The organism is Jiella sonneratiae (genome assembly GCF_017353515.1).
In the GTDB taxonomy this organism is placed as follows: Bacteria; Pseudomonadota; Alphaproteobacteria; order Rhizobiales; family Rhizobiaceae; genus Jiella; species Jiella sonneratiae.
On record NZ_JAFMPY010000031.1, the window covers coordinates 1 to 56,960 of the forward strand.

48 protein-coding genes and 1 pseudogene are annotated in these 56,960 nt (G+C 68.9%); 23 read left to right on the top strand and 26 right to left on the bottom strand.

Going from position 1 to position 56,960, the window contains the following annotated elements:
* Position 1: 1 nt before the first annotated feature.
* The 3 genes from J1C47_RS20620 to J1C47_RS20630 all read right to left on the bottom strand — a co-directional run bounded on the left by J1C47_RS20620 (position 2) and on the right by J1C47_RS20630 (position 3,496).
* Positions 2-1,081 carry an ABC transporter ATP-binding protein gene (locus J1C47_RS20620; protein WP_207352691.1) on the bottom strand — a complete coding sequence of 360 codons (1,080 nt, stop codon included), beginning with the start codon at positions 1,079-1,081 and terminating at the stop codon, positions 2-4.
* 41 nt (positions 1,082-1,122) lie between these two features.
* A complete protein-coding gene (gene glpD / locus J1C47_RS20625; protein WP_207352692.1) occupies positions 1,123-2,622 on the bottom strand; it encodes a glycerol-3-phosphate dehydrogenase in 1,500 nt (499 codons plus the stop codon).
* A gap of 457 nt (positions 2,623-3,079) precedes the next feature.
* Complete coding sequence (locus tag J1C47_RS20630; RefSeq protein WP_207352693.1) at positions 3,080-3,496, bottom strand: NUDIX hydrolase; 417 nt, start codon at positions 3,494-3,496, stop codon at positions 3,080-3,082.
* 284 nt (positions 3,497-3,780) lie between these two features.
* Between J1C47_RS20630 and J1C47_RS20635 the strand changes: the two genes are divergently transcribed.
* Complete coding sequence (locus J1C47_RS20635; protein ID WP_207352694.1) at positions 3,781-5,976, top strand: putative bifunctional diguanylate cyclase/phosphodiesterase; 2,196 nt, start codon at positions 3,781-3,783, stop codon at positions 5,974-5,976.
* 69 nt (positions 5,977-6,045) lie between these two features.
* On the opposite strand, the gene pdxA is transcribed toward J1C47_RS20635, so the two are convergent.
* Positions 6,046-7,047, bottom strand: a complete 1,002-nt coding sequence (pdxA, locus tag J1C47_RS20640) for a 4-hydroxythreonine-4-phosphate dehydrogenase PdxA (RefSeq protein ID WP_245396711.1) — start codon at positions 7,045-7,047, stop codon at positions 6,046-6,048.
* A gap of 210 nt (positions 7,048-7,257) precedes the next feature.
* On the opposite strand from pdxA, the gene J1C47_RS20645 reads away from it, so the two are divergent.
* The gene (locus tag J1C47_RS20645; RefSeq protein WP_207352695.1) at positions 7,258-8,379 is read left to right on the top strand and encodes a four-carbon acid sugar kinase family protein; all 1,122 of its coding nucleotides are present in this window, start codon (positions 7,258-7,260) and stop codon (positions 8,377-8,379) included.
* Positions 8,372-9,106, top strand: coding sequence for a FadR/GntR family transcriptional regulator (locus J1C47_RS20650; RefSeq protein WP_207352696.1), 735 nt, complete (start codon positions 8,372-8,374; stop codon positions 9,104-9,106). The genes J1C47_RS20645 and J1C47_RS20650 overlap by 8 nt, the downstream gene beginning before the upstream one ends.
* A 44-nt stretch (positions 9,107-9,150) precedes the next feature.
* Here the strand turns inward: J1C47_RS20650 and J1C47_RS20655 are convergent, their stop codons facing one another.
* The 6 genes from J1C47_RS20655 to J1C47_RS20680 form a co-directional block, all read right to left on the bottom strand.
* Positions 9,151-10,212: an Ldh family oxidoreductase gene (locus J1C47_RS20655; RefSeq protein WP_207352697.1), complete on the bottom strand. Its 1,062-nt coding sequence runs from the start codon at positions 10,210-10,212 to the stop codon at positions 9,151-9,153.
* Positions 10,202-11,179: a phosphoglycerate dehydrogenase gene (locus J1C47_RS20660; RefSeq protein WP_207352698.1), complete on the bottom strand. Its 978-nt coding sequence runs from the start codon at positions 11,177-11,179 to the stop codon at positions 10,202-10,204. Before J1C47_RS20660 ends, J1C47_RS20655 begins: the two co-directional genes overlap by 11 nt.
* Positions 11,176-12,084, bottom strand: a complete 909-nt coding sequence (locus J1C47_RS20665) for a dihydrodipicolinate synthase family protein (RefSeq protein ID WP_207352699.1) — start codon at positions 12,082-12,084, stop codon at positions 11,176-11,178. Before J1C47_RS20665 ends, J1C47_RS20660 begins: the two co-directional genes overlap by 4 nt.
* Positions 12,085-12,101: 17 nt before the next feature.
* Positions 12,102-13,589: a tripartite tricarboxylate transporter permease gene (locus J1C47_RS20670; RefSeq protein ID WP_207352700.1), complete on the bottom strand. Its 1,488-nt coding sequence runs from the start codon at positions 13,587-13,589 to the stop codon at positions 12,102-12,104.
* Between the two features lie 126 nt (positions 13,590-13,715).
* Positions 13,716-14,687, bottom strand: coding sequence for a Bug family tripartite tricarboxylate transporter substrate binding protein (locus J1C47_RS20675; RefSeq protein WP_207352701.1), 972 nt, complete (start codon positions 14,685-14,687; stop codon positions 13,716-13,718).
* 37 nt (positions 14,688-14,724) lie between these two features.
* The gene (locus J1C47_RS20680; RefSeq protein WP_207352702.1) at positions 14,725-15,219 is read right to left on the bottom strand and encodes a tripartite tricarboxylate transporter TctB family protein; all 495 of its coding nucleotides are present in this window, start codon (positions 15,217-15,219) and stop codon (positions 14,725-14,727) included.
* A 425-nt stretch (positions 15,220-15,644) separates the two neighbouring features.
* On the opposite strand from J1C47_RS20680, the gene J1C47_RS20685 reads away from it, so the two are divergent.
* Both J1C47_RS20685 and J1C47_RS20690 read left to right on the top strand, forming a co-directional pair.
* Entirely contained in the window at positions 15,645-16,769 is a 1,125-nt protein-coding gene (locus J1C47_RS20685; RefSeq protein ID WP_207352703.1) for an iron-containing alcohol dehydrogenase, read from the top strand.
* Positions 16,770-17,100: 331 nt separating this feature from the next.
* A complete protein-coding gene (locus J1C47_RS20690) occupies positions 17,101-19,050 on the top strand; it encodes a methyl-accepting chemotaxis protein (RefSeq protein WP_207352704.1) in 1,950 nt (649 codons plus the stop codon).
* A gap of 166 nt (positions 19,051-19,216) precedes the next feature.
* Here the strand turns inward: J1C47_RS20690 and J1C47_RS20695 are convergent, their stop codons facing one another.
* The 3 genes from J1C47_RS20695 to J1C47_RS20705 all read right to left on the bottom strand — a co-directional run bounded on the left by J1C47_RS20695 (position 19,217) and on the right by J1C47_RS20705 (position 22,882).
* Complete coding sequence (locus tag J1C47_RS20695) at positions 19,217-19,867, bottom strand: O-methyltransferase (protein ID WP_207352705.1); 651 nt, start codon at positions 19,865-19,867, stop codon at positions 19,217-19,219.
* Between the two features lie 74 nt (positions 19,868-19,941).
* On the bottom strand, positions 19,942-20,556 hold the full coding sequence (locus tag J1C47_RS20700; protein ID WP_207352706.1) for a biliverdin-producing heme oxygenase: 615 nt from the start codon (positions 20,554-20,556) through the stop codon (positions 19,942-19,944).
* 151 nt (positions 20,557-20,707) lie between these two features.
* Positions 20,708-22,882 carry a TonB-dependent hemoglobin/transferrin/lactoferrin family receptor gene (locus tag J1C47_RS20705; RefSeq protein WP_207352707.1) on the bottom strand — a complete coding sequence of 725 codons (2,175 nt, stop codon included), beginning with the start codon at positions 22,880-22,882 and terminating at the stop codon, positions 20,708-20,710.
* Positions 22,883-23,403: 521 nt separating this feature from the next.
* Here J1C47_RS20705 and J1C47_RS20710 point away from each other — a divergent pair.
* The 3 genes from J1C47_RS20710 to J1C47_RS20720 are packed head-to-tail and all read left to right on the top strand — an operon-like array spanning position 23,404 to position 26,623.
* Complete coding sequence (locus J1C47_RS20710) at positions 23,404-24,741, top strand: efflux RND transporter periplasmic adaptor subunit (RefSeq protein WP_207352708.1); 1,338 nt, start codon at positions 23,404-23,406, stop codon at positions 24,739-24,741.
* The gene (locus J1C47_RS20715) at positions 24,738-25,889 is read left to right on the top strand and encodes an ABC transporter permease (RefSeq protein WP_207352709.1); all 1,152 of its coding nucleotides are present in this window, start codon (positions 24,738-24,740) and stop codon (positions 25,887-25,889) included. Before J1C47_RS20710 ends, J1C47_RS20715 begins: the two co-directional genes overlap by 4 nt.
* Positions 25,886-26,623, top strand: a complete 738-nt coding sequence (locus J1C47_RS20720; protein WP_207352710.1) for an ATP-binding cassette domain-containing protein — start codon at positions 25,886-25,888, stop codon at positions 26,621-26,623. The genes J1C47_RS20715 and J1C47_RS20720 overlap by 4 nt, the downstream gene beginning before the upstream one ends.
* A gap of 67 nt (positions 26,624-26,690) precedes the next feature.
* Here J1C47_RS20720 and J1C47_RS20725 read toward each other — a convergent pair whose 3' ends face one another.
* From J1C47_RS20725 to J1C47_RS20755, 7 genes are all read right to left on the bottom strand, one after another.
* Complete coding sequence (locus J1C47_RS20725; RefSeq protein WP_207352711.1) at positions 26,691-28,037, bottom strand: sensor histidine kinase; 1,347 nt, start codon at positions 28,035-28,037, stop codon at positions 26,691-26,693.
* A 2-nt stretch (positions 28,038-28,039) separates the two neighbouring features.
* Positions 28,040-28,756 (bottom strand): response regulator, encoded by a 717-nt coding sequence (locus tag J1C47_RS20730; RefSeq protein ID WP_207352712.1) that lies wholly within the window; start codon positions 28,754-28,756, stop codon positions 28,040-28,042.
* A 104-nt stretch (positions 28,757-28,860) separates the two neighbouring features.
* A complete protein-coding gene (locus J1C47_RS20735; RefSeq protein WP_207352713.1) occupies positions 28,861-29,175 on the bottom strand; it encodes a cysteine rich repeat-containing protein in 315 nt (104 codons plus the stop codon).
* A 62-nt stretch (positions 29,176-29,237) separates the two neighbouring features.
* A complete protein-coding gene (locus tag J1C47_RS20740; RefSeq protein ID WP_207352714.1) occupies positions 29,238-29,540 on the bottom strand; it encodes a hypothetical protein in 303 nt (100 codons plus the stop codon).
* A gap of 187 nt (positions 29,541-29,727) precedes the next feature.
* Complete coding sequence (locus J1C47_RS20745; protein WP_207352715.1) at positions 29,728-31,014, bottom strand: MFS transporter; 1,287 nt, start codon at positions 31,012-31,014, stop codon at positions 29,728-29,730.
* A 95-nt stretch (positions 31,015-31,109) separates the two neighbouring features.
* Positions 31,110-32,021, bottom strand: coding sequence for a methylisocitrate lyase (prpB, locus tag J1C47_RS20750; protein WP_207352716.1), 912 nt, complete (start codon positions 32,019-32,021; stop codon positions 31,110-31,112).
* A 195-nt stretch (positions 32,022-32,216) separates the two neighbouring features.
* The gene (locus tag J1C47_RS20755; protein ID WP_342592032.1) at positions 32,217-33,500 is read right to left on the bottom strand and encodes a LysR family transcriptional regulator; all 1,284 of its coding nucleotides are present in this window, start codon (positions 33,498-33,500) and stop codon (positions 32,217-32,219) included.
* A gap of 185 nt (positions 33,501-33,685) precedes the next feature.
* Between J1C47_RS20755 and J1C47_RS20760 the strand changes: the two genes are divergently transcribed.
* The 10 genes from J1C47_RS20760 (at position 33,686) to J1C47_RS20805 (ending at position 45,751) form a co-directional block, all read left to right on the top strand.
* Positions 33,686-34,678, top strand: a complete 993-nt coding sequence (locus J1C47_RS20760) for an ABC transporter substrate-binding protein (protein WP_207352718.1) — start codon at positions 33,686-33,688, stop codon at positions 34,676-34,678.
* Positions 34,675-35,715: a CapA family protein gene (locus tag J1C47_RS20765; protein ID WP_207352719.1), complete on the top strand. Its 1,041-nt coding sequence runs from the start codon at positions 34,675-34,677 to the stop codon at positions 35,713-35,715. The genes J1C47_RS20760 and J1C47_RS20765 overlap by 4 nt, the downstream gene beginning before the upstream one ends.
* A complete protein-coding gene (locus J1C47_RS20770) occupies positions 35,712-37,094 on the top strand; it encodes an MmgE/PrpD family protein (RefSeq protein WP_207352720.1) in 1,383 nt (460 codons plus the stop codon). Before J1C47_RS20765 ends, J1C47_RS20770 begins: the two co-directional genes overlap by 4 nt.
* A gap of 14 nt (positions 37,095-37,108) precedes the next feature.
* Positions 37,109-38,506, top strand: coding sequence for an MmgE/PrpD family protein (locus J1C47_RS20775; RefSeq protein WP_207352721.1), 1,398 nt, complete (start codon positions 37,109-37,111; stop codon positions 38,504-38,506).
* Between the two features lie 22 nt (positions 38,507-38,528).
* Positions 38,529-39,401 carry a fumarylacetoacetate hydrolase family protein gene (locus J1C47_RS20780; RefSeq protein ID WP_207352722.1) on the top strand — a complete coding sequence of 291 codons (873 nt, stop codon included), beginning with the start codon at positions 38,529-38,531 and terminating at the stop codon, positions 39,399-39,401.
* A gap of 30 nt (positions 39,402-39,431) precedes the next feature.
* Complete coding sequence (locus J1C47_RS20785) at positions 39,432-40,232, top strand: alpha/beta fold hydrolase (RefSeq protein WP_207352723.1); 801 nt, start codon at positions 39,432-39,434, stop codon at positions 40,230-40,232.
* Positions 40,233-40,236: 4 nt separating this feature from the next.
* The gene (locus J1C47_RS20790) at positions 40,237-41,127 is read left to right on the top strand and encodes a VOC family protein (RefSeq protein WP_207352724.1); all 891 of its coding nucleotides are present in this window, start codon (positions 40,237-40,239) and stop codon (positions 41,125-41,127) included.
* 49 nt (positions 41,128-41,176) lie between these two features.
* Entirely contained in the window at positions 41,177-42,406 is a 1,230-nt protein-coding gene (locus tag J1C47_RS20795; RefSeq protein WP_207352725.1) for an FAD-dependent monooxygenase, read from the top strand.
* Positions 42,407-42,486: 80 nt separating this feature from the next.
* Complete coding sequence (locus J1C47_RS20800) at positions 42,487-43,530, top strand: Bug family tripartite tricarboxylate transporter substrate binding protein (protein ID WP_207352726.1); 1,044 nt, start codon at positions 42,487-42,489, stop codon at positions 43,528-43,530.
* Between the two features lie 157 nt (positions 43,531-43,687).
* Positions 43,688-45,751 carry a tripartite tricarboxylate transporter permease gene (locus J1C47_RS20805; protein ID WP_207352727.1) on the top strand — a complete coding sequence of 688 codons (2,064 nt, stop codon included), beginning with the start codon at positions 43,688-43,690 and terminating at the stop codon, positions 45,749-45,751.
* A 254-nt stretch (positions 45,752-46,005) separates the two neighbouring features.
* Here the strand turns inward: J1C47_RS20805 and J1C47_RS20810 are convergent, their stop codons facing one another.
* From J1C47_RS20810 to J1C47_RS20825, 4 genes are read right to left on the bottom strand one after another with little or no spacing between them, the layout of a single operon-like run.
* On the bottom strand, positions 46,006-46,659 hold the full coding sequence (locus J1C47_RS20810) for an HD domain-containing protein (protein ID WP_207352728.1): 654 nt from the start codon (positions 46,657-46,659) through the stop codon (positions 46,006-46,008).
* An 18-nt stretch (positions 46,660-46,677) separates the two neighbouring features.
* Positions 46,678-47,964, bottom strand: a complete 1,287-nt coding sequence (locus tag J1C47_RS20815) for a TRAP transporter large permease (protein ID WP_207352729.1) — start codon at positions 47,962-47,964, stop codon at positions 46,678-46,680.
* Complete coding sequence (locus tag J1C47_RS20820; protein WP_207352730.1) at positions 47,961-48,545, bottom strand: TRAP transporter small permease subunit; 585 nt, start codon at positions 48,543-48,545, stop codon at positions 47,961-47,963. Before J1C47_RS20820 ends, J1C47_RS20815 begins: the two co-directional genes overlap by 4 nt.
* A gap of 6 nt (positions 48,546-48,551) precedes the next feature.
* Complete coding sequence (locus tag J1C47_RS20825) at positions 48,552-49,613, bottom strand: TRAP transporter substrate-binding protein (protein WP_207352731.1); 1,062 nt, start codon at positions 49,611-49,613, stop codon at positions 48,552-48,554.
* Between the two features lie 163 nt (positions 49,614-49,776).
* Between J1C47_RS20825 and J1C47_RS20830 the strand changes: the two genes are divergently transcribed.
* The 5 genes from J1C47_RS20830 (at position 49,777) to J1C47_RS20850 (ending at position 54,775) form a co-directional block, all read left to right on the top strand.
* The gene (locus tag J1C47_RS20830) at positions 49,777-50,679 is read left to right on the top strand and encodes a LysR family transcriptional regulator (protein ID WP_207352732.1); all 903 of its coding nucleotides are present in this window, start codon (positions 49,777-49,779) and stop codon (positions 50,677-50,679) included.
* A gap of 121 nt (positions 50,680-50,800) precedes the next feature.
* A complete protein-coding gene (locus J1C47_RS20835) occupies positions 50,801-51,946 on the top strand; it encodes an enolase C-terminal domain-like protein (RefSeq protein WP_207352733.1) in 1,146 nt (381 codons plus the stop codon).
* A 49-nt stretch (positions 51,947-51,995) separates the two neighbouring features.
* Entirely contained in the window at positions 51,996-52,970 is a 975-nt protein-coding gene (dctP, locus tag J1C47_RS20840; protein WP_207352734.1) for a TRAP transporter substrate-binding protein DctP, read from the top strand.
* Positions 52,967-53,485 (top strand): TRAP transporter small permease, encoded by a 519-nt coding sequence (locus tag J1C47_RS20845; protein WP_207352735.1) that lies wholly within the window; start codon positions 52,967-52,969, stop codon positions 53,483-53,485. Before dctP ends, J1C47_RS20845 begins: the two co-directional genes overlap by 4 nt.
* 9 nt (positions 53,486-53,494) lie before the next feature.
* Positions 53,495-54,775, top strand: a complete 1,281-nt coding sequence (locus J1C47_RS20850) for a TRAP transporter large permease (RefSeq protein WP_207352736.1) — start codon at positions 53,495-53,497, stop codon at positions 54,773-54,775.
* A gap of 150 nt (positions 54,776-54,925) precedes the next feature.
* On the opposite strand, the gene purB is transcribed toward J1C47_RS20850, so the two are convergent.
* Positions 54,926-56,257 (bottom strand): adenylosuccinate lyase, encoded by a 1,332-nt coding sequence (purB, locus tag J1C47_RS20855; protein WP_207352737.1) that lies wholly within the window; start codon positions 56,255-56,257, stop codon positions 54,926-54,928.
* Between the two features lie 421 nt (positions 56,258-56,678).
* Positions 56,679-56,960, bottom strand: a pseudogene (locus J1C47_RS24155) (IS4 family transposase); the annotation flags it as partial.

Sequence of the window (56,960 nt, forward strand, 5' to 3'; positions counted from 1 at the left end):
CTCAGGCCGCCTTCGCGGCGGTGCCGCCCGCCGCGGCGCCGGCCGGGTCGAAGACGAGGACTTGCGCGGGATCGAAGGCGAAGCGCACCCGCGCGCCGGAATCGATCCGCCTGACGCCGTGCACCACCGCGACGATCGGCGCTTCGGCGAGGCGGGCGTGGAGGAAGGTCTCCGAACCCGTCACCTCGGTGAGGAACACCGTCGCGTCGAAGCCTGCCGCCGTGTCGGGCGAGCCGATTTCCAGGCGGTGCGGCCGGATGCCGATCCTGTAGGGCCCGTCGGGAAGGCCGGCATGGGCGGGGGCTGCCCGAAAGTCGACGCCGCCGGCGCCGGCAAAGCGCGGCCCCTTCTTGGTGACGGCGAGGACGTTGAGCGGCGGGTCGGAGAAGGTGGTGGCGGTGACGAGGTCGTGCGGCGCGCGGTAGACCGCCGGCGTCTCGCCGAACTGGGTGACGCGGCCCTTCGACAGCGTCGCCGTCCGGCCGCCGAGGAGCAGCGCCTCCTGCGGCTCGGTGGTGGCGTAGACGAAGATCGCGCCGGTCTCGGCGAAGATCTTCGGCAGTTCCTCGCGCAGTTCTTCCCGCAGCTTGTAGTCGAGATTGGCGAGCGGCTCGTCGAGGAGCACGAGATCGGCGTTCTTGACGAGAGCCCGGGCGAGGGCGGTGCGCTGCTGCTGGCCGCCGGAAAGGTTGAGCGGGGTGCGACCCAGATAGGGCGACATCTTCAAGAGGTCGGCGGCCTTCTTCACCGCCGCGTCGATCTCCGGCTTCGGCCGGCCGGCGACGCGCATCGGCGAGGCGATGTTCTCGTAGACGGTCAGCGTCGGGTAGTTGATGAACTGCTGGTAGACCATCGCGACGTTGCGCCGGCGCACGGGAACCCCCGTCACGTCGCTGCCGTCCATCACCACCCTGCCGGCGGTCGGCGCGTCGAGGCCGGCCATCAGCCGCATCAGCGAGGTCTTGCCGGCGAGCGTCGGGCCGAGCAGCACGTTCAGCGAGGCGCGCTGAAGCTGCATCGACACGTCGACGACGTGGTCCTCGCCCCCGACCTTCCGGCTGACATTGATGAGTTCGAGCAATCCGTCCTCCCAAACGGTCGACAGCGTTGCCGGCGGGCCTGTCAGGCCGCCGCCATCTGTCTTTCCGTCGCCTTTTCAACATATGCGGCCAGCCGCTCGACCTCGGCGGCGGAAAACCGCAGGCCGAGCTTCGAGCGGCGCCACAAGACGTCCTCGGCGCTGCGCGCCCATTCCCGTTCGATCAGGAAATCGACCTCGGCGGCATGCAGCCCGTGTCCGAAGGACTCGCCCATCCGGCCGGCCTCGACGAAGCCCGCGGCGTGGGTTCCATAGGCCCGCACCAGCCGGCGGATCGTCGCCTTGGAAAGCTCCGGGGCCTTGCGGGCCAACGCCGCCTCCAGCGCCGCGATGCCGTCGACGGGAAAATCACCGCCCGGAAGCGCGGCTTCGCCGGTCCAGGTCGCGCCCTTGTGGCCGATCGCCGCCGCGATCTTCTCCATCGCGTCTTCCGCCAGCACCCGGTAGGTGGTGATCTTGCCGCCGAAGCAGTTGAGAAGGCCCGCGCCTTCCCTCCCGCCGTCCACCTTCAGCACGTAGTCGCGGGTCGCTTCCTGGGCCTTCGACGCGCCGTCGTCGAACAGCGGCCTGACCCCGGAGAAGCTCCAGACGATGTCGTTTCGGGTGACCGGGCGGGAAAAATACTCGCTCGCCGCCGCGACGAGATAGTCGGTCTCCTCGTCGGTGATCGCGGCGTCCGCCGGATCGCCCTCGAAGTCGCGGTCGGTGGTGCCGATGAGGGTGAAGTCGTCCTCATAGGGGATGGTGAAGATGATCCGGCCGTCGGAATTCTGGAAGATGTAGGCGCGGTCGTGGTCGTAGAGCTTCTTCGTGACGATGTGCGAGCCCTGGACGAGGCGGATGTGGTGGGCCTCGTTGCGGCCGATCGCCCCACGCAGGATGATGTCGACCCAGGGGCCGCCGGTGTTGACGAGGAACCGCGCCGCCGCGTGCGTCTCCTCCCCCGAAGCCTCGTTGCGAAGCGTCAGCTGCCAGAGGCCCGCCTCGCGCCTCGCGGCGACGAGCCGGGTGCGCACCATGATGTCGGCGCCCTTCGCCTCGGCGGAGCGGGCATTGAGGACGACGAGGCGGGCGTCGTCGACGCGGGCGTCGGAATATTCGAAGCCGGTGGTGTATTCGCGCTTCAGCGGCGCCCCGAGGGGGCCTTTCAGGTCGACCCGCGTCGTCGCCTTCAGCTTCCGGCGGCCGCCGATGTGATCGTACAGGAAGAGGCCGGTGCGCAGCAGCCATTTCGGCCGCAGACCGCCGTGATGCGGCAGGATGAAGCGCAGCGGCCGGATGATGTGCGGGGCGATCCGCCAGAGCACCTCGCGCTCCATCAGCGCATGGCGCACGAGGCGGAACTCGTAGTGTTCGAGATAGCGCAATCCGCCGTGGATCAGCTTGGTCGACCAGGACGACGTGCCGGAGGCGAGGTCGTTCATCTCGGCGAGGCCGACCGCATAGCCACGCCCGGCAGCGTCGCGGGCGATGCCGCAGCCGTTGATCCCGCCGCCGATGACGAAGATGTCGTAGGTCTTCATGGCCTCCCGCTTCGCACTGCAGCATTTCGGTTGCGATTGCGAATGCCGGGAAGTGTAATGCGAAACCGAAGCGAAGGTCAAACGAAATCGCGCTGGCGCCTGCAGGGCGCGGCGGCGCGCTCGCCGGCCCATTCATGCCGCCGTCAAGGCACAGGGGGGGCCCGAGAACCCCGATCGAAAATGCGTCGCGGCCGGTCCCGAAGCGCGCAGCTTCGCGATAGGGGAAAGGCACGGCGCCGATCCGTGGCAAAGGCGCCGGTCGCCTGTGGCTGAGAGAGCGTTCGGAAGGAGCGTGAGGGCGGCCGCTGCCATGGCGGCCCGCAGCACGGGGCCGCGATCTGGGGCGTCGTCGCATAGGCCGGCCGGCCGGAACTCGTCCGCGCCGGCGACCCTCGGGGAAGGGGCAGGGCAGGGACAGGGGCAGGGCGACGGCGATCGCCGGCGCCCGGTCCGATGGTCAGAGCAGGGTCTGGATCGTCCGCAGGAGTTCCTGAAGCTCGGGCTCGGCGACGAGGTCCGCCGCCCGATCGGCCGCGTGCCACTCGCGGTGCCGCTGTTCCATCTCCGGCCATTCCTCGGTCAGTTCGTCGACCGGCAGCGGAAACACCACGACGCGGCACGGCACCGCCCCGCCGGGAACGCGCTTGTCGTAGTCGTACTGGCCGATGGGCTTCTTGCCCGGCTTGCCGACGACGCCGGCCTCCTCGAAGGCTTCGATCCCGGCAGCCCGGTGCGGCCGCTTGCCGCGCATCGGCCAGCCTTTCGGGATGACCCAGCGGCCGGTGTCACGCGAGGTGACGAGCAGGACGTCGACGGTTTCCCGGTTCTTCCGGAACGGCAGCGCGCCGAACTGCTGCCGGCGCTTGGTCTTCATGATAAGTCGCTCGAATCAATTGCCGGATGAAGGTTCGCTCATACCACACGGAGCTTGCGCGACAACGTCCAATCGCCTGGGTGACCTCGCAGCAAGCCCTTTCCGGCTGCCGGGTGTGGCGCCCGCTCGCCGGCATCGAGAGGCGCCCCGCCGAGGGCTTCGCGACCGCTCGCCTCCCCGGCGCGTGACGGGGCGCCGGCCGGGCCGGACGGCGGGAGGCGGTCTACACGAAGGTTCAATCTATTCATTGCATTCATAGGGCAGTCTCCGAACGGTCCCTTCCGATGCGCGTCCTGCCTCACTTCACCCTCACCACGTCGATCCTCGCTGCCGTCACCGCCGTGCTCCTCGCCGTCCAGGTGCCGGGCGTCGCCTTCGAGATCGCCGGCCAGCGCAATGCGATCATCCGGGCGGCAGAGGACGAAGCGCAGGCCGCCATCGACATGCTCGAAGCCGTCCACGTCCAGTCGATGCTCAATCGCGGCAGGACCGAGGACGGCGATCCGGCGATCGAGACGCTGAACGGCACCATGGCGCAGTTTTCGGCGGTCACCCGCAATGTCGAGCTCTGGGTCTTCATGGGGCCGAAGGTCGTCAGCTACCAGCTGGCGAACGGCGAGAGCGAGGTCGAGCGTCCGGTCGACGCCGTCGACGGCGAGGTCGTCGCCTCGGGTGCGCCGCTCAGCCGGTTCGCCGACGACCGCTTCCGGCTGTCGCGTCCGGTCGTGCTCGGCAAGGGCCACGCCAGCGACCAGAAATGTGCCGGGTGCCATGCCGGCCTGATGGGGATGCGCCCGGGCGAGGTCATCGGCGGTTACAGCGCCGCGGTGGATCTGACGGCGGCGCTGCAGCAGTGGCGTGCCGGCATACTGGGGCGCGTCGCATGGGCGGCTCTCACGCTCTCGCTGACGCTGGCGGCGATCTATCTGCTGCTGCGGCTGTTCGCCCTGCGCCCGCTGCGCCGGCTGGCGGCGGCGACGGAGCGCCTGGCGGGCGGCGACACGCAGGTCGCACTCGACTTCGCGCAGGGCGGCGACGCGATCGGCACGATGGCGCGCTCGCTGCGGACCTTCCGCGACGGCCTGATCGCCAAGCGCCGGCTGGAAGCCGAGAAGGCGGTCGTCGACAACGAACTGCAGTTTCTGTCCTCCCACGATGCGATGACCGGGCTGGCGAACCGCGCGCAGTTCCACGCCCGGGGCGAGGAGGCCCTCGGCACGATGGACGCAGAGGGCGCGTGCGTCGCCGTGCTGTGCGTCGACGTCGATCACTTCAAGTTCATCAACGACACGATGGGCCACGGCGCCGGCGACCGGATTCTCCAGACCGTCGCCGAACGGCTGCGCAAGGCGGCCGGCGGAACCGGCCTTGCCGCCCGGTTCGGCGGCGACGAATTCGCGGTCCTCATCACCCATCGGCCGGACCGGGAGGCGGTGGAACTCGTCTGCCGCCAGATCGTCGAGGCGTTCGCCGAGCGGGTGGAGATCGACGGACGCGCCTTCTCCGTCACCGTCAGCGTCGGGGTGGCCCTCGCGCCATGGGACGGCGGCAGCGTCGATGAATTGCTCCGCCATGCCGACATGGCACTCTACCAGACCAAGTCGGAGGGCCGGAACGGCTTCCGCTTCTACAGCCGCGAGATCAGCGCTTCCATCGAGGAGAGGCGGCAGCTCGAAAGCGACCTGCACGAGGCCTTCGCCGCCGGCTGCCTGGAGCTTCACTACCAGCCGCTGGTCGACGTCGACAGCAACGCCATCGTCGGGGTCGAGGCGCTGATGCGCTGGAACCATCCGGAGCGGGGATGGGTCAGCCCGGCGGTCTTCATCCCGATCGCCGAGACCTGCGGCCTGATCGTTCCGATGGGCAAGTGGCTGCTCGAGACCGCCTGTGCGCAGGCCGCCCTGTGGCCAGGCGTCACCCTGGCGGTGAACGTCTCTCCGGCCCAGTTCCGCGACGGCGACTTCGCCCGTTTCGTCGGCGAGACGCTGGAAAGCACCGGGCTTGCGCCGTCGCGCCTGGAACTCGAGATCACCGAGGGCATGCTGCTCGACGAAAGCCACAAGCCGCTCGAGACGCTGCAGGCCCTCAAGGCGCACGGTGTCCGGATCGCCATGGACGATTTCGGCACCGGCTATTCCAGCCTCGGCTATCTGCGCAGCTTTCCCTTCGACAAGATCAAGATCGACCGGTCCTTCGTCGGTATCCTCGAAACCGACCCCAACGCCGCGGCGATCGTCCGCTCGGTGGTGGCGCTCGGCCGCAGCCTCGGCATGGTGACGACGGCCGAAGGCGTCGAGACCCGGGAGCAGCTGGCCTTTCTGGCGGACGAGCGATGCGACCAGGCGCAGGGCTACTATCTCGCCCGGCCGCAGGATCCGCTGCGGCTCACCGCCCTGCTCGGAACCTGGCCGTCGCGGCGCGCACCCGGCAGCTTAGGCGCAAACGGGGCGACGGCGTTGCATCTGCAGGCGGCCGGATAAGAGCGAGCCGGCGGGAAGGCGCCGGGCGATCCGGCTCCCGGCTGGCCTGACCTTGTCAGGCGTCAGGCGTCAGGCGGCGGGACGGCTCGCCGCGAGCCGGGCCGCATAGTCCAGCGCGCACAGCATGTTGACGTGGTTGGCGCGGCCGGTGCCGGCGATGTCGAAGGCGGTGCCGTGATCGACGGATGTGCGGTCGATCGGCAGGCCGAGCGAAACGTTCACCGCGCTGTCGAAGGCCACGAGCTTGATCGGGATGTGGCCCTGATCGTGATACTGGGCGACGACGAGATCGAAGGCGCCCTGATAGGCCCGGTAGTAGAGGGTATCCGCCGAGATCGGCCCGACCACGTCGATGCCTTCGGCCCGGGCCATTGCGACGCCGGGCTGCACGTGCCGGTCGTCCTCGTCGCCGAAAAGGCCGTTTTCGCCGCAATGCGGGTTGATTCCGGCGACCGCGATCTTCGGCGCCTCGTAGCCCATCCGCCGCAGATGCGCGTGGCCGGCCCGTATCGTGGCGAGGATCCGCTCGGGCATCGCCCGGTCGATCGCTCCCTTCAGCGAGATGTGGGTGGAGACGTGGATCACCTTCAGCCGCTCGGAGGCGAGCAGCATGAAGGAGGACGGCGCGCCGGTGAGCGCCGCGAGCATTCCGGTGTGGCCGTCATAGTGATGGCCGGCCGAATTCAGCGCCTCCTTGTTGATCGGCGCCGTGACGATGCCGGCCGCGGAGCCGGACTGCGCCATCGCGACGGCGGTGGCGATGTACTGGTAGCACGCTTCGCCGCAGGCGGGATCGAGCACGCCGAAACGGCCGGGAAGACCGGCGACGGGAACATGGGCGAGCGCGATCGAACCGGCGCTCCCGGCCTCTCCGAAGGCGTGGAAGGCGACGTCCGACCCGCTGGTCCCGGCGGCGCGCTCGAGCGTCTCGCGATCGCCGACGACGACGAAGCGGCGCCGGTCCGCCGGGGCGTGCTGGGCGAGCGCCTTGACGATCACTTCCGCTCCGACGCCGGACGGGTCGCCCATGGTGATCGCGATGGGCGGGACTTCGAGGATCGTGTCGCTCATGGTGCTCCTCATGCATCTGGCCGGGTTCTTGACGAGACGCGGATGACTTGTCAATTGATTTTGGCAGTTCGGTCCAGGAGCCGATGCGACGGCTCTCATTCGTCGCCCCTGAAGGCTCAATCTCGGCAGGTCGGCGGAATTTTTCAACATGACATGTCATTCGCTGCCAAGAACGATGAGCCGTCCGGCGCGGGACGAGGGAGAGGCGGCGTGAGCGAGGTTCTGATCATTGCGGACGATCTGACCGGCGCGCTCGATTCGTCCGTCGTCTTCGCCGAACGCGGATTGCGGACCGTGGTGGCGCGGCGCCCCGCCGATCTTGCCGAAGCGCTCGCGGCGGGCGCCGAAGTCGTCGCGGTGAACACGGGCTCCCGGGAAGTCCCCGCCGAAACGGCGCTCGCCCTGCTGGACCAGGTGTTCGAAGCGGCGGCCGCGGCAAAGATCCCGATCCTCTTCAAGAAGGTCGATTCGCGGCTGAAGGGGCATGCGGCGGCCGAGACCGGGCGGCTCGCCCGTCTGAGCGGTCGCGGGACGGTCGTCGTCGCGCCGGCGCTGCCGAGCCTCGGCCGGGTCGTCCGCGCCGGATCGCTGACCGGGCGTGGCCTTCCGGTGCCGGTCGACGTCGCCGCGCTGTTCGACGGTCTGCCCGCAACGATCGTCGTGCCGGATACGGCCTGCGAGACGGATTTCGCCGCACTGACGGCGTGGTGCACGCCCGAGACGCTGTTTGCCGGCGCCCGCTCGCTCGCCGCCGCGCTCGCGAGCCACGTCGCACATTCCCTGCTTTCCCCGGCCGATGGCCGCGTGACACGGCCGCCGACCCTCCGCCTGCCGATGGTGATGGCGGTCGGCTCCCGCGACCCGATCACCCTGGAGCAGCTCGACCGGCTGACCGGGCGCGGCGACATGGCCGAGATCGAAGCGCCGGACGGCAGGCTCCCGGCGGAGGGGTGGGGCGACTCGGCCCTGACGCTCGCACGCATGACGCAGGGCGGGGGCGGCGTCGACGCGGCGGCGGCGGGGGCGGAGTTCGCGTGCCGCGTCTGCGCCCTCGTCGAGGCACGTCGGCCGGCGACGCTCCTTGCCTGCGGCGGCGAGACCGCCGACGCCCTGCTCGGCCGGCTGGGGATCGGCGTGCTTTTTCCGTGCGGCGAGGCGGAGACCGGCGTGCCGGTCTCGACGGTGCGGTTGCCCGGCGGCCGCACGCTGACGCTCGTCACCAAGTCCGGCGGGTTCGGCGATCCGGGCACGCTGCTCCGTCTTGTCGAGGCGCTGCAACCCGTGGACAAGTCGAGCGAGGACCGGTTGCGGGAGGATAAAGGTCATGGATGAGGGAGGCGCGGCCCGCCAGGAGCAGGGCAGGCCCCGGGCGACGTTCGCCGACCGGGTCTACCATCTCCTCTACAGCCGCATCAGCAACGGCGAATATCAGGCGAACCAGAAACTGCCGCCGGAGACCCGGCTCGCCCAAGAATTCGACGTCTCGCGGCCGATCCTGCGGCTGGCGCTGGAACGGCTGCGCTCCGAGGGGCTCGTCTATTCGCGCCAGGGCGCCGGCAGCTACGTGCGGGCGCCGCAGACGCGGGCGCTCGGCTTCGCCCGGGTCGAGACGATCGCCGACATCCAGCGCTGCTACGAATTCCGCCTGACCCTCGAGGTCGACGCGGCCGCGATGGCGGCCGTGCGGCGCAACGATGCCAGCCTGCGGGAGATGGACGAGGCGCTGACGCTGCTCAGCCGCGCGACCGGGTCGCTCACCCACCGCGAGGATGCCGACTACGCCTTTCACCTCGCCGTCACCCGGGCGGCGAACAACCAGTATTACGAGGCCTCGATGCGGGCCCTGCGGGAGCACATCCACGTCGGCATGAAGATGCACGGCCAGTCGCTGATGTCGGGTGGCGCGAAGGGCCTCGAGGAAGTCTTCGCCGAGCACACGGCGATCTTCGCCGCGATCCGCGGCGGGGACGCGGAGGCCGCCCGGCGGGTGATGCGCCAGCACATCACCAATTCGCGCGACCGCCTCTTCGGCGGCGGCCTGATCGACCTGTCGCGTTGACCGGAGCGCGGCCGCGCCGGCTCGTCCCGGGGGCCGCGCCGCGGTCAGAGAGGAGCCGGCAGCTCCACCTTCAGCCGCGCCGCATGCGGGGCGAGGCTCTCGACGATGCCCGGATGCAGCGGCACGCCGTGTTGCAGCGCCTGCCGCCTGCGGTTCAGACCGGCCTCGCCGGGCAGTCGGACCCGCTCGACACCCGGACGCGGCGGATTGTCGTGACAGGCATCGGCCAGCCAGCCGGTCTGCCTCAGGAAGGCCGCACGGCCGCCGAACGCCTCGGGATCGTAGACCTGGATCGTCACGGCGGCATTGGTGCCCTTCGGCGCGTCGGCGCGCCCGTAGCCGGCAAGACCCTGCGTCAGCGCTTCGGCGTGAAGGGCCATGCCGTAACCCTTCTGGCCGTGGTCGTGGCCGCCGGTCGGCAGCAGCGTCCCGCCCTCGGCGATCACCTTTGGATCGCTCGAAGGCCGGCCGGCGCTGTCCATCAGCCAGGCATGCGGAAACTGCCGGCCCTCGCGCATGAGCCGCTGGCTCATGTTGACGGTGGTGATCGAGGCCGAGATGTCGATGAGGATCGGATCGCCGGGCGTCGGGATGCCGTGGGCGACGGGGTCGGGCGTATAGACGCCCTTCAGCCCGCCGAACGGCGCGACCTGCGCTCCGGACGGGCTGGAACTGGCGATCGTCGCCATCATGCCCCGGTCGGTGGCGATCGTCAGATAGGCCGCGAGACAGCCGATGTGATGGCTGTCGCCGATCGCCACCGTCGCCGCGCCGTGGACCATCGCCCGTTCGCAGGCGAGTTCCAGACCCTTCGCGGTCAGCCAGGCCCCGGGCAGGCGCCTGCCGCGCCAGGTGACCACCGCCCCGCGGTCGGCGATCGTCTCGGGTTCCCCCGCCGTCGCCATCACGCCGTCGGCGATGCTGTCGAGATACCAGCCTGCGAGCGCAAGGCCGTGGGTGGAGTGGCCGAGGAGATCCGCCTCGACCAGATAGTGCGCGACGGCGACGGCCTTTTCCCGTTCGAGGCCGGCCGCCACGAACAGCGCCTGCGTCGCGGCGACCAGCGCCTTCGCGTCGTAGCGCGGCGGCGCGGCGTCAGCGTCCATGCCGACCCTCGAAGACTTCCGGATTGAGCACCCGGGCCGGTCTGCCGCCGGCCATCAGTTCCTTGATGTCGGCAATGTTCATGAGACCCATGCGCTCGATGGATTCGGTGGTGTCGGCGCCGGTATGCGGCGTGAACACGACCCTCTCGCAGCGAAAGATCGGATGCGCGACGTCCGGCGGTTCCTGGCTGTAGGCGTCGATCGCCGCTCCGCCCAGACGCCCGGCCGAAATCGCCGCGGCGAGTGCGTCGAGATCGACCACTTCGCCGCGCGCCAGATTGAGGAGACAGGCCGTCGGCTTCATCAGCGCGAGCCGCGCCGCATCGATCAGCGCCGCATTGTCCTTGCCGCCGAAGACGTGCAGCGAGACGTAGTCCGACCGCGCCAGGAGGTCGTCGAGCGGCACGAGCTCGATGGCGTTCTCGCGGGCGAAAGCGGCGTCCGGACGAAGGTCTGTCGCCAGCACCGACAGGCCGAGCGCGCGGGCCTTTTGCGCCAGGATCCGCCCGATGTTTCCGAGCCCGACGACGCCGAGCGTCTTGTCGGCGAGTTCGCTCCCGACCTTTCGGTTCCAGCCGCCGCCGACGACGTCGCGGTGGCCCGAGGCGATGTTGCGGGCGAAGGCGAACATCATGCCGAGGGCGAGCTCGGCCACGGCGTTGGCGTTGGCGCCCGGCGTGTTGAGCACCGGGATGCCGCGGGCGGTGCAGGCGGCGATGTCGATCTTTTCGACCCCGACGCCATGCTTGAGGACCGCCTTGAGGTTCGGCGCCGCATCGAGCGTCGCCTCGGTCACCGCCACGAGACCCGCGACGATGTAGTCGACGCGCGCCAGGTGATCCGACAGGCCGCCGTCGGGACGGGAGGTGTCGACGCAGCGGATGACCTCCCAGCCCGATGCTTCGAGCGCTGCGGGAACGCGGCCGTGCCGGCCGAAGCCCGGCGAGGTGGTGGCAAGGACGGTCATTGCGCGGCCTCGGCGGAGCGGGTGAGGCCGTGCGCCTCGAGGATACGGCCGATCGCGGCATCCTGCTCCGGGGTCGGCAGCAGCGCCGGCTGGCGGCTGGCACCGACGCTCGGGTCCATCAGGTAGAGCGCCCGCTTGACGAGGGCGGGGGGATAACCAAGCGCGTAGAGGTCGGTCCGCAGCGCCGTGAAGCGCTCCTGCTGGCGCGCCGCCTCTTGCGCGTCGCCTTCGTTGTGGGCCCGGCAGATCGCGGCGAGGACCTCCGGCATGACGTTGCCGAGGCCCGAGATGCAGCCCTTGGCGCCGTTCTCGAACGACCAGAGCACGAGGGAGTCGGGGCCGGAATAGACGTCGAACCGGTCGCTCGCGGCCTTCGATACCGCGAGATAGGCTTCCAGCGTCTCTTTGGCGCCGCCGCTGTCCTTGATGCCGGCGATGTTGCCGTGCCGCGCCAGCGTCGCGGCGGTCTTAGGCTCGATGTGGTTCTGCGTGCGGGCCGGGATGTCGTAGAGATAGACCGGGGTCGAGACGCTGTCGGCGACCGTCGAAAAGTGGCGCACCAGCCCGTCCTGGGTACAGGCGATGAAATAGGGGGTGATGACCGCGATGCCGTCGACCCCGATCCGGTCGAATTCCTTCGCGAGCAGCACGGTTTCGTGGGTCGCGGGCATTCCGGCGTTGACGATGACGCGCGCCTTCCCGCCGACCTCGGCGACGACTTCCTCGGTGAGCCGCACCTTCTCGTCGAACGTCAGGGCCGTGAAGTCGCCGTTGGTGCCGGCGCACATGATGTTGTTGCCGGCCTGCACCTGACGCCGGACCTGGCGGCGCGTCGCCTCGTAGTCGATGGCTTCGTCGTCGCGAAAGCAGGTGACCAGGGCGACGAAGGTCTCGCAATCGGCCATGAATTCTCCAATGCTCATTATTGTGCCGGTGTGGCGATGGTGGTCTGGCCGCGGAACTGCCGCAGCAGGGGCAGCAGGATCGACAGTGCGGCGAGGGCGAGGAACAGCAGGCAGATCGGCGTCGAGACGAAGGCGATGACGTCGTCGCCGCTCTGCAGCAGGCCGCGCCGGAGATTGGCTTCGGCCATCGGCCCGAGGATCAGCGCGATGCAGAGCGCCGCCTGCGAGAAGCCGAACTTCTGCATGCCGTAGCCCAGCACCCCGAAACCGACCATCGTGTAGAGGTCGACGACGTTCAGGTTGATCGCGAAGGAGCCGATGAAGCAGAAGGCGACGATCGACATCGTCAGGATGCGCTTCGGGATCATCAGGATGCGCGAGAACAGGCCGATGCCGAGCATGCCGAAGACGAACATGAAGATGGTGGCGACGAAGGTGCCGGCGAACATGCCGACGATGACGTCCGGCCGGCTCTGGAACAGCATCGGCCCGGGCGCCAGCCCCTGGATCATCAGGCCGCCCATCAGAACCGCGGTCACCACGTCGCCCGGCACGCCGAGCGCCAGGAGAGGGATCAGCGCCGCGGCGCAGACGGCGTTGTTGGCGCTTTCGGTCGCCGCGACGCCGGGCATGTGCCCGGTCCCGAACTTTTCCGGGGTCTTCGAGCTTCGGCGCGCCTCGCTGTAGGCGATCCACGAGGCGGTGCCCGAGCCGGTGCCGGGAATGATGCCGATGATGGTTCCGATGATCGAGCCGCGGATCAGCGCCGGCACCGATTCCTTCATGTCGGCAAGGCTCGGCCAGCGGCCGGAGACCTTCATCGCCGGGCCCTCGTCGGCGAAGATCTTCTCCATCTGGACGAAGACTTCCGACAGGGCGAAGAGGCCGATGAGCGCCGGGGTGAAGGCGAAGCCGGAGGCAAATCCCGAGACGCCGAAGGTGTAGCGCAGGGCGCCCGAAATCGGATCGGCGCCGACGGTGGAGATCAGCACGCCGGCGAGGCCGGCGATCGCGCCTTTGAGGACGTCGCCGGAGAGCGAGGCGATGATGGTGAGGCCGAAGAGCGCGAGGGCGAAATATTCGGCCGGGCCGAACTGCAGCGCGAAGGAGGCGAGCTGCGGCGCGAGGGTCGCGAGGACGACGGCCGCGAAGATGCCGCCGATGAAGGAGGCGATCGTCGCCATGCCGAGCGCCTTGCCGGCCTGGCCCTTCTGGGCCAGCGGATAGCCGTCGAGGACCGTCGCGGCCGAGGAAGGCGTGCCGGGCGTGCGCAGCAGGATGGCGGAGATGCAGCCGCCGTAGATGCCGCCGATATAGATGCCGATCAGCATGTTGAGGCCGAGGATCGGCTGCATCCCGAAGGTGAGCGGGATGAGCAGCGCGACCCCCATCGTGGCGGTGAGGCCGGGAAGGGCGCCGATGATCAGGCCGCCGATCGTCCCGAGCGCGATGACCCAGAGGACGTTCGGTGCAAAGACCGGCAGGACGTATTGCAGGGCATCCATGTTGCTGTGCGCCGTTACCGAGAGGATCCTTCGCCGCCGGCCGCCCGCCGATCCGGGGCAGGCGGCCTTTCGCGGCGGCGGCGCCCCGGCGCCCCTTGGGGGCGGGAAGCGCCGACGAATGACCGCCTACTTCGCGTTCATTCCATACATGCCGAGATCGCGGATGACCGCTTCGGCTTCCTTGCTGTCCTTGCGGGCGAGCTTTTCGTAGCCTTCGGCGTCGCGATATTCGACGAACTCGCCCATGTCCTTCATGCGCTTCAGGAATTCGGGGTCGTTGAAGGTTTCCTCAAAGGCCTGCTGCAGGGTCTTCTTGACGTCGTCGGGCATGCCCTTCGGGCCGATGATGCCCTTCCATGAGGACCAGGTGAAGTCGATGCCCTTCTCGACCGCCGTCGGCGTGTCGGGATAGTCGGGGATCCGCTTGTCCTCCATGATGAAGATCGGCGTCACCGCTTTGGCGTCGACCTGGGCCTTCGCCTCGGCCGGCGTCGAGATCGTCGCGTCGATGTGGCCGCCGACGCAGGCGGTCATCGCCTCCGAGGCGCCCCCGAACGGCACGTCCGCGATCTTGATGCCGGCCTTTTCGGCAAAGGCCTGCATGGCGATCTGGTTGGCGCCGCCGGCGCCGGAATTGCCGACCTGGACCTTGCCGGGATTTTCCTTCGCATAGGCGAGGAATTCGTCGAAGTTCTTGAACGGCGCGCCGGAGCAGCCGAGCAGGATCTGCAGGTTGCGGCCCATCAGGGCGATGAATTCGACGTCGTCGAGCTTGTAGTCGGTGCCGCCGTAATGCGGCAGGAGGGCGAGGGGGCCCTGCGACCCGGTGCCGAGCGTGTAGCCGTCGGGCCGGGCATGGAGGACCGCGCTGGTGCCGATGGCGCCGCCGCCGCCCGGCTGGTTGCGGATGATCATCGTGCTGCCGTCGAGATGCTTCTGGAACACCTCGGCCATGATGCGGGCCGACAGGTCGGTGCCGCCGCCGGCCGAATAGGGGACGACGACCTGGATCGGCCGCGCCGGATAGTCCTGTGCCGCGGCCACGCCGGCACCGCCGCACAATGCGGCGGCGATCACTGCTGTCAGAACGAGTTTCATCGCTGTATTCCTCCCTGGAGATGACGAGATCGTGCCGTCAGGGCAGCCACACGCCGAGATAGCGGGTGAAGCCCCAGTAGACGGCTGCGGTGATGATCAGCGGCAGGACGATCAGGCGAATCCAGTTGCGTTCGCCGAGAAGCGCCATGCCGGCAACGAAGACGACGGCGGTGGTCGCCAGATAGCCGACGGGCATGAAGAATGCCGCATAGGCGACGAGCAGGAGCGCGAAGACCGCCATCCGCCGCAGGGTTGTCCCGGACGGTGCCCCGCCCGCCGCGTCGTTGGGATCGGACGGCGTCGTGGCGGCGGCGAGGTCCTGCGGCACCGCCGATCGCTGCGCGACGGCCGAGCGGAGCATCAGCGCCAGGGTGAGGACGACGATCCCGCCGATCATCAGCCACGGCACGAAGTTCGGACCGGCCGAGGTGCCGGTCGCGACCGCCGGAATCCGCAGCGTCCGCCAGCCGGCGAAGGCGCAGAAGGCGAGGATGCCCGCGCCGATCCAGATGTCGGTCCGTCTCGACGGCACGGCTTCCTCCCACTGCTCCGCGGGGCCGGTCCGGACGACCGCCCCGCCGGGCAAGGAATTCCAAATTCGTAATCCTGTCAACAAAGAATCGACCTTTTGCACCAGATATCCCAATCTGAGGCGCCGTCGAAGAAAAAATGACTGTTGAAACAATGCGATAAAAAGGAAAGTCCTGGCATCGAAATCGACGCAGCTGCGCCGTCGTGACCGACATCTCGCCCTCGGACGCCTCCGAAACCGGCAGCTTCTCGGCCTCGGCGGGCGGTTTCGTTGACAAGTGTACGAGCCGCCCCGTAGATAGGCGGACCGCACCGCCGGCACCTTCCCGTCCGTCTTTCGAGAGATGATCGGGCATTGCCGGGAGACCGAAATTGTAAGCTTGTCGCGCCGCGTGGCTGGAGCCCGAGGCGTCGGGAGACACGACCATGACCACGATCGATCGCCCGCTTGAGATGCTCCGGCCCGCCATGCTGCGCTTCGGCGCCGGCCAGGTCTCGACCCTGGCCGACTGGCTGCGCGACGAGGGATGCCGGCGCGCCTTCGTCGTGTCGGACGCCTTCAACGCCGCCCGGATCGACGTTCTCGCCCTGACGGAGCCCGGCATCTTCGGCACCGTGAAGCCCGAGCCGGACGTCCCCAATCTCGAAGCGGCCGTCGCCGCCGCCCGGGCCTTCGGACCGGACGTCGTGATCGGCTTCGGCGGCGGCAGCGCCATGGATCTCGCCAAGCTCGTCGCCGTGCTCCTGGGCAGCGACAGGCGGATCGAGGACATCGTCGGGCCGGGCCGGGCCCCGCGGCGCAATCTGCGGCTCGTCCAGGTGCCGACCACCGCCGGCACGGGAAGCGAGGTCGGCACCCGGGCGCTGGTGACGGATCCGTCGAGCCGCAACAAGCTCGCGGTCGAAAGCCGCCACATGCTGGCCGATCTCGCGATCGTCGATCCCGGCCTGACGATCTCGGTGCCGCCGGCGGTCACCGCCGCGACCGGCGTCGACGCCATGGCGCACTGCGTCGAGGCCTTCACCAGCCGCCGCTCGCATCCGATCGTCGACGCCTATGCGCTTCAGGGGATCGACCTCGTCGGGCGGTATCTCGCCCGCGCCGTGCAAGACGGCTCCGACATCGAAGCCCGGGCCGGCCTGTCGCTCGCCTCCTTCTACGGCGGCGTCTGCCTCGGCCCGGTGAACACCACCGCCGGGCACGCGATCTCCTATCCGCTCGGCACGCGCCACGACATCGCCCACGGCGTCGCGAATGCGCTGATCTTCCCGCACGCGCTCGCGGCCAACGCGTCGAGCGTGCCGGACAAGACCGCGGCGATCGGGCGGTCGCTGGGGTTCGACGCGCGCGACGAAGCGGCGACCCTCGAGGGCGCCTTCGCCTTCTGCCAGGGGCTCGGTCTCGACATGCGGCTCGCCGCCCACGGCGTGCCGCGGGACGATCTCGCCGCGATGGCTGCCGAAGCGCACAAGATCCGCCGTCTGCTCGACCACAATCCGAAGCAGCTGGCGGAAGCCGACATCCTGCGGATCTACGAGGCGGCGTTCTGACCCTGAACGCGGCGCACTAAGCGGCCGCGCATCCGAGGCGTATCAAAAGAGGCCGGGACGTTCGGCGGCCGTCCGGGCCCGGCCGTTGCAGCCGGCGTTGCCGCGCAGCCCCACCGGCCCTCGCGGTGCTGACGTTCCGTCGGCCGGGTGCAGGAAGAAGACTTGCTCTTCCTTGACGAAGAGCCCGCTTCCTGTCGCCAAGCTGTTTCCAGCCGTGTAAGCCTTGCCGACCGTCCGCCAATATTAGTGAAGTTTTGATACCTTCTCTGGAAGAAAGGGTACGCGACCAGTCCTGCCGTTTGCGGCGGTCAAATCCCGAGAGCTTTGCAAGATGAATCTGACGATCCCACGGAAACTCGGCGTCCTGATCGCCGTCGCGGTGCTGACGACGACGGCGGCCATTGCCGGACAACTTCTTTCGCTGCGTTCCCAGATCTGGAACGAGCGCGAGCATCTTCTGGCGTCGCAGGTCGACGTCGTGATGACCATGATCGGTTCGATCTCCGACGAGGTCGACAAGGGGGCGATCAACAAAGAAGAGGGCCAGCGCCGCGCGGCGGACTCGCTGCGCAGCATGCGTTTCGGCAGCGGCAACTACTTCTTCGTGGTGAGCGAGAAGGGCCAGATGCTCGTCCACCCGAAACCCAAGGTCGAAGGGTCGCAAAACTGGGACAACCAGGATTCCGACGGCGTCTACATGACCCGCAAGCAGATCGCCGCCGCGCAGGCCGGCGGTGGCTTCACCGAATACCGGTCGTCGCGGCTCGGCGAGGAGCAGCCGGTCCCGAAACTCTCCTACTCGGCGCTGTTCAAGCCCTGGGGCTGGGTCGTCAGCACCGGCGTCTATGTCGACGACGTCGAGGCGCAGTTCCAGGCCGCGCTTTACAAGTCGCTTCTCTGGCTGGGCGGCATCCTTCTCGTCCTGATCGGCTGCGCCTGGCCGCTCGCCCGGTCGATCTCGCGCCCGATCAAGGCGATGACGGGGGCGATGCGCCGGCTTGCCGCCGGCGAAAAGTCGGTCGAGGTGCCCGCCCGCGGCCGGCGCGACGAGATCGGCGCCATGGCCGAGGCGGTCGAGACCTTCAAGGATCAGGCGGTCGAGCGCGACCGGCTCGCCGGCGAGGCGGAGGCCGCACGCGCCGGCCAGGACGAGGCCAAGCAGCGCCAGGCAGCCCTCGACAATGCCAAGGGCGAGGACCTTCGCGCCTTCGTCGGGATGGTCGAGACCGGCTTCGACCGGCTTTCGGCCGGCGACCTCACCGTCCGCATGACGGGGGCCGTGGCGCCCGAGTTCGAGCCGATCCGGGCAAAGTTCAACAGCTCGGTCGCGGCGCTGGAAGGCGCGATCGGCCAAGTCCTCTCGTCGGTCGGTTCGATCCGCACCGGGCTTTCCGAGATCACCGTCGCCTCCAACGACCTTGCCCAGCGCACCGAGCAGCAGGCGGCGAGCCTCGAAGAGACCGTCGCCGCCCTCGGCGAGGTGACGAGCGCGGTCAACCAGACCGCGGACGGCGCCGGCCATGCGCAGACCGTCGCGACGTCGGCACGCCGCAAGGCGGAAAAGGGCGGCGCGATCGTCGCCGAGGCCGTCGAGGCGATGAGCCAGATCGAGGCATCCTCGCAGCAGATCAACCAGATCATCGGGGTGATCGACGAGATCGCCTTCCAGACCAACCTGCTCGCCCTCAACGCCGGCGTCGAGGCGGCGCGGGCCGGCGAGGCCGGCAAGGGCTTCGCGGTGGTGGCGCAGGAAGTCCGCGCGCTGGCCCAGCGCTCGGCCGAGGCCGCCAAGGAGATCAAGGGTCTGATCCAGACCTCCAGCGAGCAGGTGTCGGCGGGCGTCGACCTCGTCACGGCGTCCGGCAAGTCGCTGGAAGAGATCGTCGCCGAGGTGTCGTCGATGACCGACGTCATCGGACGGATCGCCGATTCGGCCCGCGAACAGGCGACGAGCCTGCGCGAGGTGTCGGGTGCGGCGGATCAGATGGACAAGGTGACCCAGCAGAACGCCGCGATGGTGGAAGAGTCGACCGCGGCGGCCCAGACGCTCGCCAAGGAGACCGAGGAACTCGCCGGCGTGATGGCGCAGTTCAAGACGGCGGCGGAGGCCTCCGCGACGGCATCCGGCAGAATGCCGGCCGGCCGGCCGACGGCAAGGTCCGCCTCCCGCTCCGCATCGGCCCGCGGGACCTCCGGCTCCGTGCCGCAGCTGCGCGCCACGGGTGCCGGCGGGGCAGCCCGCAAGGCCGAGGCCGCCGACGACAACTGGGAAGAATTCTGAGCCCCGGCCAACTCGTATCGACAGTGAGGGAAGGGCCCGTCGCGCAACCGCGGCGGGCCCTTTCTGCGTCTGTTGCCGTGACTGGCCTCGGCCGGGATTTGGGGGCACTGCTGCCGCCGCCGCTCCGGCGTTTTGCGTGCCTCTCGGTCGTTCTGGCGAGAACCGGCTACTGGTCCTGCTTCACCGTCGCAGGCTCGAACGCCTCGAAACGGCTGAGCTCCAGCCCGTTGCCGACCGGCAGGCAGAGGCTCGCCATCTGCGGCAGGGCACGCAGGGCGGCGACGTATTCCGCCGTGTCCGCCCGGCCGGGCCGGACGTTGTCCGTGACGATGATCGCGCCGGGATTGAGCTTGGGGTGGAAGGCGCGCAGGCAGGGCAGATAGAGGTGGTTGGCGAGGTCGACGAGGACGAAGTCGATGCCCGCCGGCATGTCCTCGATCAGCCGGACGGCGTCGCCGACGCGAAAGTCGACGAAATCGGCGAGACCCGCCTTCTCGGCCATCTCGCGGGCGAATGCCGACTTGTAGTCGGCAATCTCCATGGTCACGAGACGGCCGCCCGCCGCGCGCGCGGCCTCCGCCAGCCAGATCCCGGAATAGCCGTAGGAGGTGCCGAGCTCGAGGATCGTCGGCCGCACGAGGCTGCGCGCCAGCGTGTTGACGAAGCGGCCGGTCTCCGCGCCGATGGCGAAGAGGCGGCGATCCCGCTCGCCCTCCTTCGGGCGCGGCAGCCGTCCCTGGTGGCGCGTCCGCTCCTCCCGTTCCTGCCGCATCATCTCGTGATAGGCGTCGAGAACGGACGTGACCTTGCTGTCCATCCGGCGTCTCCGATCTCCGATGGCGGGTTGCGGCCGTCGTCCGGCCGGCGCGGCGCGGAGCGGCGGCCCGCTGCTCAGGCGGCCTTCAGATCCATCTCGGCGCGGTCGAGCACGAAGGCGAAGGCATGCCGGGCGCCGTCGACCACCCGGTCTTCATCGCCTGCGGACAATTCCACGCCGTCGAGGGCATGGGTGAAGGTCCGCCACTGCAGGCCGCGGCCTTCCGGCGCCGCGCGCAGATGCCGCGCGCCCCAGCTTTCGGAGAGCCCCAGAGCGCCGGCCGCCTTCAGAAGGAAGGCTGCGCCGAGGTTGGAGCCTTCGGCGACATAGAGCCAGCCGAGGGCCGGCGCGAGGTCGTGCGCCTCCGGTCCCGCGCGGTCGCTCGGCGGCGGCGGCGCCTCGCCGAGATCCATCAGGTCCGCGGCGACGAGTTCGAGCCGCCGGCGCTGGGCGAGGTCGGGGAAGATGCCGGCGAGGCCGGGATCGCGGTAGAGCGGCGCGACCTCGCGGTGGAACAGATACTGCAGGCGCAGATAGCGGACGTAGCGCTCGCGGCTTGAGAAGGGCGATGCGGCCATCATCTGCCGGTCGAGCCGTTCGTGGATGGCGCCGGTCGCCTGCTTGAGACGTTTCGAGCGGCCGTCGGCGGCTGGAGCGTCGGTGTCCGGATGGGTGGTCGCGATTGTCATGCGTCGGGTCTTCATGGGTTTCGGTTCCCCCGGCTGCCTGGCCGGGTTTTCGTCATTCGGGGCCGGGCAGGCGCGAGGAACGCGGTGAAGGCGGGGGCTGGCACTCGGGCCGCCCCGCCTGCGGTTCGTTCGGCCCCGACCCCGATACGCCTCAGAACTTGTAGGCCGCGGTCAGCTTGAAGGTGCGGCCCGGCTCCGAATAGAACGCATCCGGCTGCGACAGCGAGGTCGACGTCGAAGGGATGTGCAGGGCATTGTAGTAGGTCTGATCGAAGACGTTGTACAAGCCCGCCGTCAGTTTCAGCCCCTCGACCTGTTCCGGCGACCACGATGCCCGAAGGTCGAGCAGGCCGTAGGCGGAGGTGTAGCCCTTGTCGAGGTCGACGTCGTCGCGCTTGCCCGCCAAAGTCCAGGTCATGCCCGCACTCCACGTCTTCGCCTCGTAGGCGAGGTCGAAGATGCCGCGATAGGGCGGGATGGAATCGATGATCTCGTCGGTGTCGGTGTCCTTGCCCTTGATCATCGCCAGCGCCACCGAGGCCGTCCAGCCGGGGTAGAACTGCCAGTGGGCGTTGGCCTCAAGCCCGTAGATCTGGACGTGGGCGCGGTTGATGTATTTGAAGACGCCGTAGGGATAGCCGCTGAGGCCGAGCTCGGCAGCGGTGAAGGTCTCGGTGTCGATGAAGTTCTTGTAGTAGGTGTCGAACACCGCGGCGCCGCCGCCGAGATAGTCGTCGCCGATCTTGGTGCCGATCTCGAAGCCGTTGCTGGTTTCCGGCTCGAGATTCGGATCGCCGAGCGACAGATAGGTGGCGGGCGAGCCGTAGGTGGTGAACAATTCGTCGGAGGTCGGCGCGCGGAAGCCCTGCGCCCACTGTGCGTAGACCCGGCCGCCGTCCCAGTCGTAGGCGGCGCGCAGCTTTCCGGAGACGGCGGAGTCGCTGTTCTCGTCGAAGTCCTGCGCGGCGTCGTTTTCGTCGTAGCTGGCCGTTTCCTGCGGTTCGTGGTCGTACCAGTCGAAGCGCACGCCCGGCGTCAGGCTGAAGCCACCGCCGAGCTGGATGTCGTCCTCGAGGAAGCCGCCGAAGGTGCGGCTGTCGACGTCCGGCTGATAGGACTGGTTCACGTGGTAGAACGAGCACGAATAGCTGTAGACGACGCTGCAGGCATCGTCGCCCATGAGATATTGCGAGCTGGTGCCGACGAAGACGTCCGCGCCGGTCCGGAAGTCGTGGGTGAGACCGAAGAGCGCCACTTCCTTGCGGGCGTCGACATGGCCGCCGAAGCCCTTCTTCTCCAGCGTGTCGAAGCGCTCGTAATCCCCGGCCGGCGTGGTCAGCCGGACCGAGCGGTCGTCGAGGCTCACCTTCGAGTCGAGCCAGTAGCCGAGGACGTGGGCCTCGTCGAGAATGGCCGAAGGGTCGTCCGCCTGATAGTCGTAGGTCAGCGACAGGCGGGTGCGTTCCCGCCGCTCGATCGCTTCGTAGTCGGAATAGGTGCTGCCGATCTCGGTCTCGGCGTCGACGTCGTTCTTGCGCGAATAATGCTCGGCGGTGAAGCCGAAGCGATGGCCGCCGTCGACCTCCTGGTAGATCTTTCCGAGCCAGTTGTCGCGGTGGTAGTCGAGCGGGTTCGGCTCGGTCCGGGTCGCCCCGGTTCCGCCGACGTCGCCCTGGTTGTCGACCTCGTGGCCCCAGCGATAGCCTCCCTGGAACAGCACCGAGGTGCCGCCGCGACGGGCGGCGACGGCCTGGCTGACGTCGACGTCCTCGTCTCTCGAATCGTATGAGAGCGTCGTCAGGCCGCCCCAGTTGCGGCCGGGTTCGATGAGGTCGTCCGGGTCGAGGGTGCGCAGGCCGAGGACGCCGCCGAGTGCGCCGGAACCGTAGCGGCTGGAATCGCCGCCTTTCAGGATGTCGATCTGCGACAGGCTGTCGAAGTCGAAGGTGCTGATGCCGCCCACCGCGCCGTAGACCGGCTCGTTCAGCCAGGGGATCGGCACCCCGTCGATCGTCGTCAGGACACGGGCGGCGTCGAGACCGCGGATGTTGACGCTGTCGTTCGCGGCGTTGAAGTCGACGCTCGGATCGATGCGCTGCCCGAGCTCTTCCAGGCTCTGGACCTGTTTGTCGTCCAGCTCCTTCTTGTCGACCGTGGTGACGGTCGCGCCGGTGATCTTCGCGGGCTTGCCGTTCTTGATGACGACGGTGTCGAGCTGGATCGTCCCGTCCGCGGTCGTCTCCTGGGCGAGCGCCGCCGGCACGAGGACGAATGGAATGACGACGCCCGACGCAAGTCGGGCGAGCAGGCGCCTTTGGCGAGCCATGGTGAACCCCTCGATGTGTGAAGAAGGGACCTGGCTGGCGCCGCGTGCACGCGGTCTGGCTCGCTACCGTCCTTTGCCGCGCCCGACCCCCTCGGTCCGCGCTGCATTGCGATGATCGCTAATGAATATGACTCCGAAAGTCAAATTTTAATTCATTGAAAGCATTGAACTAAATCGACTGATTCTAAACTGTGGCGGAAATGCGAAGACTGCCGGGCCTGTCGTCCGGCCACGCCGCGTTCCGTCCGGTCTCCGGCGATGCCAAGGCGCCGGCGCCCGCCCGGCCCGTGACGTTCGATGACAAAACGACACGCCGGGCATGCAAAGTCCGATCCAAGGACGATCTTCACCGCCTAACACCCCATCGTCGCCCATGGCTGCCGGACGGCCGGTTCCGGCCAGGGTGGCCGCCGTCTCCGGCGCCCGGGGAAACCGGTTCCGTGCCGCCGCCATGCGGGGCCGGGTTGGCCTTCGGGCGCCGGATCGCCGTATTCACCCACCCTCACGACGCCATGCACGAGATGTCCCTTCCTTCCGCCACCGAGCCGCCGTCCCTCAAGCGCCAGGAGAATGTCGAGCCGACATGCCCAGCGGTGCGGGAGGCGGCGGCCGGCGCGCCGGCCTCGCCGTCCGACCGGACCGGGCGGGCCGGCCATGGCTCCGGGCCGAAGGGCACGCTGCTCGTCGGCGGCCGTCCGGCCTCACGCCCCCGCCGCCTGGGACGGGCGGCATCCGTGGCGGTCGCCGGCGTCTGCGTCGCGGCGGCCTTCGTGCTCGGCCTTCGCTATCTGGTACCGCATCCTGCGAAAGGAGAGGTCGTCCACCCCGGCACCCTCGTCGTCGACCGCCGCGGCCCGGGCACGCTCGACGCCATCGACAAGAGCACCGTGGGTGCGACGATCCAGGGCAGGATCGCCGGGATCGGCGTCGATCGCGGCGACAAGGTCGCGAAAGGCGACGTCGTCGCGGAACTCGAAGCCGGCGATCTGAAGAACCAGCTCGCCGTGTCGAAGGCCGCCGCGGCGGCGGCATCGGCGGCGGTCGAAAAGGCGAGGGTCGACCGGCAGCGCCGGCGGGCGACGCTCGACAACGCCCGGCAGACCCATGCGAGGCAGGCGTCTCTCAGGCAAACGGGATCGACGACGCAGGCGAACCTCGATGCGGCGCGGGCGTCGCTGCACGAGGCCGAGGCCGACCTCGCAGCCGCGGGAGCGGCGATCGACCAGGCAGAGGCCCAGCAGCAGTCGGCCGAGGCGACGGTCGCGGTGGACGAGGCGCGGCTCGCCCAGACGGTGATCAGGGCGCCGATGGACGGGATCGTCATCTCCCGGGATCGAAACGTCGGCGACATCGTCACGCCCGGATCGTCGATCATGCAGATCGTCGACCCTTCGACGATCATCCTGACCGCCCGCTTCGACGAGAGCGTCATCTCCTCCGTCGAAGCAGGGCAGGAGGCCGACGTCAGCTTCGCCTCCGAGGGCGACCGTGTCATTGCCGGCAAGGTGCTGCGGATCGGCCGCGAGGTCGATACGGAGACGCGCGAATTCACCGCCGACGTCGTTCCGACGGAGCTGCCGCCGAACTGGGCGATCGGCCAGCGCGGCACCGCGACGATCACGGTGGCGGTCAAGACCGACGTCATCGCCGTCGCCACCGAGGACATCGTGCGAAGGGACGGCGCGGCGGGCCTTTGGGTGGTCGAAGAGGGCCGCGCGTCGTGGCGGCCGGTGACGCTCGGACAGATCGGCGGCGGCAGGGTCGAGATCGAGCACGGACTTTTCGACGGCGACGTGGTGCTCGCGCCGGGCCGGGTCTTCGACTGGATGCGGGTCCGCGAAGCGGAGATCCGACCGTGAACCTCGCCATGAAGGACATCGGCAGCAACCTCTCGCGGTTCCTGTTGACCCTCGTCGGGGTGGGCTTTCTGATCACCGCCGCGATCGGCATGGTCGGGCTCTATCGCGGCATCATCTCCGACGCCCTTCTGATCATCGACAACATCGGCGCCGATTTGTGGGTCGTGCAGGGCGGCCATGCCGGGCCCTTCGCGGAATCCTCGGCGATCTCGCCGACGATGGACCGCCGGGTCGACGGGGTGGCCGGCGTCGCCGGGGCGCGGCGCTTCGTGCAGTCGAGCCAGCAGTTCGAATTCGAGGGGCGCGACGTGAGAGCCTCGGTCACCGGTCTCGACTTTCCCGAGGATGTCGGCGGCTGGCTGCGCGTCGTGCGCGGACGTCATCTGGCGAGCGCGCATTTCGAGGCGATCGCCGATGTCAGCCTCGGTCTCGCCCTCGGCGACGAGATCCGGCTCGGCCGGGACGACTACGCGATCGTCGGCATCACCCGCGGCATGGTCGATGCGCAGGGCGACGGCCTGCTCTTCGTCACGGTCAACGATGCCATGACCATCGCCTCGCGCCGCAACAGCGAGGAAATCCTTCTCGCGCGGAATGGCATGGCCGAAACGGCGGACGCGGCGTCTGCCTCGAATGCCGGCAGGATCGCCGCGGTCGTCGTCGGCCTCGATCCGGCCGCAGATCCGGAACGCGTGCGGGCAGTCATCGGCAGATGGGGCGACGTCGACGTTCTCAGCCGCGATGATCAGCACGCGCTGCTGCTCGACCAGCGCCTGTGGCGCCTGCGCATCCAGATTCTCGCCTTTACCGGCGTGCTGCTCGTCGTCATGGCGATCGTGATCTCGTTGATCATCTACACGATGACCCTCGAGAAGCTGCACCAGATCGCCATGCTGAAGCTCATCGGCGCCCGCAATTCGGTGATCGTCTCGATGATCGTCCAGCAGGCGGCGATGATCGGCCTCGGCGGATTTGCCGTCGGGCTTGGCTTCGCCGAAGCGATCTTCCCGTTGTTTCCGCGCAAGGTGGCGATCCTGCCGGGGGACCTTTTCTCCCTCGTCCTTGCCGTCGTGGTCATTTCGGGCGTCGCCAGCTCCTTCGGCATCGCACGGGCGATGAAGGTGCGGGCGCAGGAGGTCCTGGCGTGACGAGGTCTCCGATCCTTTCGGTCCGCGACGCGGCGAGGCACTATCAGAGCGGCGAGACGGTGATCCGCGCGCTCGACGGCGTGTCGTTCGACGTCTTTCCGGGAGAACTCGTCGGCATCGTCGGACCGAGCGGCTCCGGCAAGAGCACGATGCTCCTGATCGCCGGACTGCTGGAACTGCCGACCGGCGGCTGCGTCGCCTTCGAGGGAGAGATCGTGTCGCGGCCCGGCGGCAGCATTGCGGGGCTTCGGGATTTTCGTCGCCGCAAGATCGGCTTCGTCTTCCAGAAGGCGAATCTGATCCCGTTCCTGACCGCCGCCGAGAACGTCGCGCTGGTCCTTCAGATCGACGACGTCCCGGCGGCAGCGGCGCGGCTTCATGCCGAAAGGCTGCTTGCCGCGCTCGGCCTCGGCGAGAGGCTCGACAACCGCCCGGCACGGCTTTCGGGCGGCGAGCAGCAGCGCGTCGCGATCGCGCGGGCCCTCGCCAACGATCCGCCGCTGCTTCTCGCCGACGAACCGACGGCGGCGCTCGACAGCGTGCGTGGCCGGCAGGTGATGGAACTGTTCCGGACGATCGCCGACGTCCGGCAGGCGGGAATCGTCGTCGTCACCCACGACAATCGGTCGCTCGACCTCTTCGACCGCCTCGTCGAATTTTCCGACGGCAGGATCGTGGCGGTTACCGACAACCGGCCCGCCGCCCGGCCCGCCTCCCGGCCCGGCGCGGCGTGAGCCTCGGCCGAACCGGGGACCGGTCGAAGGCTCTTGCCGGGCGCGGCAGGCCGGGGATGGCGAAGCATCAGGCGGCGACGAAGAGCGGCAGGCGGACGTCGAACCGCGCGCCGCCCGAAGCTGCTGCGCCGACACTGAGAGTGCCGCGATGGGCCTCGACGAGGCCGCGCACCACGGCGAGCCCGAGGCCGGCGCCGCCGGTCGCCCGGCTGCGCGAGGCTTCCATCCGCACGAACGGCTCGAAGATGATGTCGCGGATCGCCTCGGGGACGCCCGGGCCCTCGTCCTCGACTAAAAGCACCAGGAAGCCGGCCTCAACGCCGAGCCCGACATGCGCGGCACCGCCGTATTTGACGGCGTTGTCGACGAGATTGAAGACGATCCGGCGCAGCGCCAGCCGGTCGCCGAGGACAGAGGCATTCCGCGCTTGCGGAGCGACTGCCAGCGTCACGGCGGCACCGTCCGATCGCTTGTGGGCCACCTCGTCCGCGACGATGCTCTCGAAGTCGACGAGTTCCTCGGCGAGTTCCTCGGCGCCGGTCCGGCTGGTCAAGAGCGCGTCGTCGAGCAGGCGGATCATGTCGGCGATGTCGGCGATCGCCCCTTCGCGCTCCGGGCCGGCCGGGATCGCGTCGACGCGCAGCCGCAGCCGCGTCGCGAAGGTGCGCACGTCGTGCGAGATGCCGCCCACCATCGCCATGCGCGCGCGCAGGAGATTGGAAAGCCGGGTCTGAAGCCGGTCGAAGGCGTCGTAGAGCTGGCGGATTTCCGGCGCGCTCGCCCGCGGCGGTACCAGCGCGAGCGGGCGGGCGGACAGGTCCATCCGGTCGGCCGCCGCCGCGAGGCGGCGGATCGGCCGCGTCTCGCGGTGCATGACGAGCAGTGCGGCAAAGGCGATGAGCGTGCCGAGAAGCCCGGCTCCGAAGCCGACCGGCAGGCCGAGCGGCGTCAGAGGGAGGCGCTCCTGCCAGGTAAGGACGAGCGTTTCGCCGGTTTCGAGGCCGATGCGGACGCGCAGGGTGTCGCGGGCGTCGAGAAAGGGGCGCGGAATGGCCCGGGCGCGTCCGGAGCCCGAACTCACCGCCACGGGGCGGGGGGCGAGGCTCGCTTCGAGGTCTTGCCGCAGGCGGGCGGCAGCGGCCGGAAGCCCGGCGTCGCCGGGCGGACCCGGCGCCTCGTCGTCGAGAGCGGCGTCGAGCGCATCGGACCGGACGGCGGCGAGGACCCTCGCGCGGGCTGCGGGACCGCTTGCTTCGAGAAGGGCGACGATCGCGCCGATCCGCGCCGGGTCGAGGCCCGCCAGTTCGCCGTCGCCGGCCCTGCCCGCATAGACCAGACCGAGCGCGCTGAGCCAGACCGCCAGGAGGGCGCTGACGAAGATCAGCGCGATGCGCGTCGCGAGGCTCAGCGGCATCCTCACGTCAGCGGCCGGACATGCGCGGTGAAGAGATAGCCGCCGTTCCGGACGGTGGTGATGAGGTTGCAGCCGGGGCTTGCCGCGTCGAGCTTCTTGCGCAGCCGCGAAACCAGCATGTCGACCGTCCGGTCGAAGGGATCGGCATCCCGGCCGCGGGTGAAGTCGAGAATCTGGTCGCGGGTGAGGACCCGGCGCGGCCGCTGGACGAAGCAGGCCAAGAGGTCGAACTCGCCGGTCGTCAGGGCGACGGGGTCGCCCTCGGTGGTCGCGATCTCGCGGGCGTCGAGATCGGCGACGAAGGCCGCGAAGGCGAAGCGCCGCGACGGCGGCGCCGGCATCTGTCCGCCGCCGCGGCGCAGCACCGCCCGCACCCGCGCCAGGAGTTCCCGCGGGCCGAAGGGTTTGACCAGATAGTCGTCGGCGCCCATCTCGAGGCCGATGACGCGGTCGATCTCGTCGCCCTTGGCGGTCAGCATCAGGATCGGCAGCGTATCCCGGCTGCGGATGCGCCGGCAGATCGACAGCCCGTCCTCGCCCGGCAGCATGAGATCGAGGATGAGCAGGTCGGGCCGGCTGCGGGCGAGCTGGGCGTCCATCGCCGCCGCGTCGGCGACGGCGTCGACGCCGAATCCCTCGCGGGCGAGCATCTCGCTCACGAGCCGCCGGATCTCGTCGTCGTCCTCGACGACGAGGATCTTGCTGGTCGTCAGGCTCATGCGTTTCCTTTCCGCGCGTCCTTTCCGCGCGCGAGGTGCGCCACGCCCGGCGGCCGGCTCCGTCATTCTGCCGGCCGGACGCCCGCAACCCGCGATGGCCCCGCCTATTGCGGCAGGGCGCCCCGGGCGGCTGCCTTGTCCCGCATGGCCTTGGCCCGTTCGAGCGACTGCCCGCAAGCCGGGCTCAGCTGCTTCCGATTCCGGTCGAGGCAGGCGAGGATGCGGCCGCCGCCGGGCGAAACACCGCGGCAGAGCCGATCATAATCGGCCCGGCAGAGACTGACGAGACGGCGGACCTCGTTGCGCATCTCGGGCGAGGCCTCGGCGCGCGCGGTGCCCGGAACCGCTGTCGCGACGACGAGGATGGCGATCGCGGCGATCGTCGATGCCGCAAGAACCGGAACTCGGTTTTCGAGCATGGCTCGTGTTTCCCTGATGAAGAGCGTGTGCGGAAGCCGGACCTGCCGGCCTCCGCGGGACGTCAGCGCCGGATCGTGCCCTGACGGGTGACGGTGGCGCCGCGGGGGCCGGTGGTCGTCCGGCTCGCGCTGCATGCGCCGCCGGCGCAGGAGACGCTTCCCTGTCTCGAAACCGAATTTCCATAAGGGCCGGTGCGGGTGACCTGGCGCGAACAGCTGCCATTGTAGCAGCTGCCGGAGCCGTCGATCGTGGCGGTGCCGCGCGGCCCGGTCACGGTGCCGTGGCGCGTCCAGGCGCCGGCTTCGGCGACGAAGCCGAGCGAAAGGGCGGCCGTCGTCGTGAAGGCCAGGAGCAGTCGGGTCATCAGTCGTCTCCTTGGTTCGGCGGACCTCCCTCGGAGGGCCGTCATGGGCAGGAGACTGCCCGGCCGAGTTGGATGGCGTGTGTGCGGCAGGACGGCGAATGTCTCGGATCGTCACGAGATGTAACGGCGCGGTCCCGCCGGCCCGTCGCCACGATGGTCGCCCCGGGGCTCCGGTCCGTCCCGCGCGTCAGACCTTGAGCCGGCGCAGCCCGGGCGAGAGGAGCGCGAGGGCGACCGCGAAGACGAGGATCGACGCGCCCATCGCGGCATAGGTCGCGCGGATGCCGATCACCGCCGACAGGGCGGCGGCACCGGCCGTGCCGAGGGGCATCAGGCCGCGATTGAGGAACAGGGTGCTCATCACCCGCCCGCGATATTCGTCGCTCACCATCATCTGCATGATCGTGTTCAGCGTCGTGTTGTAGCTGATGTAGGCCGCCCCGGCGAAGATCAGGATCACCGGCGCCGCGAGGTCGACGGTATTGAGGGCGAGCACGATCAGGGCGGTGCCGAACAGGACGAGCAGGAGGAGCAGCACGCGGCCCTGCCGCAGGAGCTCGGTGAAGCCGCCGATGGCGAGCGCCCCGACGACCGAGCCGGCGCCCGCCGCCGAGGTCAGGACGCCGAGGCCGACCGGGCCCCAGTGGAGCGCGTCGTGGGCGAACAGAGCGAGCAGCATGATGAAGGGCTGGCCGAGAAAGACCGGCAGCAGCGACACGAGGACGAGCAGCACGAGCAGCCGGCGCGTCGCGACGTAGCGCAGCCCTGCGGCGATCGAGCCGGCGAGGCTTTCGCTGTGCCGGACCCGGCGCTCGAAGGGCGGCAGGTCCATCGCCGTCAGGGTGAGCAGCACGGCGAGGTAGCTCACCGCGTTGACGGCGAAGCAGGTGGCGAGGCCGAACCGCGCGATCAGGATGCCGGCCAGCATCGGGCCGAGCACCTTGGTCGAATTGATCGTCACCGAATTGAGCGCCACGGCGTTGGGCACGTCCTTCGGCGGCACCAGCGTCGGGATCAGCGAGTGGCGGGCCGGAAGGTTGAAGGCCATGACGCCGCCTCTGCCCGCCGCGAGGAGGCAGAGCGCCCAGACCGGCGTCGTGCCGGCGATCGTCATGGCGGTCAGGACGATCGCCAGGATCATGGCGACGCTCTGCACCCGCAGGAGCAGCCGCCGGCGTTCCGTCCGGTCGGCGATTGCGCCGCCGACCAGCGTCAGGGCGAGGATCGGGACGGCGCGGCTGAGATTGACGAGGGCGAGGTCGAGGGCGGAGCCGGTCTGTGCCACGATCAGCCAGTTGAGCGCCACCTGGTCGAGCCAGTCGCCGCTGTTCGACACCAGCGTCCCGATCCACAGCAGGCGGTAGTTGCGATGCCTGAGGGCGGTGAAGAACCGGCTGCCGCCGGGAGCCAGCTGCTCCCCAACGCTGCTCCCGAAGCGCACGTCGATGACCCCCCGTGTCGTGCGGATCGGCACGATCGTTCCTCGGACGCGCCGAGGCACTGCCTGTTTTTCCGGCCGGTGCCTGCCGGCCGGCAGACGGCGATCCCCGCGCCGCCGGCGGATTCCCGTCAGTCGATCGGCGGCGGCGCGACGGAGGCGGCGATGCTGGCGTCCAGCGCCTCGAAGTCGTGGTAGCCGATGGTCTCGTAGAGCTCGACGCGGGTCTGCATGCGCGGCAGCAGCGACTTCGTGCTGCCTTCCGCGGCGAGGGTGGCGTAGAGCTCCTTCTGCGCCTTGGCGGCGACGCGCAGCGCGCTCACCGGCCAGATCACCATCCTGCAGCCCCAGGAGGAAAACTCCTCGAGGGTGATGTGGGGCGTGCGCCCGAACTCGGTCATGTTGGCGAGGATCGGCGCGTCGACCCGGCTGGCGAATTCGCGGAACATCTCCGCCGAGGTGAGGGCCTCGGGAAAGATCGCGTCGGCGCCGGCCTCGAGATACAGCCTGGCGCGGGCGACGGCGGCGTCCATGCCCTCGTTGGCGACCGCGTCGGTGCGGGCGATGACGTAGAGATGGCGCCGCGCCCGGGCGGCGGCGGCGACCTTCGCGGCCATGTCCTCGGGGCTGGCGAGCCGCTTGCCGTTGAGGTGGCCGCACTTCTTGGGCAGGATCTGGTCCTCGATGTGGACGGCGCCGGCGCCCGCATCCTCGAACGAACGCACCATGTGCATGACGTTGAGCGCTTCGCCGTATCCGGTGTCGCCGTCGACGAGGAGCGGCAGCATCGAGGCCCGCGCCACCTGCCGGATGTAGAAGCTCATGTCCTCGACGGTGAGGATGCCGAGATCGGGAAGGCCCATCGACGCCGAGACGGCGGCCCCCGAGAGATAGAGCGCCTCGAAGCCCGCCTCGCGCGCCTGGAGCGCCGCCATGCCGTTGTGCGCACCGGGTATCGCGAGCGCGCCGGGGCGTTCGACGAGGGCGCGGAAGCGCTTGCCCGCCGGCTCTTCGGGCCAATCGGAGGCAACGAGATAGGTCATGATGGATCAGGCCTGTTCGGTCAGTGGCTTTCTGGCCGGCAGAACATGCAGTTGCCGGACGGCTTGTCCATTCACCTTGCTGCTCGGCGCGATAAGAAATGCTTCACCGGCCCGTGCCGTCGCGCGGTGCCGGGATCCGGGGCTGTGGCCCGATTCTGGGGGCACGGGGCTGGGATCCGGGGCTGGGGCGAGCGGTCAGTTGCAGGTCTGCGCCATCTCTGCCGCCGCCGCCTCCGGCTCGCCCGGCGGCATCGGCTGCGTGCCCGGCGGCCGCGACCTGTCGCGCAGGAGCTCCATGAACCGGGCCTGCGGAGCGGTCGGCACCCAGTTGGCGCGGGCGGTGATCCCGTCGGGCGGGCGGGAGATGCTCAGGCCGTAGTTCAGGGCCTCGAAATCCGCCGTCTGGGGATCGTCGGCGATCTCGCGGGAGGTGAGCAGGGTCAGGCGATCGCTGTTTCGCATCAGGGAGAGCTGGATCGCGATGGAGCTGGCGTTCACGCTGATCTGCGGCTTTTTCGCCGTATTCTCGAAGATCCGGTCGAAGGCGGCCCGCCGCTGCGTGCCGACATGCGGCACGATCCAGTCGAATTCGACGAGATCGGCGGTGGCGATATCGTCACGGCAGGCGAGGGGATGGCCGCACCGCGCCACCACCCGGTAGCAGTCGCGGTAGAGCACCTCCTCGGTGACGTCGTCGATATTCGCCGGACACTTCATCGGCCCGAACATCAGGTCGACCTCGCCGTGCCGCAGCCGGGAGAGCAGGCTGACATAGCTGCCGTCGACGATCTCGACGGTCGCCGCCGGATAGGCGTGGAGAAAGTCGTTGACGGCGAGCGCCAGAACGTGGCCGGCAGCCAGGGGCTGCGAACCGATGACGATGCGCGAGCGGGCCTCGCCTCTGAGGGCGCCGACTTCCTGGACAGCCGCCTCGATCTCCGAAAAGGCCAGCACCAGGCGCCGCGCCAGTTCCCGGCCGGCGGGGTTGGTGGTCATGCCGGCCGCGGTCCGCTCGTAGATCGTCTTGCCGACGATCTTCTCCAGTTCCCGGGCGTTGCGGTGGAGCGCCGTGCGCGAGACCAGCAGCCGCTTGGAGGCTTCGTCGAAGGAGTGCGCCCGCGCGACTTCGATCAGCGAGCGGATCTGCGAGGCCGTCAGCATCGAGGCGATGCGCGGCGCGGCGGACACGTCCCCTCCGAGAGCTGCCACCGACGCGTTCATCTCGGCGAACAGACGCTCGACCCGCCGCAGGACGAGGCGGCCGGCATCCGTCAGGTATGAGCCGGTGGAGCGCCGGTCGAGCAGCGGGCAGCCGAACCAGGCCTCGACCTTGGCGATCGACTGGGTCACCGCCGGCTGCGACACGCAGACGAGCTCGGCGGCCTGACTCACGCTGTTGCACTGCGCAACGGCGTCGAAAGCCCGGAGCCCCCGCAGATTCGGCATGGGCAGCGGCTCAGTCCGTCCCCGTTCCGGCATTTCCGATCCCGCAATACTTATCGCTCTTGGACCGGTTTGAATTTCACCGGCCGGGCGGAATCCTGCACCTTCCACCCAACGAGGGCAACAGGGCAGTGCGGGGGAGAGACCGCGCCCGTCGCCGACGGATCAGGGTGGGAGGAAGCCATGTCTTTGTCGCAAGCTGCGGCGGCACCATGCCGCCGGTGAGCGCTGCCGCTCCCGCGGCTTCGGGCGCCGACGTGCTGCGGGTCGGCTGCTATCCGACCGCCAAGTCGCTGCCGCTGCGGATCGGCATCGAGAAGGGCTTCTTCGCCGCCTGCGGCCTCGACGTGTCGTTGAGCTATGAGAACAATTCCCGCCTCCAGCGCGACCGACTCGCCTCCGGCGACTTCGACGTCATCCACATCGCCGTCGACAATGCGGTCTCGATGCTCGAGGAGGACGGGCTCGACGTCGTCGTCGTGCTGGGCGGCGACAGCGGCATGAACGAATTCTTCGTCCAGCCCGACATCGACGGCTTTGCCGGCATCCGCGGCCGGCGCGTCGTGGTGGACGCCGTCGACACGGCCTATGCGCTGCAGGCGGTCAAGATCCTCGCCGACCACGGGCTCGCCGCCGGCCGCGACTACACGCTCGATCCGGTCGGCCGGGGCGCGCTGCGGCTCGAAGCCATGCAGGCCGACCCCTCCGCTGCGGCCGCCGTGCTCAATCCGCCCTATTCGCTCGAGGCGGAGGATCTCGGCTTCCGCTCGCTCGGCCGCACCGTCGAACTTCTCGGCGGCTATCAGGCCGGCGGCGCCTTCGTGCTGCGTGATTGGGCGCGGGCCAACGAAGACCGGCTGGTGCGCTACCTTGCCGCCTATCTCGAGGCGCTGCGCTGGATGCGGCTGCCCGGCAACCGCGCCCACTGCGTGGGCGTGCTCTGCGAACAGCTGCAGCTTTCGGCCGACGTCGCCGCCCGCTCGCTGGCGCAGCTTCTCGACCCGGACTTCGGCTTCGCCGCCGACGCCGAGATCGACCCGGCGGGCTTCGAAAAGGTTCTCGAGCTGCGCCGAATGACGGCTAGCACGCCGGCACGGACCCCGGCCCGCGCCGCCTCGGGCGACATGATCGATCTCCGCTACTACCGCATGGCTCTCGCGCGCCTTTCGCCGCCGTCGGCCGAGCCAACCACGAACAGGCAGAACGGCATATGAAGACGACGCTGATCGCGGTCGGAGACGTCAACCTGATGGGCGTCACCGACCCGGCGACCCCCTTCCGGAAAGTGATGCCCGAGTTTCAGTCCGCCGATCTGGTGTTCTGCAATCTCGAATGCCTGCTCGCCGGCGGCAGCGGCGGGACCTGGGAGACCGAGGGCTTCTTCGCCGATCCTCACGTGGCGACCGAATGCCTCGCCTCCGCCGGGATCGCCGCCGTCGGGATGGCCAACAACGTCACCTACGGCGCCGAGCCGATCATGGCCTCGCTCGCCCGGCTCGACCGGCAGGGCATCCCCCACACCGGGGCCGGGGCCGACCGCAAGGCCGCGGCGCAGCCGGCGATCGTCGAGCGCAAGGGCGTCCGCTTCGGCTTCCTGCAGCGCAGCTCGGTCTACTGGGCGACCAATCACGAAGCCACCGACACGGCGCCCGGCATCGCCGCCCTGCGGGGCCACACCGCCTATCAGGTGCCGATGTACAAGGTGAAGCGGGAGATCCCGCCGCTCAACCGGCCCGGCATTCCCCCCTACATCGTCACCTGGGCCGACCGCGACTATCTGGCGGCCTTCGAACGGGACGTCGCGGCGCTGCGCGAGCGCGCCGACGTCGTCGTCGCCTCCTTCCATTGGGGCTTCAAGAAGGACGTCCTCGCCTACATGAGCGAGATCGCCCACGCCGCGATCGACGCCGGCGCCGACGCGGTCGTCGGGCACGGGCCGCACTATTCGCTGGGCATCGAGGTCTACAGGGGCAAGCCGATCTTCTACGGCCTCGGCAGCTTCTCCTTCCAGACCGGCCATGGCGGCTTCGTGCACGACGCCTGGGTCGGGATGATGGCGAAGTTCGGTTTCGACGGCACGCGTCTCGACCGGGCCTCCTTCGAATTCGTCCGCCGCAACGCCGAGAACGAGACCTATGTCTGCGAGCTCGACGCCGAGCAGGCGGAACTCGGCGACATCGTCGGCCGCAGCCGCGCCATGGGCGCGGAACTCGTCCGCGACGGCAACGAGATGGTGGTGACGCTGCCATGACGGGGCCGACATTCTCCACCGCGGAGGACGGCCGCAGCGGGGGCGAGAGCGCCGCGCTGGCCCGCTATGCCGCCGGCCTCGGCTTCGACGACCTGCCCGAGGCCGTCGTCGACCGCGCCAAGGAATGCCTCACCGACACGGTCGGCATCGCGCTGCGCGGCCGCGACATGCCGTGGAGCCGGATCGCCCTCGACTTCGTCCGTTCCGAAGCCTCGAAGGGCGGCTCGCGGGTGATCGGCCGGGACGACGTGACGACGGCCCCGCAAGAGGCGGCCTTCGTCAACGGCATCTTCGCCCACGCCCTCGAACTCGACAGCCTCAGGAAGCCCGGTGCGGGCGTCCACCCCGGGGCGATCGTCGCCGCCGCGGCGCTGGCCGCCGCCCAGGATAAAGGAGTCGGCGGGCGCGAGCTTCTCGCCGCGATCGTCGCCGGCTTCGAGGTGCTTCTGCGGATCGGGGTCGCGACGCGGCATTCCGCCGAGCCGCGCGGTTTTCACGCGCCCGGGCTGACGGGACCGTTCGGGGCGGCCGCGGCTGCGGGGCGCATCTACGGGCTTTCGCCGGAGCGCATGACCATGGCCTTCGGCATTGCCGGCTCGACGGCCGGCGGGCTGATGCAGTTTTCGGCCGAGGGCAGGGGCGCGATGGTCAAGCGCTTCCACATCGGAAGGGCCGCTGAGAGCGGCGTCCTCGCGGCGCGTCTCGCCGCGATGGGCTACGAGGGGCCTTCCGAGATTCTGGAAGGCCGGAAGGGGTTCCTCGCCACCTACTGCCAGAGCCACGACGTCGCGGCGCTGACCGACGGCCTCGGGACGCGTTTCGAGACGCTCAATCTCTGCCTCAAGCGCTATCCCTGCCACATCACCGCGCATACGCCGGTCTATGCCGTCGAATGCCTGCGCCGCGAGACGGGGCTGGCGGCCGGGCAGGTCGCCTCCGTCAAGGTGGTCGGGACCGACCGCATGGCCGGCAGCAACGCCGATCAGGCGCCGGGCGATCCGGCCCTTGCCAACTACAGCATCCCGTTCTGCGTCGCCGCAGCCCTGACCGGCGAGCCGGACGATCCGGCGAGCTTCGATGCCGGCCGGCTCGAGGAGCCGGCGCTGCGCGACCTCTGCCGCCGCATCGAGGTGGTCAGCGACGGGCGCAGCAGCCATTCCGACTGGACGACGACGACCATCGTCTCCTGCCGGGACGGTTCGATCCACGAACGCACCGTCGAGGAATTTCCCGGCACCCCCGCTATGCCGCTGAGCGGCGCCGCCCTGAAACGACGCTTCGAGATCATGTCCATCGGCCGGGATCCGCAGACGACGCGCGATCTCTTCGCCCGCCTGTCGACCATCGAAAGGGAAACGTCGGTGGACTGGATCCACTGACGAGACGAGAACCCATGGCGCATTCAAACGACACATCGAACCCCCACACCGCGGCCGTCGCCCGCTTCGTCTCGGACTTTCGCTACGAGATGATCCCGGCCGAGGTCCTGGCGCGCATCAAGCTCCTGGTGCTCGATTCGCTCGGCTGCGCCATCTACGGCGCCGAGCTGCCGTGGAGCCGCATCCTGCGCGAGACCCTCGGCGCGGTCGACACCACCGGCACCGCCTCGGTCTGGGGCACGGCCGAGCGTCTCTCGCCGCCGCATGCGGTGCTGGTCAACGGCGCGCTGGTGCAGAGCTTCGAGCTCGACGACGTCCACCGGGTCGGCGTCCTGCATGTCGGCGCCGTCACCCTGTCGCCGATCTTCGCGGTTCTGGAGCGCAATCCCGAGATCAGCGGCCGCGACTTCCTCGCCGCCGTCGTCGCCGGATACGAGATCGGCCCGCGCGTCGGCATCTGCATGGGCCAGGAGCACATCGGCCAGGGCTGGCACTCGGGGGCGACGCTCGGGGTCTTCTCCGCCGCCGCCGGCGCCGCTGCGGCCCTCAGGCTCGACCACGACAAGACCGTCAACGCGCTCGGCATCGCCGGCACCCAGTCGGCCGGCCTCATGGCCGCCCAGTACGGGGCGATGGTCAAGCGCATGCATGCCGGCCGGGCGGCGCAGAGCGGCTATTACGGCGCGATCCTCGCCGAGCGCGGCTTCACCGGCATCCGCAACGTCTTCGAGAGCGACTATGGCGGCTTCTGCTCGACCTTCTCGCGCTCCCACGACCGCTACGATCTCGCGGCCCTCTCGGACGGTCTCGGCGAGCGCTTCGAGACCATGCAGATCGCGCTGAAATTCTATTCCTGCGTCGGCAGCAACCATACGACGCTGGACGGCATCCGCATGATAAAGGCGCGGCGACCCTTCACCCTCGACGAACTGGAGAAGATCGTCGTCTACGGCTCGCAGGTGACGGTCGATCACGTCGGCTGGCCCTACAGGCCCGAAGGCCTGACTTCGGCGCAGCTGAACCTTCCCTATTGCGTCGCGACGCTGCTTCTGGAAGGCGACGCCTTCGTCGCGCAGTTCACCGAGGACAAGGTGGACGATCCCGAACGCATCGCGCTGTCGCGCCGCGTCGAGGTCATCGAGGATCCCGAGATCACCGCGCTGGGATCGCGCTTCCGGCACAAGGTCCGGGTCGAGGTTCACCTGAAGAACGGCGAGGTCCACGAAGAGACGGTCGAGGCGCCGCGCGGCAGCGAGAAGTTCTTCGCCAGCGAAGCCGACGTCGTCGAGAAATTCCGCAAACTTGCAGGCACCCGCATGACCGGCTCGCAGCTCGAACGTGTGATCGATCTGGTGATGGGTGCCGAGACCATGACCGCGGCGGGCGATCTCGCCAGGGCGCTCTGCGTCTGAGCGGGCAGAAGGAGTACGAACCATGCGTATCTGTCGTTTCGGGGATGATCGGCTCGGCATCGTGATCGACGGTCTCGTCCACGACGTCACGCCGCTGCAGGCCGAGATCAGGGCGTCGGCGTCCTACGTGATGAAGGGCGACGCGGTCGTCGCGGCGCTGCCGGAGTGGCGCGAACGCTTCCTCTCGGAAGCCGGCAAGGTCGCCGGCGTCCCGGTCGAAAGCGTCGATCTCCTCGCGCCCGTCGCGCGTCCGAGCAAGACGATGGCGGCGCCGACCAACTATCCCTCGCACATCGCCGAGATGGCGCCCGCCCGCGAGGCCAACAAGTCCAAGCACAGCGGCGACATCGGCAAGGACGGGATCTTCCTCAAGGCGAACTCGGCGATCGTCGGCCCGTCGGAAGGGGTTCCCCTGCGCTTCCCCGAGCGGCGCACCGACCACGAGCTCGAATTCGTCGTCGTGATCGGCAAGGAAGGCAGCGACATCGCCGAGGCAGACGCGCTCGATCACGTCGCCGGCTACTGCCTCGGCCTCGACATGGTGGTACGCGGCCCCGAGGACCGCAGCTTCCGCAAGTCCTGCGACGGCTACGCGGTGCTCGGGCCGTGGCTGGTGACGGCCGACGAACTCACCGATCCCGGCAAGGTGCCGCTCATGCTGAAGGTCAACGGCGAGGTTCGCCAGGAGACCAACACCGAGCAGCTGGTCTACGGCGTCAGGCGCCTGATCGCCTTCGCCTCGTCCTTCTACACGCTCTATCCGGGCGACGTCTTCTACACGGGCACCTGCGACGGCGTCGCGCGGGTGTTCCCGGGCGACGTCATCACCGTCGAGAGCCCGATGATCGGCACCATGAACGTGCCCGTCCGGGCCCATGCGACCGGGCGTTCCTGACGCCCGACGACCAAGGAAAGGTTTTCAGACATGCTGCTTTGGACCAACGGCCGCAAGATCTATTACGACGTCGTCGGGCCCGCTGACGCGCCGGTCGTCTATTTCGCTCACTCGCTCGCCGCCGACAGCGGCATGTGGTCCGACCAGGTGCCGGCGTTCCTGGCGGCGGGCTACCGCGTGCTGCGGGCCGACATGCGCGGCCACGGCGGCAGCGACGTTGCGCCGGGCAACTACCGCATGGAGCAGCTCATCGCCGACGCCGTGCTGCTGCTCGACCATCTGGAGATCGCGAAGGTCCATTTCTGCGGGCTCTCGATCGGCGGCATGATCGCCCAGGGGCTCGGCATCCTGCATCCCGAACGCGTCGCCTCGCTCGTCCTCTGCGACACGCAATCGCAGTCGCCGGCCGACGCCAGGGAGCGCTGGGGCAAGCGGACGATCGTCATCCAGGACGCCAACTCGATGGCGCCGCTCGCCGAGGCGACGATGGGCCGCTGGCTGAGCGCCGAGTTCAAGCAGCGCCACCCCAATCTCTGGCAGCAGGTCCACGACACCGTCGCGGCGACCCCCGTCCAGGGCTACATCGGCTGCGCGGCGGCGATCCAGGACTTCGACTGGACGCCGCGGCTGCCCGAAATCGCCGCGCCGGCGCTGGTCCTCTACGGCACCGAGGACCCGGCGGCGCATCCGCAGGACAACCAAAAGATCGCCGACGCGCTGCAGAACGGCGAACTCCTTGCACTCGAAGGCGCCCGCCACCTGCCGAACATGGAGGATCCGGACCGCTTCAACCGCATCGTCATCGACTGGTGCAACCGGTGGAGGGGCTAGAGCCATGACGCGAGTGACGCGCATCAGCCACGCCACCTTCACGACGCCCGATCTCGACCGTCTGACCGACTATTACGTCGAGGTTCTCGGGCTCTCCCTCGCCGCGCGCGACAAGGACCGCGCCTTCCTGGCGACGGTCACCGGCCAGCAGGCGCTGGTGCTGGAAAAGGGCGAGGTTCCGTTCTGCACGAAGATCGCCTTCCAGATCGCGCCGGGCCGGGAGCTGGGCGAGGTCGCGAAGGGGCTTGCCGAGCGGCACGGGATCGATGCGGAGCGGCGCAGCGACGCCATGCCCGGCGTTGCCGAGATCCTCTCCTTCGCCGATCCGAAGGGCACGACGATCGAGCTCTTCTCCGACGCCGAGCCGGTGGCGTTCGACCGCACGCCCAAGGGCTTCGTGCCGCTGAAACTCGGCCACATCGCCTTCAAGGCGACCGAGCTCCAGCCTCTCGTGCGCTTCTACGAGGAGGTGCTGGGCTTTAGGGTCTCCGACTGGCGCGAGGACTTCTTCGTCTGGATGCGCTGCGGGCCGGATCACCACACCGCCAATTTCGTGCGCGGCGACAAGCCGAAGATGCATCACGTCGCCTTCGAGCTGAAGGACCAGGCCGAGATCATCCGGGCCTGCGATTTCCTCGGCAAGAACGGGTTCCCGCTGATCTACGGGCCCGGCCGGCACGTGATCGGCGACAACATCTTCACCTATCACCGCAATCCCGACGGCCAGATCGTCGAGCTCTACACCGAGCTCGCCCGGATCGATTCCGAGGAGCTCGGCTATTTCGTGCCGCGGCCGTGGCGGGAAGACCACCCCTACGAGCCGAAGACCTGGGGGCCGGGCACCGTGGGCAATCTGTGGGGACCGTCCGCCCCGCCCGACTTCAGGGACGGATGAGCGACATCGACGCCATGACATCGGCCGGAACCGAACCGGAGGAGAGAACATGAATGCGACGTGCAAATTCGCGATCGTCGGCGGCGGGCTCGCCGGCCTGGCGGCCGCCAACGCCCTGAAGATGGTCGGTCTTCAGGCCGAGGTCTTCGAGACCGCGCCGGAGCTCGGCGAGATCGGCGCCTCGGTCAACATCAGCCCGCAGGCCGTCAAGGCGCTCCGGGCGATCGGCGTCGGCGAGGCGATCGCCGCCGTCGGCCACGAATCGCCGGGGCCCTACACCCGCGCCATGCAGACCGGCGAGTTCCTGCAGGCGACCGACCGGCTGGCGGTCAAGGACAAGTACGGCGCGCCCTACTACTCCTTCCACCGGGCGGACCTGATCGACGCGCTGGCGAAGACGCTCGATCCCGCCCGCATCCATCTCGGCCACCGCCTGTCGGGCCTCGTCGAGGCCGACGATCACGTCACGCTGAATTTCCAGAACGGCGCGAGCGTCGACGCCGACTACGTCATCGGCGCCGACGGCGTGAAGTCGGCGGTCCGCGAAGCGCTCTATGGCGAGGACAGGCCGGCCTATACGGGCCAGATGGTGTGGCGGGCGCTGCTGAAGACCGAGGACGTTCCCGAAGAGGCGATCGAGCCGCGCGGCCACACCCAGTGGGTCGGCCCCGGCAGGCATCTCATCGCCTACAAGATCCGGCAGGGCAAGCTGGTCAACGTCGTCTCCCAGGTCGACACCGACGAATGGGTCGAGGAGGGGTGGTCGATCAAGGGCGATCCCGCCGACATGCGGGCGAGCTTTCCCGGCGCCGAGCCGCGGCTCGCCAAGCTGCTCGACTGCGTGGGCGAGTGCACGAAGTGGGGGCTCTTCACCCGTCCGATCAACGACAACTGGGGGCGCGGCCGCATCCAGATGATCGGCGACGCCGCCCACGCGATGCTGCCGAGCGCCGGGCAGGGCGCCGCCATGGCCTTCGAGGACGCCTACATCCTCGGCCGCTGGCTGGGCGCTGTCGAGGACCCGGTGGAAGCTTTCGCCGAATTCCGGCGGATCCGCATCCCGCGCGTCCACGGCGTGCAGCGCCTGTCGCTCGCCAACAAGGACTTCAAGCACATGAAGGACAGCGCCAGGCAGAAGGAGGCGATCAAGGCGGGCACCGGCAGCGTGCACGGCAAGATCGACTGGGTCTGGGGCTTCGATCCCGCCGCCGAATGGGATCGCATGCCCGACGTGCCGCCCGTCTACGCCGATCCGGCGCCGGCCGCGGCCGCGTCCTGAGCGCACGGGCGGCCATCGGACACCAAGAGAGCAGATGCCAGCAAGCGACCCGAAGGTCGGGTCAAACCAGGGAGGAAAGCATGAAAATCACAACCTCAGCCGCCCGCCGATTGGCGGTCTCGTGCCTCGCCGTCGGCTGTTGGGCCTTCGGCCCCGCGGCCGCGAAGGCCGAGAGCGTCGCCGACTTCTACGACGGCGAGACGGTGACCCTCGTCTCGGGCTTTTCGGCCAGCGGCGAGAACGACACCTACTTCCGCCTGTGGGGCGCCAATCTCGGATCGTTCATTCCGGGCAATCCGACCGTGCTCAACACCAACCTGACCGGCGCCGGCACCCTGATCGCCGCGAACTACATGTACAACCAAGCCGAGGCCGACGGCACCTCGATGGGCATGTTCACCGTCGAGGCAGCCATCGAGCCGCTGCTCGGCAATCAGGCGGCGCAGTTCGACCCGACGAAGTTCAGCTGGATCGGCAGCATCTCCCGCGACGAGCAGTTCTGCGCGGTGAAGGCCGAGGGCGACGGCCCGAAGACCTTCGACGAGATCCTGAAGAACGAGGTGCTGTTCGGCACCAGCGCGCCGGCCTCCGACACCTACCGCCAGACGGCGATCCTCAAGAACGTCCTCGGCGCCAAGATCAAGCTCGTCTCGGGCTATCACGGCATGCCGGGCGTGCTGCTCGCCCTCGAACGGGGTGAGGTGAACGGCGCCTGCGGCATCACCTCGGGGGCGCTGGAGACCAATCTTGCCGCCGAATACAAGGCCGGCAAGCTCAAGCTCGTGCTGCAGACCTCCGGTGACCCGACGAAGGAATTCGGCGACGTGCCGAGCGTCTTCGACTACGCCAAGACCGACGACCAGCGCGAACTATTGAAGTTCTTCTTCAATTCGATGGCGATGGGCCGGCCGATCACGGCGCCGCCGGCAATTCCCGCCGATCGGCTGGAAGCCCTGCGGACGGCCTTCATGAAGAGTGTCCAGGACGAGAAGTTCCTGTCGGACGCCAAGCGCCTCCATGTCGAGGTGAAGCCGCTCTCCGGCGAGCAGATCGAGCAGCGCATGCAGGAGATCGCCAACCACTCGCCGGAGTTCTTCGAGCGGGTGAAGGAAGCCTACAAATAGGCTGGCGCCGCGCTTCGGCGGGTCCGGAGCCGGCCGGGCACGACGTCATCGTGCCCAAGCCAATGATGCCTCCAAGAACAGCGGAACAGAGCCGTGCCAGTTTCTTCTGGCCCGGCCGTTCTGCGGGCGCAGCCCCAGGGCTGCCAAGGATCAGACCATGGACATGAGCATGCTCGACGCGGCGACGACGGCGCTGCTGACGATACTCGATCCGTCGCGGTTGCTGCTTTTGGCCGTCGGTGTCGTCATGGGGCTGTCGCTCGGCGTCTTGCCCGGCATCGGCGGCCTCGCCGCGACCGCGCTGCTTCTGCCGTTCACGTTCACCATGGATCCGCATGCCGCCTTCGCGCTGCTGCTCGGCCTCGGCGCCGCGACGGCGACCGGCGATCCCATCCCGGCCATCCTGTTCGGCGTGCCGGGCGGCGCGGGCTCGGCCGCGACGGTTCTCGACGGCTACCCGATGGCCAAGCGCGGCGAGGCCGGGCGGGCGCTCAGCGCCGCCTACATGTCCTCGATGATCGGCGGCGTCTTCGGCGCCATGTTGATGGGGCTGACGCTGCCGCTGCTGCGGCCGCTGATGCTGTTCATCGGCTCGCCGGAACTTTTGGCATTCTCCTGTCTCGGCCTGTCGATGGTCGCGGTCCTGTCGGGCAACGCGCCGCTGCGCGGGCTGACCGCGGCAGGGCTCGGCCTGATGATCTCGATGATCGGCGCCGATCCGCAGACCGGGACGCTGCGATGGACGATGGGCAGCCTCTATCTCTGGGAAGGCCTGCCGCTGATTCCCGCGATCCTCGGTCTCTTCGCCATTCCGGAACTCGCCGATCTCGCGATTTCCCGCACCTCGATCGCCGGCGGCGCCCCTTTCGACGCCAAGGCCGGCATGCGCGAGGGCGCGATGGACTGCTTCCGGAATTTCTGGCTGGTCGTGCGCTGCAGCTGGATCGGATCGACGCTCGGGGCGGTGCCGGGGATCGGCGGCTCGGTGATCGACTGGGTCGCCTACGGCCATGCGCTGCGCACCGAGAAGGGCGCGGAGCAGACCTTCGGTTCGGGCGACGTGCGCGGCGTCATCGCCTCGGAAGCCTCCAACAACTCGCGCGAGGGCGGCGCGCTGGTGCCCACCGTCGCCTTCGGCATTCCCGGCAGCGCCGGCATGGCGATCCTCCTCGGCGCGTTCCTGATGCACGGCCTGGTGCCGGGGCCCGACATGCTGTCGGTCAATCTCAGCGTCACCTATTCGATGGTCTGGAGCATCGCGATCGCCAACATCCTCGGCGCCGGCATCTGCTATCTCCTCAGCGGCCAGTTCGCCAAGCTCGCGCAGCTGCGCTACACCCTGATCCTGCCGAGCGTCCTCAGCATCATCTTCATCGGCGCCTTCCAGGGGTCGCAGCAGTGGGGCGACCTCTACACGATGATGATCTTCGGCCTCGTCGGCTGGACGATGAAGATGCTGAAATGGCCGCGCCCGCCGCTCATTCTCGGCCTCGTCCTCGGCGCGTCGGTGGAGCGCTACCTCTTCATCTCGATCGAGCGCTACGGCATCGAATGGTTTAGCCGCCCGATCGTGCTCGTGCTCTTCGGCTTCGCCGCCCTCGGCCTGCTCCGGCCGCTGATCCGCGACGCCAGGGCGCACGGCAGCTGGCGGAACATGCTGGCCGACTACGGTCGCCCGGCATTCCGCGCGACGGATCTCTTCAACCTCCTGTTCATCGCCGTGCTGGTCTTGATGCTCTACGAGGCGGCCGGCTGGAACTTCAAAGCCAAGATCATCCCGATGGTGGTCGGCATCTCGGCGCTGATCTTCGCGGTGCTCAGCCTGGTCAATCAGGTCTGCCGCCGGCTGGAACGGGAGCGGCGGCACGGCCTCGCCGACGACGCGAAGGCGAACGTCTCCCGCAAGATCCACATGGATCTCGCCTCTGACACGGCGCATCTCACCAGGAAGCAGGTCTTCACCCGTGCGGCGAGCTTCTTCGGCTGGCTCACCGGCTTCCTGGTCTCGATGTCGATCATCGGCCTCGTCCCGACGGTGCCGCTGTTCATCGCCGGCTACATGCGCACCGAAGCGCGCGAACCCTGGCGGATCGTGCTGCCGATGGCGATCGGCATGACCGTCTTCATCGCCGCACTCTTCAACTACTTCCTGCCGATGGCCTGGCCCCCGACCTTCCTGGGGCACTGGTTCCCGGCGCTGAAGGTCATCCCGTCGGTGTGAGCCGGCGGGACCCTCGGCGGCGGTGGCCGCCGCCGAGGCCGGAGATCAAAATCGAAAGCCGCCCTTCCGGACCGGGAGGGCGGCTTTTCTCTTTTCATGACATGGAAAGGCCGGGCCGGGCGATGTGCCTCGGCCCGGCCGAGCGGGAGACGGAGGTCGAATAGGGCCGGGGAAGTGCCGGGAAAGGGGAAGCGGGGAGCCCCCGCGTCCGAGCCGGCGGGCGGGCCGGTCGGCCGGCCGGCCCGCCCGCCGGTTCAGGCGGTCTTGTTCGGCGCGGTCCAGTCGTCGGTCTCTGCGAGCATCGCGCCGGCTTCCGCGACCATCCAGAAGGTATGGTCGGCCCAGCGCAGGATGGTGTTCTCGAGGCTGCGAGTCAGAAGCTCGCCTTCCGCCGAGTGGGCGGCGGCCATGTGGGCGACCTCCTCCGGCAGGCCGGCGGTCAGGCAGATGTGGATGCCGTAGCCCGGGTGGCGCATCGACGGATAGCCGCTCTTGCGCGGGTTCGCCTTCCAGCGGGCGATGTTGTCCGGATCGAACTCCCAGACCTTGCCGATGTCGTGGCAGAGCGCGCCGGCGATCAGCAGATCCCGGTCGTAGACGAAGTCCGGAAACAGCGTATCCATCTCCTCGGCGATCTTCAGCGCCATCCGCGCCACCGAGCGGATGTGGTCGGCCTGGGTACCGTGGCGCAGCGGCAGGCCGTCGTAGTTGCCGGACGGCTTCATATCGCCGATCCGGGCGAAGCCCGCCGAGGCGACGGCCGCGGCCCAGGCGTCAAGCACCTTGGCGCGAAGCGCCGCGTCGCCGATCCAGGCGATCTCGGGCATCTCGTCCAGGATGGCGGCGCGCATCGTATCGTCGACGGCGATGTCCCTGTCGCGCAGGCGGAGGACGGTGGTGCCGGTCATGGCGAAGCTCCTGTCTTGTTAGTCGCTCAGCGCCGAAGGCAGCCAAAGCGCGATCTGCGGGAAGACGAGTAGAAGGCCGATCATCGCGATCAGGCAGAGCACGAAGGGGGCGACGCCGATCATCACGTCGTCGATCGTCCCGCGCCGGCGCACGCCCTGCACCACGAAGAGGTTCATGCCGATCGGCGGCGTCACCAGCGCCGTCTCGCACAGAAGCACGATCAGGATGCCGAACCAGACCGGGTCGAAACCGGCGTCCTTGACCAGCGGCGCGATGATCGGAACCGTGACGATCATCATCGCCAGCGGGTCCATGAACATGCCGAGGACGAGGTAGAGCGCGATCACCGAGAGGATCAGGCCGGTGGGGCCGAGATCCATGCCGGCGATCGCCCCGTTCATCGCCGAGATCAGGCCGAGCGCCGCGAGCACGAAGTTCAGGAACCAGGCCGTCATGACGATCAGCATGATCATGCCCGTCGAGCGCATCGTGCCGTCGAGGGCGGCGAGGATCATCGGCACCGTCAGCCGCCGGTGCAGCGCCGCGAGGACGAGCGCCGCGACGACGCCGAGCGAGGCGCTTTCCGTCGGGGTCGCGATGCCGGCATAGATCGAGCCGATGACGATGACGAAGATGGCGAAGGGCGGCAGGAGGCCCCAGAGGCTGCGCCAGCGCTCGCCCCAGTCGACCGCGATGCGATGGCCGCCGATCGCGGGCCTGAGGAGGCAGACGAGGAGGATCGTCAGGGAGAAACCGGTTCCGAGCACGAGGCCCGGCAGGAAGCCGGCGAGATAGAGCTTGGGGACCGAGGTCTCGGTGAGCCAGCCGAAGATGATGAGGTTGATCGACGGGGGGATGAGGATGCCCAGCGTGCCGCCGGCGGCGATCGACCCGAAGAACAGCCTCTCGCCGTAGCCGTAGCGCTCGACCATCGGCGCGCCGACGACGCTGATCGTCGCGGCCGTGGCGACGCTGGAGCCGGAGGTGGCGGCGAACGCCATGCTGGCACCGATATTGGCGTGCATCAGCCCGCCCGGCAGCCAGGAGAGCCATCGGCTCATCGCGTCGTAGAGCCGGTCGGCGATGCCGGAGCGGAGCAGGATCTCGCCGAGCAGGATGAACAGCGGCACGCTGACGAGGAGGGCGTTGGAGGAGGAGACCCAGCCGAGTTCGCCCATCGCCAGGCGCAGGTCGACCGGCGAGAAGATCTGGTCGAGCCCCAGCCCGAGCAGCGCCAGCGCGGCGGCGACGGGCAGCCCGATCGCCAGGAACAGGAACAGGAGGCCGATGGCGACGGGGATCATGACTCGGCTTCCATCCTGCTGCGCGCGTCGAGCGCGGCCTCGCTCGCCTCGTCCTCGGCGCTCGGCGGCGCGGCGATGCGGGTGACCTCGGCGAGATCCCGGCGCAGCAGGGCGGCCGCGGCCGTCGCCGTCCGGTAGGCGGCGATGAAGGTGAACCACCCGATACCCGCGACCCACAGCCCCTGCGGGACGGCGAGCGGGGTAGCCAGGGTGGTGTTCGAGTGGGTGTCGAGGGCAAGCGTCGTCGCGAACGTCGTCCAGGCCGCCAGCGTCAAAAGGAAGCCGACGACCGCGAGGCTCGCCATGGCGAGGACGTCGAAGAAGGCGCGGGGCAGGGGCGGCAGGCGCTGGCTGACGACGTCGACCCGGACATGGGCGCGCTCGAAGACGACGTGGGCGAAGGACCAGGCGGCGCCGACCGCCAGCGCGTAGGAGGAGAGCTCCGTGCCGACGCTGAAGATGACGAGCCGCGACATTCTCAGCGACACCTCGACGGCGACGAGGAGGGCCGCGGCGAGGAGCATTCCGCCCCCCAGCCGCGACATGACGAGCGAAATTTGCCGCAGCGTCGTCTCAAGCATCGCCGCTTACTCGACCGGGGCGTCGACGCCGAGCAGCGTGCCCACCTTGGCGTTCCAGTCCTTGGCGCAGTCCGCGCCGCAGCGCGACGCCCAGCCCTTGAGGACCCCCTCCACCAGCTTCTTGGCCAGCGCCTGGTCGGCGTCGGAAAGCTCGACCAGCGTCATCTTCTTGTCGGCCGGGATGCCGTTCTTGCACTCGCCCATGCCGGTGTTGCAGTTGATGCCGTCCTGGATGTCGGCGGCCGCCTGCTTCCATTGACGGTCCTCCATCTTGGCGAACTCGTCGGTGAGGAACGCCTGCACCTTCGGATCGAGGCGGTTCCAGTTGGCGAGGTTGGCGGCGAAGAAGGTCGTCGCCCAGCCCATCGGCACCTTCACCAGCGAATCCGTCACTTCCCACCAGCGGGCGGTGTTGCCGGCGGAGGTGGCGGTGACGGCGCAGTCGGCGACGCCGCGCTGCATCGCCGGCACGACTTCCGCGAAGGGAATGTTGACGGCAGCCGCCCCGGCGGCCTCGACGAGGTCGGACATGCCGCGGTTGTAGGTCCTGACCTTCTTGCCCTTCAGGTCGGCGAGGCCTTTGATGTCGCCCTTGCAGTAGATCACCTGCAGGGCGATCGGCGACATCGACAGCAGCTTCACCTTGAACTTGTCTTCGAGGATCTTCGCCAGCGTCGGACGGTAGGCGTCGGCGACCTTGCGCTGCATGTCGATGTCCGCCGTCAGGCCCGGCAGGTCGAGCGCGTCGAAATGCGCGTCCTCGCCGGCCATGTAGCTGAGCGTGCCCTCGGAGATGTCGAACATGCCGAGCTGCAGCAGGCGGAGCACCTCCGGCCCCTGCAGGCCCAGGTCGTCGAGCGAGCCGAAGGTGGTGGTGACCGCGCCGTTGGAATCCTCGGTGATCTGCTTGGTGAAGAACGGCTCCTGGATGAACTTGAACATGTTCTGGGTGCGGTTGCCGCCCGACACCTTCAGATTCACGTCGGGCAGGTCCTGAGCGGACACGGCTCCCGCAGACAAAGCGATCGCGACCGCGGCCAGAAGGCCGCCGAGCATGGACCTCGACATGATATTCCTCCCATGGTGCGCCGCCGGGAAGCGGGCGCGGATTGGTTCGCCGACCGGCTATCCGGTCGGAGGCCGGTCCTCCCCGACGGATGGCACGCTATTCTCTTTGAATAATCTGAGCAAATTTGATTATCTGAGGGGGATTGATTGGGAATTTCTAAGAATGAGGATCACCCTCGCGCAGATCGAGGCCTTCCACAGCGTCGCCCGGCTCGGCACGGTGCACGAGGCGTCGCGGCAGTTGAACCTCGCCCAGCCGACCGTGTCGCTGCGGCTGCGGGATCTCGAACAGGCGCTCGGCCTGCAGCTTTTCGAGAGGAAGGGACGTGGACTGCAACTGACCCAGGAGGGTCGGGAGATGGTGGAGCACGCCCAGGCGATCCTCGGCGAGATCGGCAAGCTGAAGGGGCGCGTCGACCATCAGGAGATCGGCGGGCTGGTGCGGCTGGGGGTGTCGGAATCCTTCGCCGTCAGCGGGCTGCCGGCATTGCTCAAGCTCGCCTCGCAGGAATATCCGGCCCTGCGCGTCGAACTGGTCATCGGACCGAGCCCCGACCTCGTGGCGGACCTCGCCGACCACCGGCTCGATCTCGCCATCGCCATCAATCCGGCCGACGATCCGCGCCTCCAGATCGTCCCCTTCGGCGTCCAGCCGGCGACGTGGGTCGCCGCTCCGGCCCTGAACCTTCCCGCGCTCGTGCGACCGGCGGACCTGCTGCACCATACCGTGCTCGTCAGCCCCAGCCCGTCGCCGAACTGGCGCCAGACGATGTCCTGGTTCGGCGCGGCCGGGCTCGAGCCGCTGCATCTGTCGAAGTGCCACACCGTGCCGAGCGTGATCGCGCATCTGGTCGAGGCCGGCCTCGGCGTCGCAATCCTGCCGTCGCGCCTGATCGAGGCGTCCGTCCGGATGGGAACGCTGATCGCGCTCGAAAGCCGACCGCAGATCGAGAAGTCCTTCCTCTGCGCCGTGCGCCGGGCCGACGACCGCGATCTCGGCTTGGATGCGCTGATCGCCGTCACGCGGCGGGTCCTTGCCGACCTCGATCTGCTCGAGACGAACTGATTGCCCGAAGGCTGCGCAATGCTATCGATTTGAATTTCCGATCGAAACTCGCTCGAAATCCCAATTAGTCGCGCAAGACGCAATGATTTAGTCTCCACCCGATCCACCTTGGGAAAGCTTCGTGCCTGCCACCGACCGCATCGTCAGCATCGACGGCTTCGAGATCGCCTGCGACCTTCCGGAACCGGCCGGCAACGCGCTTCGCACCTTCACCCGGCGCAGCGCCCTGCTGGTCCGGCTGACGACGGCCGGCGGCCTCGTCGGCTGGGGCGAGACCTGGGCATTCGCGGCACCCGCGTCGGCCTTCATCCGCACCGTCCTGGCGCCGGCGGTGATCGGAGCCGACGTCACGGCGCCGCGTCGGCTCCATGCCGAGGCGATGCGCCGGGTCGTTCCGGACCGCCGCGGCCTCGCCGTCATGGCCGTCAGCGCCATCGACATCGCGGCATGGGACGCCTTCGCGCGCACCGCCGGTGAGCCGTTGTCGCGGGTGCTCGGGGGCGCGCTGCGCGACAGGCTGACGCCTTATGCCAGCGGTCCGCTGCTGCCGCCGGACGGCGATCGCCATCGCGGGCTTGCCGCTGCCGTCGAAAGCTACGCCCGCCAGAACTACCGGGCGGTCAAGCTCAGGGTCGGCATCGGGCCGGCGGCCGACGAGGTGGCCATCCGCCGGGCGCGCGAGATCCTCGGTCCCGATCGCGATCTGATGATCGACCTCAACGAAGCCTCCACCGTCCACGACGCGCTGACGCTCGCCCGCCGGATCGACGATCTCGACCTGCGCTGGATCGAGGAGCCGGTGAGGCACGACGACCTGCCGTCATATCGGGAACTGGCCGCAAGGTTGACGGTGCCGCTGGCGGGCGGCGAATCCTTCTGCGGCCTGCAGGCGTTCCGCGACCCCGTGGCCGAGCGGAGCCTGTCGATCCTCCAGCCGGACATCGCGCTGTGCGGCGGCATCACCGAGACGCTGAAGATCGCGGCGCTTGCCGAGGCGTCCGGTCTCGCGCTGATCCCGCATGTCTGGGGGGCGGCGGTCAACGTGCTGGCGGCGATGCAGGTCGCGGCGGTCCTTCCGGACGCGCCGGGGCGGCCGCTGCCGCAGCTCGAATGCGACATGAGCCACAACCCGATGCGCGACGCGATCTTCGCGCCGCGTCCAGACCCCGACGGCACGCTCGCCGTGCCGGACGGGCCGGGGCTGGGGATCGAGATCGACACGGAGCGTCTCGAGCCCTTCGTCACCGACCACTGGACGGTCGCCTGAGCGCGGCCGGCCCAAAAGACAGACCGAACCACCACAGGGAGGAATGACAATGCTGAGACGGACCATTCTGCGCGCAGGCGTGATGCTGGCGCTGCTGCCGATGCCGGCGCTCGCCCAGGAAACGACGATCAATGTCGGCATGGTCGGCGGCCCGCAGGCGCCCGAAGTCGTCGCCATGGGTCAGTTCGCCGACGAGATCGCCGACAAGACCGGCGGCCGCATCGCCGTCAGGGTCCAGAGCGGCGGCGCGCTCGGCGGCGATCGCGACGTCATCGAGGGCCTGCAGCTCGGCACCGTCGACATGGCCGTGCCGTCGACCTCGGTGGTGGCGAATTTCGACCCGGACCTGAAGATCTTCGACATCCCGTTCCTGTTCCGCGATTTCGACCACGCCGACGCGGTGCTGAACGGGCCGATCGGCCAGAAGCTGCTCGACGAGATGCCCGATCACGGGCTGGTCGGCCTGGCCTTCGGCGGCATGGGCTTTCGCGAGCTGACGAATTCGGTGCGGCCGGTGAAGACGGCGGACGACGTCGCCGGCCTGAAGATCCGCACCCAGCAGAACGACCTGCACATCAGGGTGTGGAGCGCGCTTGGCGTGCTGCCGACGCCGATGGCGATCCCCGAAGTCTACACCGCTCTGCAGCAGGGCGTCGTCGACGGTCAGGAAAATCCGATCGGGGCGATCGTCAACAACCGCTTCGGCGAGGTGCAGAAATACGTCTCGATGACCGATCACGCCTTCACGCCGCTGGTGGTGCTGATTTCGCCGTCGACCTGGGGCAATCTCTCCGACGGTGACAAGGAGATCTTCCGCCAGGCAGCGGCGAACGCCATGAAGCGCAACCGCAAGGAAGCCGAGGCGTCGATCGAGAGCGGCCTGAAGACGCTTCAGGGCCAGGGCGTCACCGTCATCCGCGACGTCGACAAGCAGTCGTTCCGCGACAAGCTGTCGGGCCTCTTCGACCAGCTTTCGGAAGAGTTCGGCGCCGACAAGCTGGCGGCGATCCGCGACACCAAATGAGCTTGTCGCGACCGATCGGCTCGGCCCTGAAAGGGGTCGAGCGCGCCGTGACGGCGGCAGCGGTCTGGGCCGGAAGCCTGATGCTCGTCGTCGCGGTCCTGACCGGCATGTGGCAGGTGATCGCGCGCTTCGTGCTGTTCCAGACCGCCGCCTGGTCCGAACCGCTGATCCAGACCTCGCTGGTCTGGATGGCGTATCTCGCGCTCGCCGGCGCCATGCGGGCGGGCACGCTGATCTCCGTCGACGTGCTCCTCGAAGTGACCCGCGGCCCGGCCCGCCGGGCGTTGCGTCTGGCGGGCGCGGCGGCGGTCTTCGGGCTCCTCGCCGTGCTGGTCTGGTTCGGCGCGGAGCTCTGCTGGCGCGTCAGGTTCCAGACGCTCGCCGGCCTCGGCATTCCCGCAAGCTACGCCTATGCGGCGCTGCCGGTGGGTTCGGCGATCTCCATCCTGGCGCTCGCCGCCCATCTCCTCGATCCGGCACCGCCCGCCGGCGAGGCGCCCGACACCAACGTCTGAGGACCGGACATGCTCGCCGCGATGATCCTGACGATGGTCGTCCTGCTGATCCTGGCCGTGCCGGTGGCAGTGGCGATCGGCCTGGCCGGGCTGCTCGGCACCGCCGCCTTCGCGAATCTGCCGCTGATCGTCGTGCCGCAGCAGGCCTTCATCGCCCTCGACAAGTTCCCGCTCGCGGCGATCCCCTTCTTCATCCTCGCCGGCAACGTCATGGCCGCCGGCGGGATCTCGTCGCGCATCGTCGATCTCGTCGACAGCCTGCTCGGCGGGACGCGGGGCGGGCTGCCGATGTCCTGCGTCGTGGTCTGCATGATCTTCGCCGCGGTCTCCGGTTCCAGTGTCGCGACCACCTATGCGATCGGCGCGATCCTGATCCCGGCGATGGTCCGGCAGGGCTATCCCATAGGCTTCGCGGCGTCGCTGCAGGCGACGTCGGCGGAGCTCGGCGTGCTGATACCGCCCTCGATCCCGATGATCCTCTACGGCGTCTCCGCTTCTGCGCCCGTTGGAGACCTGTTCATCGCCGGCATCGGGCCGGGCCTTCTCGTGGCGGCGGCGCTGATCGTCTATATCGGCGTCTGGAGCCGGATGACCGATACCGGCGGCATGCCGGCGGCCGAGCGCAAGCCGTTCCTTGCCAGCCTGAGACGGGCGGCGCTGGCGCTGCTGATGCCGGTCATCGTGCTCGGCGGCATCTATGGCGGCGTCTTCACCCCGACCGAGGCCTCGGTGGTCGCGGTCGCCTATGCCCTCCTCGTCAGCCTTCTCGTCTACCGCGAACTGTCGCTGCGCGACCTCGCCGAGGTCGTGCGCCGCTCGGCGGTCTCATCGGCGATCATCTTCTTCATCATCTCGATGGCCGGGCTGTTCTCCTTCGTCATCACCCGGGCCGGCATTCCCGCCGACATCGGCGCCTGGATCGCGGAAACCTTCACCGGGCCGATGACCTTCCTCCTTGCCGTCAACGTGCTTCTCTTCGTCATCGGCATGTTCGTCGAGACATCGGCCTCGATCGTCGTCATCGCGCCGATCCTCGCGCCGGTGGCCGCGAGCTACGGCATCCATCCGGTGCATTTCGGCCTGATCATGATCACCAACCTCGCCCTCGGCATGATCACGCCGCCCTTCGGCGTCAACCTGTTCGCCGCCTGCGCGGTGGCCGGCATCGGGCTGGAGCGGATGATCCGCCACCTCTTGCCGCTGGTGGCCGTCATCCTCGTCTGCCTGGCGCTGGTGACCTACGTGCCGTGGATCACCAGCCTGCCGCTGGCGCTGCTCGGGGGCCGGTAGGCGCAGCCACGGTCCGCCGCGCAGCGTGGCGGAGAGAAGGGCCGGCGGGGGAAGGCGGCACGGCAGTCTGCCGTGCGGCGCCCGGGCCGGGCAGCGGCGATCACCGCCCGGACGAGGCGCCGCGACGGCACGGGGCCGAAGCGGCCGGGATCAACCTTCCCGGCCGAACACCCGGCGGAAGATCGTGCCGACATGCTTGACGTGATAGCCGAGATCGAAGCGCCTGCGGATCTCCTCCTCGGAGAGCGCCTTGCGCACATCCGCGTCCTTCAGCAGTTCCTCGAGGAAGTCCACCGTCGCCGAGCCGGCGACGTGATAGCTCTCCCAGACCTTCATGGCGTTGCGCTGGACGAGGCGGTAGGCGTCCTCGCGCGACACGCCGGCCTGGGTGAGGGCGAGGAGGATGCGCTGGGAGTGAACGAGGCCGCCGAGCCGGTCCATGTTGGCGGCCATCCGCTCGGGATAGACGAGCAGCTTGTCGACGACGCCGGTGAGCCTTGCGAGGGCGAAGTCGAGGGTGATCGTCGCGTCCGGCGCGATGTAGCGCTCGACCGAGGAGTGCGAGATGTCCCGCTCGTGCCACAGCGCGACGTTCTCCATCGCGGGAAGGGCATAGGAGCGGACCATGCGGGCGAGGCCCGTGAGGTTCTCCGTCAGCACCGGATTGCGCTTGTGGGGCATCGCCGAGGAGCCCTTCTGGCCCGGCGAGAAATATTCCTCCGCCTCCAGCACCTCGGTGCGCTGCAGGTGGCGGATCTCCGTCGCCAGCCGCTCGACCGACGACGCGACGACGCCGAGGGTGGCGAAGAACATCGCGTGGCGGTCGCGCGGGATCACCTGCGTCGAGACCGGCTCGGGCTTCAGCCCCATGGCCCGGGCGACATGCTCTTCGACATGGGGATCGACGTTGGCGAAGGTGCCGACGGCGCCGGAAATGGCGCAGGTCGCGACCTCGGCCCTCGCCGCGACCAGCCGCTCGCGGCAGCGCTGGAACTCGGCATGGGCGAGTGCCAGCTTGACGCCGAAGGTGGTCGGCTCGGCATGGATCCCGTGCGACCGGCCGATGGTGACGGTGTCGCGGTGTTCGAAGGCGCGGCGCTCCAGCGCGGCCAGAAGGGCGTCGAGATCGGCGAGGAGGAGGTCCGCGGCGCGCGTCAGCTGGACCGCGAGACAGGTGTCGAGGATGTCCGAGGAGGTCATCCCCTGATGGACGAAGCGCGCCTCCGGCCCGACGATCTCCGACAGATGGGTGAGGAAGGCGATGACGTCGTGCTTGGTCTCGCGCTCGATTTCGTCGATGCGCTCGACGTCGAAGCTCGCCGCGCCGCCCTTTTCCCAGATGATCTTCGCGGCTTCCTTCGGGATCACCCCGAGTTCGGCCAGCGCGTCGCAGGCATGCGCCTCGATCTCGAACCAGATGCGGAACTTCGTCTCCGGCGACCAGATGGCGACCATGTCGGGGCGGGCGTAGCGGGGGATCATCGAAAACGGTCCGGGCGTCGATTGCGGGAAGACCGCCGTCTAACAGAGCGGGGGGAAAGCCTCAATCGTTCAGCCCAGGCGGAGAGGGGCCGGCGCGCCGAAGACGCGCGGCGTCGCGCGATCGATCGACCGAGACCTCGTCGTGGCGAGGCGCTTCCTCTCCCGCGCCGTCGTCCTCGGCCTCGCGCCGACAAAATTCACCCGTCCGGCCAGATCCTTCGATGCGGATGCTGACTTGAGCCCGAACGATTGCCAAGACGGACGATATAGGTGCCGATTCCACCACGTCGTCATCCTCGGGCTTGTCCCGAGGATCTACTGCGGGTTGATTGCTGGGCGCTTCGCGGTCGAGAGCCAAACTGCAGGGATTCTGTCGTCGAGCCGGCAGTAGATCCTCGGGACAAGCCCACTGCTGTCCGGTTTAAGCATGGCTGAGATCGAGGGTCATTTGCCTGGGGTCGAAGACAGGCGGTTTATTGGGCGCGCCGAGAGTGTCGATGGGCCGCCTTTGCATGAGGTTGAGGCGGACGAGGCGGCGGAAGGTGCTGGGTTGCGGGATGGCGCGCTGGGCTTCTTGGGCGAGTTTGAGGAGCAGGAAGGCGATCAGGGCGACGAAGATCTGGATGCGCACGGCGTTCTCGCTCTCGCCGAAGAAATGGCCGATCTTCAGGTTCTGCTTGATCCATTTGAAGAAGAGTTCGAT

Coding starts and splice junctions, on each gene's coding strand:
- J1C47_RS20665 (WP_207352699.1), bottom strand. CDS start 12,084: ATGGCCGATTGCGAGACCTTCGTCGCCCTGGTCACCTGCTTTCGCGAC.
- J1C47_RS20770 (WP_207352720.1), top strand. CDS start 35,712: ATGACGGGGCCGACATTCTCCACCGCGGAGGACGGCCGCAGCGGGGGC.
- J1C47_RS20755 (WP_342592032.1), bottom strand. CDS start 33,500: ATGCCGGAACGGGGACGGACTGAGCCGCTGCCCATGCCGAATCTGCGG.
- J1C47_RS20740 (WP_207352714.1), bottom strand. CDS start 29,540: ATGACCCGACTGCTCCTGGCCTTCACGACGACGGCCGCCCTTTCGCTC.
- J1C47_RS20785 (WP_207352723.1), top strand. CDS start 39,432: ATGCTGCTTTGGACCAACGGCCGCAAGATCTATTACGACGTCGTCGGG.
- J1C47_RS20650 (WP_207352696.1), top strand. CDS start 8,372: ATGGATGAGGGAGGCGCGGCCCGCCAGGAGCAGGGCAGGCCCCGGGCG.
- J1C47_RS20670 (WP_207352700.1), bottom strand. CDS start 13,589: ATGGATGCCCTGCAATACGTCCTGCCGGTCTTTGCACCGAACGTCCTC.
- J1C47_RS20725 (WP_207352711.1), bottom strand. CDS start 28,037: ATGCCGCTGAGCCTCGCGACGCGCATCGCGCTGATCTTCGTCAGCGCC.
- J1C47_RS20845 (WP_207352735.1), top strand. CDS start 52,967: ATGAGCTTGTCGCGACCGATCGGCTCGGCCCTGAAAGGGGTCGAGCGC.
- J1C47_RS20705 (WP_207352707.1), bottom strand. CDS start 22,882: ATGGCTCGCCAAAGGCGCCTGCTCGCCCGACTTGCGTCGGGCGTCGTC.
- J1C47_RS20635 (WP_207352694.1), top strand. CDS start 3,781: ATGCGCGTCCTGCCTCACTTCACCCTCACCACGTCGATCCTCGCTGCC.
- glpD (WP_207352692.1), bottom strand. CDS start 2,622: ATGAAGACCTACGACATCTTCGTCATCGGCGGCGGGATCAACGGCTGC.
- J1C47_RS20820 (WP_207352730.1), bottom strand. CDS start 48,545: ATGCTTGAGACGACGCTGCGGCAAATTTCGCTCGTCATGTCGCGGCTG.
- J1C47_RS20800 (WP_207352726.1), top strand. CDS start 42,487: ATGAAAATCACAACCTCAGCCGCCCGCCGATTGGCGGTCTCGTGCCTC.
- J1C47_RS20795 (WP_207352725.1), top strand. CDS start 41,177: ATGAATGCGACGTGCAAATTCGCGATCGTCGGCGGCGGGCTCGCCGGC.
- J1C47_RS20815 (WP_207352729.1), bottom strand. CDS start 47,964: ATGATCCCCGTCGCCATCGGCCTCCTGTTCCTGTTCCTGGCGATCGGG.
- J1C47_RS20830 (WP_207352732.1), top strand. CDS start 49,777: ATGAGGATCACCCTCGCGCAGATCGAGGCCTTCCACAGCGTCGCCCGG.
- J1C47_RS20775 (WP_207352721.1), top strand. CDS start 37,109: ATGGCGCATTCAAACGACACATCGAACCCCCACACCGCGGCCGTCGCC.
- J1C47_RS20780 (WP_207352722.1), top strand. CDS start 38,529: ATGCGTATCTGTCGTTTCGGGGATGATCGGCTCGGCATCGTGATCGAC.
- J1C47_RS20690 (WP_207352704.1), top strand. CDS start 17,101: ATGAATCTGACGATCCCACGGAAACTCGGCGTCCTGATCGCCGTCGCG.
- J1C47_RS20730 (WP_207352712.1), bottom strand. CDS start 28,756: ATGAGCCTGACGACCAGCAAGATCCTCGTCGTCGAGGACGACGACGAG.
- J1C47_RS20655 (WP_207352697.1), bottom strand. CDS start 10,212: ATGGACGCTGACGCCGCGCCGCCGCGCTACGACGCGAAGGCGCTGGTC.
- J1C47_RS20735 (WP_207352713.1), bottom strand. CDS start 29,175: ATGCTCGAAAACCGAGTTCCGGTTCTTGCGGCATCGACGATCGCCGCG.
- J1C47_RS20660 (WP_207352698.1), bottom strand. CDS start 11,179: ATGACCGTCCTTGCCACCACCTCGCCGGGCTTCGGCCGGCACGGCCGC.
- J1C47_RS20675 (WP_207352701.1), bottom strand. CDS start 14,687: ATGAAACTCGTTCTGACAGCAGTGATCGCCGCCGCATTGTGCGGCGGT.
- dctP (WP_207352734.1), top strand. CDS start 51,996: ATGCTGAGACGGACCATTCTGCGCGCAGGCGTGATGCTGGCGCTGCTG.
- J1C47_RS20710 (WP_207352708.1), top strand. CDS start 23,404: ATGTCCCTTCCTTCCGCCACCGAGCCGCCGTCCCTCAAGCGCCAGGAG.
- J1C47_RS20790 (WP_207352724.1), top strand. CDS start 40,237: ATGACGCGAGTGACGCGCATCAGCCACGCCACCTTCACGACGCCCGAT.
- J1C47_RS20850 (WP_207352736.1), top strand. CDS start 53,495: ATGCTCGCCGCGATGATCCTGACGATGGTCGTCCTGCTGATCCTGGCC.
- J1C47_RS20765 (WP_207352719.1), top strand. CDS start 34,675: ATGAAGACGACGCTGATCGCGGTCGGAGACGTCAACCTGATGGGCGTC.
- J1C47_RS20685 (WP_207352703.1), top strand. CDS start 15,645: ATGACCACGATCGATCGCCCGCTTGAGATGCTCCGGCCCGCCATGCTG.
- J1C47_RS20805 (WP_207352727.1), top strand. CDS start 43,688: ATGGACATGAGCATGCTCGACGCGGCGACGACGGCGCTGCTGACGATA.
- prpB (WP_207352716.1), bottom strand. CDS start 32,021: ATGACCTATCTCGTTGCCTCCGATTGGCCCGAAGAGCCGGCGGGCAAG.
- J1C47_RS20700 (WP_207352706.1), bottom strand. CDS start 20,556: ATGACAATCGCGACCACCCATCCGGACACCGACGCTCCAGCCGCCGAC.
- J1C47_RS20630 (WP_207352693.1), bottom strand. CDS start 3,496: ATGAAGACCAAGCGCCGGCAGCAGTTCGGCGCGCTGCCGTTCCGGAAG.
- J1C47_RS20695 (WP_207352705.1), bottom strand. CDS start 19,867: ATGGACAGCAAGGTCACGTCCGTTCTCGACGCCTATCACGAGATGATG.
- purB (WP_207352737.1), bottom strand. CDS start 56,257: ATGATCCCCCGCTACGCCCGCCCCGACATGGTCGCCATCTGGTCGCCG.
- pdxA (WP_245396711.1), bottom strand. CDS start 7,047: ATGAGCGACACGATCCTCGAAGTCCCGCCCATCGCGATCACCATGGGC.
- J1C47_RS20825 (WP_207352731.1), bottom strand. CDS start 49,613: ATGTCGAGGTCCATGCTCGGCGGCCTTCTGGCCGCGGTCGCGATCGCT.
- J1C47_RS20810 (WP_207352728.1), bottom strand. CDS start 46,659: ATGACCGGCACCACCGTCCTCCGCCTGCGCGACAGGGACATCGCCGTC.